This window comes from Parabacteroides sp. KHUB-03 (assembly GCF_056640975.1).
Genome location: NZ_CM153257.1, coordinates 461,372 through 510,000, shown reverse-complemented (window position 1 = coordinate 510,000; position 48,629 = coordinate 461,372). Strand labels below are relative to the sequence as shown.

The window sequence follows — 48,629 nt, the reverse complement described above, 5'->3', positions numbered from 1 at the left end:
CATTATGCAAAAGGCACGCCGTCACATCTTACGATGCTCCGACCGCTTGTAGGCAGACGGGTTCAGGGACTATTTCACTCCTCTGTTCGAGGTTCTTTTCACCTTTCCCTCACGGTACTGGTTCACTATCGGTCTCTCGGGAGTATTTAGCCTTACGGGATGGGCCCCGCTGGTTCACACAGGATTTCTCGTGCCCCGCGCTACTCAGGATACCACTAAGCTTCATTAAAGAGTCATATACCGGGCTTTCACCGTCTATGGCCGTTCTTTCCAAAACGTTCTATTTCGATAACTTCTTGCTATGCCGTGGTCCTACAACCCCAATACTGCCTAAACAGCATTGGTTTGGGCTCTTCCGCGTTCGCTCGCCACTACTTGCGGAATCACTTTTGTTTTCTTCTCCTATGGGTACTTAGATGTTTCAGTTCCCCACGTTCGCTCCATGGTTACATGGTGACAGGTCTTCAACCTGACGGGTTGCCCCATTCGGAAATCTTGGGATCAATGGTTATTTGCACCTACCCCAAGCTTATCGCAGCTTATCACGTCCTTCATCGCCTCCGAGAGCCTAGGCATCCACCGTCTGCCCTTGCTTACTTTCTTTCACCTTTGACACCGTACTACGAATAGTACTGCGTCGGGCTGATATATCTTCAGCTTTGCTCTACTTTACTTTATTCTTTTGTCCATCATGTCAAAGATCTTTATGACTGCCTGACGTCACTGACGTCCCAGCAATCCTGGTGGAGAATAACGGATTCGAACCGTTGACCCTCTGCGTGCAAGGCAGATGCTCTAGCCAGCTGAGCTAATCCCCCCTTTTTTCTTGAGATTTTCTTGTAGTCCCAGGCAGAGTTGAACTGCCGACCTCTACATTATCAGTGTAGCGCTCTAACCAACTGAGCTATAGGACTGTCAACTTTGCCTCGATTACTCTCAGCATCATTTTTCTCTCTTTCCCTACCTAAGGACAAACATGGAATCTTATCCATAATTTCTCCTTTTTTGAGTAAGATCATATTTCTTAATACATAGCAACCGTAGTACAAGTAAAGAATATTATACCGATTCCTTTACTCTATTTTTGAGACCCTTTGCTCCAGAAAGGAGGTGTTCCAGCCGCACCTTCCGGTACGGCTACCTTGTTACGACTTAGCCCCAGTCACCAGTTTTACCCTAGGCCGATCCTCAACGGTTACGGACTTCAGGTACCCCCGGCTCCCATGGCTTGACGGGCGGTGTGTACAAGGCCCGGGAACGTATTCACCGCGCCATGGCTGATGCGCGATTACTAGCGAATCCAGCTTCACGGAGTCGAGTTGCAGACTCCGATCCGAACTGAGACATGGTTTGGGGATTAGCATCACATCGCTGTGTAGCTGCCCTTTGTCCATGCCATTGTAACACGTGTGTCGCCCCGGATGTAAGGGCCGTGCTGATTTGACGTCATCCCCACCTTCCTCACAGCTTACGCTGGCAGTCTCACTAGAGTCCTCAGCTTGACCTGTTAGTAACTAGTGATAAGGGTTGCGCTCGTTATGGCACTTAAGCCGACACCTCACGGCACGAGCTGACGACAACCATGCAGCACCTCGTAAAAAGCTATTGCTAGAAAGAGTGTTTCCACTCCGGTCTTCTTACGTTCAAACCCGGGTAAGGTTCCTCGCGTATCATCGAATTAAACCACATGTTCCTCCGCTTGTGCGGGCCCCCGTCAATTCCTTTGAGTTTCACCGTTGCCGGCGTACTCCCCAGGTGGATTACTTAACGCTTTCGCTGTAGAGCTTACAATATATCGCAAACTCCTAGTAATCATCGTTTACTGCGTGGACTACCAGGGTATCTAATCCTGTTTGATACCCACGCTTTCGTGCTTCAGTGTCAGTGTTGGTTTAGTAAGCTGCCTTCGCAATCGGAGTTCTGCGTGATATCTATGCATTTCACCGCTACACCACGCATTCCGCCTACCTCAAACATACTCAAGATATCCAGTTTCAACGGCAATTTTATGGTTGAGCCACAAACTTTCACCGCTGACTTAAACATCCACCTACGCACCCTTTAAACCCAATAAATCCGGATAACGCTCGCATCCTCCGTATTACCGCGGCTGCTGGCACGGAGTTAGCCGATGCTTATTCAGAGGGTACATACAAAACAGGACACGTCCCGCACTTTATTCCCCTCTAAAAGAAGTTTACAATCCATAGAACCTTCATCCTTCACGCGACTTGGCTGGTTCAGGCTCTCGCCCATTGACCAATATTCCTCACTGCTGCCTCCCGTAGGAGTTTGGTCCGTGTCTCAGTACCAATGTGGGGGACCTTCCTCTCAGAACCCCTATCCATCGCAGACTTGGTGGGCCGTTACCCCACCAACTATCTAATGGAACGCATGCCTATCTATCAGCAATAAATCTTTAACAAATATTCCCATGCGGGATCCCTGTTTCATGTGGTATTAGTCCGACTTTCGCCGGGTTATCCCTCTCTGATAGGTAAGTTGCATACGCGTTACTCACCCGTGCGCCGGTCGTCAGCGGGATATTGCTATCCCCTGCTACCCCTCGACTTGCATGTGTTAAGCCTGTCGCTAGCGTTCATCCTGAGCCAGGATCAAACTCTTCGTTGTTAATTTGTTTCTTATACCTTTTGCTCAGAATCTCTAAATCTATTAAGTAATTGACGGTATTATTATTCTATAAAACAAACATCTATGTCTGTATAATACTTGTACTACTTGTTGTATGTAAATCTTTCAAAGAACTCGTTATACACCCGCTTTTTAGCGAACGTGGATGCAAAGATAAAACTTTTTATTTATTAGCTCCAAATGTTTATGGAACTTTTTTGATAAAAATATTGTTCAATATCTATTCACCAATCATTCTCTCTCGAATGCGGATGCAAAAGTAATGCTCTTAAACATATATTCCAAACTTTATCTCAACTATTTTTTTAAACAAAACAAAACACACAACCTAATTTGCATAACATCCGCAAGTTACATATTGAAAAAAAAATTACACCAATCTTATTGGATAACTATGCCGGGAGATTCATTTATATATAAGGTACGAGATTATTCATCGAGTTCTTTAGAAGGCATATTCTGAGGTTTATTTTTTCCGGTTATCTTACCGATCATTCTCTTAACAATCCCAATACAACGACTGACTACCGATAATATATCCATAATTTTTTCTGCATTCATCTTACTTGTTTTTTAATTTATATGAATAATCTACGCCGACCAATGCACCGGCAAATGTGCTGATTTCTCCAAAGGCAACTAATATGCTTCCATGTATTTCACCCGAAGGAGGCACCCAAAATCCCATAAATAAAAGAGTAAGGCCTGCCACACAAAGCAGCAAGGCCATTACCAATTGAAATGTCAATCTTGACATTATACAGTATGAGGACGATCACATTCCTTTTCCACCACTTCCGGGATTACCCTTGTAAACTCGGTGGTCATCTTTGTTTCACGAAGTTCTTTCCCCGGTGTAAAAACGATTTTCGCTCTACGAAGCAGACTGTTGTTAAAATCCTTCTCTTCGTCTACCCCATCACTACTAACAGACAAACGGAAATTTCCAAATTCACCCAACTGAACAATACGACCTTCCTGCAATTCCATATCCATTACAAAATTAAGGTTATCCAGAACCGCTTTGACATCCGCACTTGAAACTGTGCTACGGGCAGCAATCAATTTACATAAATGTTTCAAACCAGACGTTCCATTACTCTTTGCTACTGCATAATACTTCTTAGCTGCATCCTTTTCGCCAGGTTTACATGAACGCTGTACCAACTTAAATCCTTGTGACATAATTTATAAATTTAATTTGTTATGTGCTCACCATTGAACACGATGCAAATGTAAAACAGGAAAAAATCCTCAACATGGCTTAAAAAAAGCTGTAACAAACTGAATATCACAAATAAAAAAACATTCGCACTCAAAAAAGGACTATTCACCCCAACTTATATTGTCGCTTTTTTACATTATATCAACTTACCGGAAACAGATAAATAAAGATTTATTGCATTGCTCGGCAGCACCCGGACATTGACGCATGGCTGTCCGAATAGCTGTTTGCCACAGGTCAGTTGATGACAGGCGTGCGCGGAACGAGCTTCGGGTAAGCAGTGCCGCTATCGCCTGTTTGCCACTTATAAGTGCTTTCGGACACGCCGTTGTTGATGCCGTTAAGCTGGCTGTTCAGTGTGCTGATGTCGGTGAAGTTGTTGTTGCCCGTGCCGACGGCTCCGTCGCTGTTGTTGTTCTTGCCTATCATATCGGAAATCCCTTCGCTGGAGTCGTTGTTCCACGCCGAATAGGAACAGTTTTTGCCATTTATATTGCCTGCCAGACCGCCTGCTCCGGAACTTTCTGCTTTTCCGCCGCTAATCGTTACCTTTGCATTGGCAATGCAGCCGGTGATAGCTGGGACACCGCTATAACCTCCTGTAATTCCTCCGGCATAGTTCCTCGATTCGCTGCCCGTGGTGGTGGAGGAAACGGTACCGTTGAAGCGGCAGAATTTAATGGTTTTAGAAGCCTGCCGACCGCATATACCTCCGGCATAACAATCACCTCCGCCATTTACGGTGACCTCTCCCTCCACGATAAGGTTGCTGACCGTTCCGAACAAAATTCCGAACAATCCACCAAAAATATCGGAAGTGGTTTGGGATGTGATTGAAACCTTCATATTGCTGATGGTATTGCCTTGTCCGTCAAAAGTTCCAACAAAATTATTTATCGGCGTCCACGGTTCGTTTTTGAGGTCGATGTCGGCGTCGAGCACGTAGTTGGCATTACGATACATGGCTTCGGTGCTGCCCGTTATCACCGCATTGGCGTTCGCAAGCGTGGACAACGCCGCCAGTTGTGCAGGGGTGGTGATAGTATAGGAATATTGGGTGGCATCGTCGCCACTTCCCTCAGTCTTTGCAGGGTCGAGGATATTTCTGGCAGGGGCGACGTCGGTATTGTACTCCACATCCGATGTTGTCCAGTCGCTGTTGATGTCCACAGTCAGTTTCACGTCTTTGATGGATACCGGCTTTTCCGAAATCAGGCTTCCGGTAGCGTTGGTCTTGTAGTTGCGCTTGAGGGGGATTCCGGCAGGGATGGTGACCGACTGCAAATCTTTGCCCTCAGTCCCTGTAAAGGTCAAATCAATACTGCCTAAAGTGGAAGAGGCTTCGGTAAAGATATAGTCGGAGAAGAGGGTCTGCGATTCGGCTGATTTGCTGTTGCAGGTCACCGTAACTGTGCCGCTTGCTATTCCGCTTAATACATTAAAGTTTTTAGGTACAGTGTACCGGGCTTGCAGCCCGCTGCAATAGCCGTAGTTTGTAGCATTCTTTTCTTTTATCGTCAGTTTGGCAAACGGGCGGGTCAGTGCAGGGATAGTCGGATTTGTCACGGCAGTAGCCCCCTTCTCTAATGCATAGAGACCGCAGAAAGCGTCACGGGCATCGGTGTTAAAGGCGTACACGTTTTCAATAATCGAGATGGCTTTCAGACCGTTGGTGACGTCATTAGTGGCATAAAACTTGTCGTCGTAATGCGTGCAGCTTAGGCCTCCGATTGTGGCAGAAATACCTTTTGAGTCCGTTGCAATAAAGTCCGCCCAGAAAAGGCAGTCGTATTTGCCTTCATCTATCTTGAAATCGAATACTACGTTGTCGCCGGTCAGTCCTACTTTTTCTTCCCGGTATTTCAAGACCGGACTCGTTTGGTCTTGCGTCCATACTTCGAGGATGCAGCGAAGTTTGTAGTCGGAGGGAGCCGTGGGCAATGCCCGTGTCCCGATTTGCGCGAAATCTTCGGGCAGCGAGGCGGTGAGGGTCACGCGGTTGCTCTCGGTAGCGGTTTGCAGCGCATCGGTTTCGTCCTGGCTGCACGAGGTTATCAGCCCCACGAGGGCGATAATCCAGAGGTAAAGATGGTACTTTTTCATGTGCTTGATAATTTTGATTTTTAATTTATTGGTAATTCACTCTTTTTATCAATGTAGCAGACCGTCGAGGTCTATGTCTATATCTCCGTCAAAATCGGGGTCTATGTCCACGCCTCCCTGCATCTCGCTGGTGAGGAAACGGGCACGCACGGTGGTGAGGTGTCCCCGTCGGTAGGGCACTTCCAGCCCGGTGGTGCGGCTGATGACGTTGCCGCCGCTGTCGCGTATTTCCATCGAGAGGCTGACGAACGATTCCGTGCCGTTCACAAACACGAAGTCCGTTCCGATGGAGCATTCCTCCTGTCCGTCTGTGGGGACGGCGAGCGGGGTGGTATAGGCTATTCCCGTCCGCGAATCCGCAGGCTTGCCCGCGAGGACGTTGAACACCGTGGGGAGGTAGAAGCCGTAGGAGAACGTAATCGTAAATGTTTCATCGTCGGCACGTTGCTTCTTTGTCTTGCGGAGGAAATCCTTCACGTCGGTAGCTATAATCTCATACTTCGCCAGCGGGCGCACCATGTCCACTTTTATCTGCACTTTTGCATTCCATTCGTCTCGGTATTGCCGCAGGTCGAGGGCGGCGGTTCCATAAAGGCAGTCCCGATAGTCGGTGCTACCCGTATAGGGATCGGTGCAGGCTACCTGCTGCAAGTTGTCCGTATCGTAATAGAGGTCGGTGTCCGTGCCTGCCTTTACATAGTCCGTCCATACGGCGAGGGTATAGTCCAGCGCATGCAGTTTCAGATGGATGGGGAGCGAGATTTTCCCGTCGCCGTCCTTTCCGTCGTCGTCCACGACGGTTACCTGCCGGGCTGTGGGCTTGCCCTCCCGCCACGCCTCGATGATGAAACGGCGGCGGTAGCCGTCGTCGGCTTTCGTTGTTCCGCTGCGGGCATTTTTCTGCGTGATGATTTCCAGCGGAACAAGTTCCAGATCGAGCGTCACTTCGGTATTGACTTCGACCAGTGTGGGGTCGATGCCTTCTTCGCCGTCTTCCGTCATGGACGGGTAATCGTGTACACAACCGGCAAGGAAGATTGTCAGCACAAGGGCGATAAATCCTATCGTGTATTTCTGTTTCATAAGCCGTTACTTTTTAAGGTTAAAGCGATAGACCACGGAAAGCCCCACACGGGTGATGCCCCAATAGTTCTTCGTCCGGGTGTCGATGCGTGCGCCGTTATCCATATTGTAAAAGGTGTCGTAGCGCATGTTGGCATAGCCTGCGCCGAGCGTAAACTCACCCGCCCAATGCTCATTAAAGGGCAGCAGATAACCGTAACTGATACCTGCGCCCAAGAGCGGACGGGAGGTGTCCTGATAGCGGTCGCGATTCCACTTCACGTTGAACCAGCCCACGTGTGCGTGTACACCGAAGAAATGCCCCGCACCCGGCTTCGAGAGCCAGTAACGGGCTTCGGGCTGGATGGTAAAGGTCTTGATGGCGTGTTTGCTGCCGATGTGCCACGGACACCACAGTATCGGAAGTTCGACGGAGAGATGTTCGCTCACCTGCACGTCTGCCGCCACGTTCATAATCGTGCCTGCCCATGCCGCAAGATTGGTCTTGACGGCCACGTAGCGGGGAGAAGAAGATACGGTTTCCGGCGTTATCTTTACGACTTGTTCCGGCTGTTCTGCCACCGTTATTTCTTTCGCCGGAACAGGCGGCTCAACCTTTTCGATTTCCGCTCGTACTTCCAGTGCATCCGCAAGGGCAAGCCTGACAATGCCCTGCACATCGGCACGGCGTGCTTTCTCTGGGCTTTCCGCTCCGGTATCCACGCCCGCACCCGCGTAGGCGATCCGTTCGGCGGCGATACCCTTCCGTACAAGGTAGTTGCGCACGGTGCGTGCACGGCGTAGCGAGAGCGTATCGTTGAGCACCGCCCGTCCGCTCGCATCCGCCCAGCCCCGGATGACGATCCGTGCATCAGGGTTCGCCCCGGCCCAGCGAACCAACCACCCCGATTTCGGGTAATCGCTCCGCTCAATCCATTCGCCGTTGCCGAGCGAAAAATAAAACGTCGTGCGCATCATCACTGAATCGCGTTCAGTCGTGCCAGGAACGATATTCCCGTTCTGTGCTTTTAATGCGGCTGGCGATAATAAAAAGATCAGCGCAAGGCACGCAACCGCGTGGTGGCAGCGGCCCGGAAAGGCAAGTAAAGTTCGTATCATCTGGTTTCTTATTTTTATTTCATGGACAGACAGACAATCCACTACCCTCCCGTATTGCGCGGGTAGCGAGAATTGCCGGATAAAGAATCGGGAGAAAAGGAGAAATGGAGCAATAAAAAAAGACGCAAAACAGCCATAAGCCGAATTGCGAAAGTATTGGTAATTAAGAAGTTTTTGCTTAATTACACGCGAATTAGAATTGTATGTATGTATATATATATATATATGTGTGTGTGTGTGTGTGTGTGTGTGTGTGTGTGTGTGTGTGTGTGTGTGTGTGTGTGTGTGTGTGTTTACACGAATTTTCGAAACTTCCAAATTTTCAGGCATTAAAATAGCAGGAAAAGATATCTTTCCGCTTCCCGAAGCCCTGTTCGGGGCATCGCTCATGCTTTCATTTCTTGTTCCGTTGTTACAACATATATCCATTTACATCATATTAGGCTATAAATATACATTATTTTGCGTTCCGCACCAAATAATAACCTATTAAAGAGCATGATGATAGCAGGAATAGCACCCAACGATTACAGATTGGCACAAAACTAAATATTATATTCTCCAATTATTAAGTTTCAAAATAACAACCACTCAAAGAAAAATATTTCATCCCGATCATTTTTATAAATCATCGGGATGATTTGCAAAAATGATCGGGATGACTAATTCCGTTCTCTCAAACAGGTTCCCTAAGAAGTGTATTTTGACATATTTCATCCTATTAACATCTATCCTGTTACATTCTTGTATTGACTTTCGGTTTTTATCTATATATTTGTGGCTGAAAAGTATTTAAATCTAATATTAATCTAACTTCTAAAAAATGGAATTTATTATGAGTAAAATGACTGCCACCAGTCTATTAGCTTCTTGTGCAGTTTCATTAGCCTTGTTCTCTTCTTGTGCCGAAAAAGAGCAAAACACGCTTTCTCCCGAAGAAGTTGCCGAAGGCTGGCAATTGTTGTTTGACGGTAAAACATTGAATGGCTGGAAAGATTACAACGGTACTACGCTTACACAGCCATGGCATGTTGTAGACGGATGTATTCAAGCTAAAGGAGACGGTAGCGATGCTAGCGGTTACATCGTTACAGACAAAGAGTATGAGAACTTTGAATTGTCTTGGGACTGGAAACTTTCCAAAGGTGGAAACAGCGGCATGTTGTATCATGTGGTTGAACGTCCACAGTATTCTGTTCCTTACGTAACCGGCCCGGAATATCAGTTGATAGACGAACCGAACTTCCCGGAGCCACTGGAAGAATGGCAAAAGTTAGGCGTAGACTATGCAATGCATCTGCCCGATAAAGCCAAAATGAAAGTAAACCCGCAAGGCGAATGGAACAACTCCAAGATCGTATTCGACAACGGCCATGTAGAACATTGGCTGAACGGAGAAAAAATTCTGGAATTTGAAGCCTGGACAGATGACTGGCATGCAAAAAAGAACAGCGGCAAATGGGCTAAGGCTACTGAATACGGATTAGCAAAGAAAGGTGTATTATGTCTGCAAGACCATGGTTATCCTGCTTCATTCCGTAATATTAAAATTAAAGAACTTCCACGTAAAACCGGACAAGAAGTTGTATTGTTCAATGGTAAAGACCTGACCGGATGGGAAGCCTATGGAACGGAAAAATGGTATGTAGACAATAATGGTTTACTGGTTTGCGAAAGTGGTCCAGACAAAAAATATGGTTATCTGGCTACACGCGATTATTATGACAATTACGATCTGACTGTTGAATTCAAACAGGAAGCCGATGGCAACTCAGGCGTGTTTATCCGTTCTTTCGTTGAAGATGGAGCAAAAGTAAACGGCTGGCAAGTTGAAGTAGCTCCTAAAGGGCATGACACAGGCGGTATTTATGAATCATACGGCCGCGGCTGGTTGATCCAGATTCCGGATGAAAAAGAAAACATACTGAAAGAAGGCGACTGGAACACCCTACGCATCAAAGTAAATGGCGACAATGTACAGACTTGGTTAAACGGTGAAGAAATGGTAAACATCAACGACGAAAAGATCGGTGCCGGACAAGGACGTATCGCATTGCAGATTCATGATGGCGGCGGAATTAAAGTTCGCTGGCGTAACCTGAAATTAACAACTCTATAATTTTATCTCAGACAAAGCAAAAAGAGATATTTTCAGATAGAAAGAGATCCCCCTACAGTCTTTTACAGATTGTGGGGGGATTTTTTATATACCAACTTTCTATCCCCCCTCGCCCCTTTCCCATCCGGCTTCATACACCTTATTTCCGGTTTCAGCAACTATTATCCGGTATTGCTTATTTTTATTCGGAGAATAAAGTAGTCTTTGCCGTAACAAAAAAAGGGCAGGAACATGCGATAGACTTCTCATTAAACAAACTTATGGAGCAACTGGACCCGGAACGATTCTTCCGGGCCAACCGACAGATTATTCTTTGCATAGATGCAGTAGATCATGCCGAACCTTACTTCAACGGGAAGATTATTGTGATTGTAAGACCGGCTTTCAAAGAAAAGATAACAATCAATGAAGAAAAGCTATCTTCTTTCAAACAATGGCTGAACTATTAGCTTTTCACTGCCCGGTTTTACTGTAAACGCTTCATTCCTTCACCATAATCTTTCAGGAAAGTCTGGTCAGGGTACTGTTGCCAATACCGGTCGTCCATATAAACAGCAAAGGAAGTAATGTTTTTAATACCGAATCCGGCATACGTTTCCAAATCAGACATAAATACGTCAGGATGCCAAGGCAGTTTAACAGCCGGTTTCTTCCAATCGCTAAACAAGGAAACATCCAGCCAGTATTCAAGTACAACTGCGGTTTCGGCCGGAAATACCTTTAAATTATCTTCCAAAAACCTTATGTTTTCGGCATGTGTCATACCTCTTCCACTAGCAGATTCGTCGGAAAGAGGTTTTTCCCAACTACGATAAAAAGGTGCAAACTCAAGGAAAATGCCATCGGCCGGTTTTACCTTCTTGGGAGCTTCCATAGTAGTATGGTAAGCAAGATGGGCTAACTGTGCTTTGGGATCAATCGTTTTAAGTCCTTGTATAATCCGGTTTTCTATCATCAAAGCCTGTTCGCTTCCGGAAAGATGAGCACATTCCGGACAAAAGCAAAGAGGTGCACCATCATCCAGCCAATAATAATAGCGATGATTAGTAGACGGAAGTAGTTTAGCATAATGAATTGCGTTTTCAGCTATTATATCCAATGCTTTAGAAGAGCTGGCACAACAATTGAAGTCGGCCACGCGATTCCCGTTTTCATCCATACGGAACAAGGTAGAGTCTTCTGAAAATAATTCCCTGGGTAATAATTCGTGGATAGCATGCAATTGATGTTCGACCTGAATGCCATATTTATTGCAATCGGCAAGGAACTTCTGCCCTTTTTCAGATTTGATAAAAGCTTCTACTTCCTTGGGAGTAACATGTGTACCAATAGTGTTTATACCGTTATCGGCAGCCAAGCGGGGCCAATCTACGGTTTCCAGATCGTGAACGGAGAGAACAACACCTCTCATCTTAAAAAACGATTCTTCGGAATGGCATGCACATAACAGCAGTACCAGCAAGCTTAACAGCAGTTTTTTCATCATGATATAATATTAAAGTTGACAGCTGATAAACAACAATGGACAGTCAAAAATATTGCGTATGCAACCGTCAACTGTCCACCGTCACCTTTCAAGTGAAATAATTATCTTCGTCCGTTTCCTTTGCGGTGAATCTTCTTTGCTGCCATCTTTTCCTGATATAATTTGTATTGTTCTTCAGTAAGAACTTTTTTCAGTTGAGCATCACGTTCTGTACGCATAGCCGTCATTTCGGCACGTTTTTTATCACGGACAACCTTTGCTTTTTCACGCTCGACCTTCATTTTATCAGCAAATTCCTGATTGATCTTACGGAACTCGGCAGCTTGTTTTTCATCCAATTTCAATGATTCGACCATCGTTTCATAACGTTTGGATGAATCATCGTTTCTTTTATCCATTCTTTTGCCATCGCGGGCAAATACTGAAACGGAACTTAATACAATAACTAAACACAAACCTATTACCTTTTTCATAAAACTATACCAATTCGTTTAATTAATACTTGTTTGTGAAGCGCTTCGAAACAATAGACCGAAAACGAGGCAAAAGGTTTAAAGGCAGCCTGATTTTTTTCAGGCTACCGGCTCTTTTACAATTGTTTAATCTTTATGTTGCGGAACCATATACCGGATTCGCCATGCTTGCCTTGAAAACCGATATAGCCTTTCGGTTGTATTTCGCAATATGGTTTAGGCAACCAGGCCGGAATATCTGTTCCGTCAGGATTTTTTGTACCGGAAGTCCAATCGGCCAGATTTGCCGAAACAATCTTTTTACCGTTTAGCTCCACATCAATTTGTTGACCTTTGGCTGTGACAGTCATCTGGTTCCAGTCACCCGGCTCCTTAACAACCAGCTGTTCATTTGCCCCTTTGTGTCCGAAGATAGCACCACAACGCAGATTTTCCGCAAGTTCTTTCCATTGTGGATGATGATCGTCGGCAATCTGGATTTCTATAGATGTAGGAATCCAGTCTTTTTTGTCCGGACAATAAATAACAACACCGCTATTAGTATTCACGTCTGTTTTGAACTCCAGTTCCAATACAAAATTTTCATACTGGTCTTTCGTCCAAATAGCCTGATCGGCATTAGCAGTCAAGATACCATCCTGCATACTCCACACGGCCTGGTCATAATCTGCATTCGACAAATCGTCGGCAAACAACGGTTTAAAGTCATTCTTTGTACTACAAGCTGCCAAAGTAAGGCAACACACAAATAAAGCTAACAGCTTTCCGATACTTGTTTTGTTCATAATGGTAATTTATATAGTTAAACAATTAAAAACCAGGTGTTGTTTGCTCTAACAATGGATTGGCATTGAGTGCCCTGTAGGGTATAGGGAAAACATCTTGATTTGATGCATCAGGGCTCTTGTCCCACCAAGTTCCTTCACTGAAACGGTTCCATCTTATCAAATCTATGCGACGGTGGCGTTCGCCTAAAAATTCACGCCCCAATTCATCTACAAACTCATCATCAGTCAGTTTTGCAAGGTTCTGTTCATAACTAAAACGAGGCCAATCTGCAGCCGAGAAATATCTCTTTCTCACAGCATCCAACAAACGAGCCGCACCCAATTTATCATTTGCCCGATACTTACACTCAGCCAATGAATAATAAATTTCCGCCAATCGTATTTCAGGAATAGAGTTCATTTGAAATAAATCTTTGGATTGAGGAAGCCAAGGAAATTTAATTAAACGATACCCTGTATTTTCCTCTCCATATATAACATGGGAACCTTTAGCTAGTCCGGCTTCCCCCTCTGAAAAACGGCCTACCTGATCTACATAAACCAAAGGCTTTCCGTTATATTCTTCTGTACCTGTAATGATCTCATCGGTATAGCCATAACCTTTGTCATAATCAAACTTATATTGCGTGCCCATAAGGAAAAAGCCTTCATAATCACCTTCCACACTCGTCACTCTAAACGGTTTTTTCCGAATATCCTCATTCGGAAATTTCTCAAATGGCATCCCCAGTTTGTCTTGGTAAAGATTGCCTCTCAAGTCTCTTGACGGAGCTAGATTTCCTCCATTCCAACCTTGCCAGTCATTATCCAAAGAATAACGATCCTGATAATGCATCCACATATTGTACATCCATGATGCTTCCAGATAATTTTTTTTATGGGCAAACTCAAATATGTTTTCCGGCGACTTGTATCCGTTAATACCAGCCCGGAAGGGACCGCGATAATCCGGATCGATACTATAACTACCGTATTTACCGTCTATAATTTCCTGAGCAACGCGCGCGCAATCATCATAACGGGACTTTCCCGTCCATTTTTCAGCATTTAGATACAAACGTACCAATATAGAGGCAGCCCCTCCTTGGTCGAGACGTGAAGAAGTTATATTTTTCGGCAACGCCGGAATAACAGCTAACAGTTCTGACTCGATAAAATCAAAAACTTCCTGAGGAGAAGATTGTCCTTTTATCTCATCTACTCCGGTAACTATAGGCACATATCTGAAAAAATCGATCAAAAACATATAATACCAAGCTCTAAGTCCACGTACTTCGGCAATATACTGATTTTTTACATTCTCATTTAATTTAAATCTAGAAAAATCTAATTTTTCAAAATCTGAAATCACATTATTGCACAACGTAACTCCCTTATAAGGCCCAACCCATGCATTATAAACAAAATTTTCCTGCACTGTCCATTTATGCTCATGTAAACGAACATATTCACCACCGTTATATCCATGCTTTCCACGGGTGGGAATCATTAATTGATCGGCCGTTACCTCCTGTAAAAAATAACGGGCATCTTCCCATCCTGTTTTATGAGCCCATGTATAATTGCTTGTCAGAGCAGCATAAACATTCTCACTATTTTGATAATAGTTGGTAGCCGTAATCTGACTGAAAACCTCTTCATCCAGATTCGTACACGAAACCCAAACGGAGCCAACTATACATAAACTTATTATATATTTAAACAGCTTCATAATAATAGATAATTTAAGGTTAATAAGATATTTGGATCCCAATTGTAAAAGAACGAGCCACCGGATAGACATTAAGACCGCTGACACCCGGTTCCAAGCCATTTATATCAACAGCCGTAGGGTCCATTACGGAATATCCGGTAAGCGTAAAAGCATTCTTTATTGTACCGTATATTCTCAAATTGCTAATCCAGTCTGTTTTTAAACTCGGAGTCCACCCTAGAGTAATATTATCAAGTCTGAAATAATTTCCGTTCTCCAGAAAGTAATCACACATCACCTTTCCCGAAGTAATATGTCCATTCTTCCCATAAGCATCTTTCAACAAATTAATACCCGGCTCCGCCATCAAACCATAATACATTTGATACATATTCAATATCTGATAGTCAAACTTTCCCTGAAAATACAAAGTCAGATCGAAACCTTTATAACGCAACGTATTCCCCCAAGTCAATGCATACCGAGGAGCTCCATGCCCAATGTTGCCTTTGTCGGCATCACTGGCAACCCCATTAGCCAGTATTTTCTCGCCTCCTTCTTTGGCATCCTTCCACACCAACATATTACCGCTCTCATCGACTCCCGCATATTTTAACCCCCAAAATGTTCCAACTTCCGTTCCATCTTTCAAACGCTGTGCATATCCGGGAAGTCCGGGAGCAGGCAAATAATAACGGTCCATATATCCCTTCTGATATGTACCATTTGAGAATTTATCCAATTTAGACTTGGTATAAGATACTATAACATTTGTTGAATAAGAAAAATCCTTTGTCCGGACTGCATCCCAATTCAGCGTTAGTTCGATGCCTTTTGAACTGGTAGAGGCTACGTTTGTAAATATCTGGTCATACATGAAAGGAGGAAGAGGAGCATCATAATTGGAAATAACGTCCTTCCCTTTCCGTATATAAGCATCAAGACTACCGGATAGCTTATTCTGAAAGAATCCGAAATCGAGCCCTAAATTATACGATATCTGTTTTTCCCAGTGCAAATCGGGATTGGGGTTATTTGCCGGTCCCCATGTCTGTATCCACTGTCCAAGATCATTCTGCCATCTTTCGCCCCCTTTATAACGAGCCAGTGCCGAATACATCGGGAAGCCGGAACGTCCCGTTGCTCCATACGAGAAACGAAGCTTTAATTCATCAATATTCTTAACAGACTTTATCACAGGCAAATTAGACAAACGCCATGCAGCTGAGGCCGCAGGAAACCAACCCCATTTATGATTAGCGCCAAATTTGCTATTCCCTTCATACCTGACGGAAGCAGTCAAATAATACGTATCATCATAGTTATAATTTAAACGGGCAGGAAAACCGATTGTCTTTTCTTTTTCTTTCAATGATTCCATACCCAAACGTCCGGAGGCCATATTCCAATCCCCCGCTTGCAGATTATTGTAAGAAAGCACATCAGAGGGAAAGTTCGCATTTTCTGCAAAAAACATCCGATGATTAAACTCTTGGTACGAATATCCTGCCATTAATTTAATGGTATGTTTATCTATTGAAGTGAAATAATTACCAATCCATTCAAAGGTATAATCCGTCCAGTTTTCATTCTGCAACCGAGCACGCCCCTGACGCATGTTATCTACAGATTCTTTATGCTTGGAATTGATGTACAGGCGTCTCAAATACTCTTGGCTTTGTCTTGCCAAAGAAACCTCGGTATTCAGATTAGGCAAAATATTCAACTTAATTTTAAAATCGGCAAGGGAGAACTGCCTATCTCCGCCATTTTCCTGGTCTTTTATATCTCCTACAGGATTGTAGGTGTCAAATCCGTACAAAATACTATATTTATCAGGATCGTCTTTATCCATCATCGGATGAGTAGGGTTCAGCTTAACTGCTTGCTGAAACACTTTATAGTCTACATATTCTTCATTTATTACGCGTGTAGACAAATTTCCACTCACTTCCAACAATCCTTTCAACGTTTTAGCAGAAAACCCCATTCGGACACCATATTCTTTTCGGGAAGAACCAATATCCAACCCCTCCTTCGTTTTGTAATTAGCCGAAGCCCGGAATGTTAGATTCTCTCCTCCACCGGATATGGCAACGTAGTGATTCTGGCCTATGTTATTTTTCCTCAATAACTGATCATACCAATTTGTATGACTGCCAAAATCTATATCTCTTTTATGTGCCAGAAACTCCTCTGCAGAAAGGACTTCCGGCTTATTAGCAACCATGTCATGATCCATATAGCCATCATAGGTAACAGAAACTTTTCCTGCCTTACCTTTTTTCGTCTGAATCAAAATAACCCCGTTAGCAGCGCGAGAACCATAAATAGCTGCCGCCGAACCATCTTTTAAAATTGTTATCGATTCTATATCCTGATTTGCAATGTTTCTCAAATCAGCTCCCGGCATTCCATCAACTATAACCAACGGCGTATTTCCCGCATCAATAGAAGAGGCACCACGCATTTGTATATTAGGAGATGCATTCGGATCTGCTGCTGCCGGATTTGAAACACTCACACCTGAAACTTTTCCATCAATCATAGACAACGGACTAGTAAACGCTCCTTGTAAAAAGTCTTTGCTGGAAACAGACGTAACCGCAGAAGTCAATTCCTTTTTTTCTACTGACCCATACCCTACTACAACGACTTCCGATACCTTCAATACATCCGTCTCCAGTTTTACAATTAAGCTTGTTTTCCCTTTCAATGGTATATCCTGAGTAATATATCCAATATATGAAACCTGCAATACCCCATTTCCAATATCCTGAGTCTCAAATTCAAATTTTCCTTCTATATCTGAAATACAGCCGAAGGAAGTACCCTTAACAAGGACATTCGCTCCAATTATCGGTTCTCCATATTCATCCAAAACACGTCCGGTTATTCTTGTCTTTTCATCAACCGGAACATTCATCTTTGTCAGAATCACATCCCTATCCACCACCTTATAGTGAACATCTGAGCCCTCGAACAATTGATTCAGCACAACAAAAACATCTGCATCCTGTGCGTTTACAGAAACTTTCCGGTTTACATTTATCAGCTTGCTATTGTAGAAAAACTGGAAGTCGGTTTGTTTCTCTATCGTTTCCAGAATTTCCGCCACTGTTTTTTCCGTCATGCGGATTGACAATGTTGCAGTTTGTGCATACGAATGAGAAGCGAATGCAATACTGATAGACATACACAGTAATAAACAGGTTAACTTCATGGTTCTCGTTAATTTAGGCACCCACCAGAATCTACCATAAAAGTGTGCACCAAGTTGGATATAACAATTCTTTGTCATATTTTTGTAGTGATTTAAGATTAAAAAATTATTTCTTTAGTTCGTTTTAAGACCTGCTATTGAATATTTCATACGGGAAGATGCTGGTAACATGTTTCCGTATGTTTTTATTCTGTAAGTCTGTCGGTTTTACTTTTCGGTTTTATCCATAGGCAAACTGATTTTATTAGACATCAATCATTATTTTTTATTCCAAAGGATAACTTTGGTTTTCGTTATTTTCTCGCTGTCATCCGTCAAGACATGATTTATCTTATAATCTATATTTGATGATATTTTCAAATAATCCAATATCTGAGATAATTGCCGGTTGACAAATGTACCAGTAAAACAATAGCTCTTAATAATCGCATCCTTAACCTCAAAATCGACATTATAGAAATAAGACAATCTCTTTAGAACTTCTGGTAAAGGGCTGTCCTTAAACATTAACTTTCCCTCCATCCACCCTGTATCATACATAGTATTTACTGTTTCTACATTCAAAGTATTAGATAATAAATCATAGGAGGCTCTCTCCGAAGGCAAAAGTGCCCTGCTAAGTTGTCCTTTTGCTGTTTTAATCTCAAGATCAATACGTCCGTTTACCAATGTGGCACATATCTTGTTTTCTCCGGCATATGCCTGCAAATTAAATTCTGTTCCTAATACTTTTACAGACATTTTGTCGTCAATTACGCCAACGATAAAAGGACATTCAGGATTATGCGTTACTTTAAAATAAGCTTCGCCTACTAATGATACTTTCCGTTGATCCTTATCATAAGGCAAAGGATAAGTAATCGAACTACCTGAATTTAAACACACGACCGTACCGTCCGGCAATTCCAGATTTGTACGCATACCGGCATTGGCTTGAACCGTAACTGACTGAGGCTTTATCAAACGTAACGCTTTAAAGTTCTTCATATCAACTAAAGTTACAGACAATAAAAATGCCCCAATAAAACAAGCGGCAACCGCAACAATACGGCGAAAATATAAATTGAAAGAACGTTTCTTCAATTTACTCTGAATCTGATTAAATGCTTTTAACGGATCACGATCAGCCAAACGCTTCTGTGTTCGCTGCGCAAAATAAATACGAGCGATCTGGAGAAGTTCTTTTTCATGTTCATTATTCTCTTTCAACCAGTCTTCAACCAGTCTCCGCTCTTCTGCCGAAGCTTCCCCACGGACGTATTTTAATAAAATTACGCCGCCCGGTTCCGTTAACTCATCATATTTAATTTTCTCTTCCATATAACCGCCTTCTATTAATAAGACAATACTTTCCATATCATACCCTAAACGAGTATGAAACTTTTTTCAGACATATGGCAATATTTTTTCTTTTCCTTTTGATTTTATGTAGTTTCATTTGTTTTTACAATTAAAAAATTACCTTTGCCTTACTGGGAAAAGTATATCTAATACGTATGGAAGACGCATCATTATTTGAATTAATGAGGATAGGAAATAAAGATGCTTTCAAACAGTTGTTTGTGAAGTACTACTCACCTTTATGTGAATTTGCTTCACAGTACATCCCTGATGAAGACTCAGAAGAACTAATTCAAGACCTTATGTTATTTATTTGGGAAACAAAAGAAAAACTCGTCATCGAAAATTCATTAAAATCCTACTTGTTTACTTCCGCCAAACATCGTTGTCTGAATGCTATAAAAAAACAAATCTATCATGAAAGAATACATTCCATACTCTACGAAAAACTAAAAGACCAATTTGAAAATCCGGATTATTACTTCATAAACGAACTGAGCCAAAACATCCAAAATGCAATTAATGAACTACCCGAAGGTTATCGCGAGACATTTACGTTAAGTCGTTTCGGTGAAAAAACAAACGCCGAGGTCGCAAAGACTCTCGGCGTTTCAATAAAAACGGTGGAGTATCGAATTTCACAATCTTTAAAAATACTCCGGATCAAACTAAAAGACTATCTTCTTCTCTTTATGTATTTATGACAAGTCCTGCCTGTCTTCCGTTTTTACCATAACTAATCAAATGACACTTTATTAAGTTTCAAAACAGATTCTTTCACTTGGGAATGTATTTCTATTTCCAGATAAAAAGGCTGATTGAACGGCCAATATTCTGTATCTCCGTTAAAGTCGTCATCCATAGAAAAAAACAAAACATCATTAACATATAGCTTTATATTTCCGGCCGTCCATTCACAAATAAAAGAATGGTAATCTCCCGACAAATTAAAAACAGGAAGTGTAGCTCCTTTCTTATTACCCGTCTCCCAATTTAATTCTTTGGAAAAAATTCCACCTTTTATACAATCCGGATACTTACCATCATACTCCAACAGGGTTATCTCTCCACTTTGTGCCCCCGAGCCATACAATCTTTTTACAGGTTTGAGGCGCACCGATACTTTTACATCGGGATTATCGGAAAGCAACTTCGCTTTTAACTCTATATAACCATATTGTTTTTCAAGCAAACCTTTCGTACTAACAATATAAGGTGTTTGTTGTGTTACTTTCCATATCGAATCATCCAAACCGACAATAAGATCTGAAGCCTCATGGATTTGCCTTCTTTTACAAACTAAAGAAGCCAACCTGTCTATTAATGCCCTATCTTTGAGATTTGAGGATTTTGAAAAACCCAATATGGCCCCTCCTCCTTCATAATAAGCAATAGCGGCATCGTCATAAACCCCATTTTTCTCAAAACGATCCAAATAAGCAACCAGACGATCATAAAAGGAATCTTTCTGACCAGCAAATACACGTTCATCAAACTCTACTTCAAGTCCCAGATTATGAGTACGTGCCAAACGGCAAGTTTCGTCAATCCGTTGATCCGGTATAGAGGCTTCAAAGAAATGGTTCGGTTGTGCATAAGCCACATCAAATCCTAATTCTTTCCAATCGCTATATCCCATCGCATTCCAATATGGAATCCAGTAAAACAAGAAATCTTTAGAACGTATATAATCTCCGATAGGAACAGTAAGTGCTTTGCTTGTAACTATATCTTCCGATACCCAATAGAAACCAGCCAAATCCAAATTAGCAAATCCTGCTTCTTTAAAACGTTTGGTCAATTCGTCAATATACCATCGACAAGCTTTTAATTTATCGGCATCATTCGAAAAATCCAAAGACTGTCCATCTAATGTTCCCCAATCTTTCTGATCAGGAATTGGTTCCGGTAATCCTATTACAACTTTATGGCGAAAAGAAGGGGCTCCAATTTCTTCAATCTGCGATTGAATACATTCGTTCAATGCATACAACGATTTACCTTTCTCAAAAACACGATCCATCAACCAAATCCATTCTTGCTTCCGGGCCGGCAGTTTCTCATAACGGGAAGCATAACAACGGCCTTTACCATCCTTAAATTCAAGAAATAAAAAGCCATCGAATAACCAGTTTTTATTGCCATCCGCATTCTGGTGGACAACATAAGGCAAAAATTGATCGGCTGTCCAATCCATACGATGTGCCCCTCCCTGATAAATCAAGACCATATCCGAAATATCCGTTTGTTTATAGCCTTTTACCAAAGGCTGGGAAAATAAATTCCCAGCCCAAAGTACACAAAGTAAAAATAACCCAGGCAAATATTTGCACCTCATACAATCTTACCTCTTATAAACCTTTACATAGTCTACTATAAACGTATCAGGAGCACAAGCATTCTTTATACCTTCCAAAGTTGCAGGAATCTCCATACTCAGAATCATATATTCGTCAATATTAGAAATACCGACAGTCTGCTCATGATATTTCAATCCATCTATAAAAAACGAATATTTCTGATCCGTCCATTCCAAAGCAAACGTGTGGAACCCTTCGGAAAGTCCTTCCAGGTAACTGGTCATCTGACCACTCGATTTCTGATTAGGTCCATAAGCCCAATGCAAGCAATGTGTCAACGTATCAGCACCTAACCCTTTGAAGTACTCGAAAATATCTATTTCGGTACCAAACTTACCCGGATCTTCTCCATTTGATATCTGTGGAGACTGGAACCAAAAGGCAGCCCAAGGTCCATCACCTTTTTGTAGTTTGGCACGACATTCAAAATAACCATAAGTCGTCATATAAGTTTCACCTGTTCCAACCATACTCGCCAGAACGCTATCTTTCTTAATGTCGTACATAAGTAATAGATTACCGTTCTCTACCTTTACCATAGACGGATCGTTATATCCAATACGCCGAGGACCGGTTTGACGACATTTCCATTTGGTCGTATCCAATTCTGTTCCATCAAAGTTGTCTTCCCAAACTAACTTATATCCATGGTCTTCTGGGACAAAAACGTCTTGAGTCAACGCATTATTAACTGGTACTTTCATTGTTTCTTTCTTACCCGAAGGCAAACAAGCACTCATCATACACATACATGTTGCTAAGACAGGAATCAAATTTTTCATATTATATCAGATTGTATTTAACGTACTACTTTATTTACATCTACCTGTATCCCACCAAACACGAACATGGCCTCCGTCACCTTTGCCGTTATTCAGGTTTTTATCGGTAGCATGAGCCTTATTAATACGCCGTTCTTCATCGGGGTAATATATTTTTTTAATAAATTCTCCGGGTTTGATATTCGAATCATCACATCTGACAATCGGTTTCAAATCAGGGTACCCTGTCCGGCGAAACTCAGCCCAAGCTTCGGCACCAACCGGATATAGCGCTAGCCATTTTTGAGTTATAATCTTTTTCAGGTTCGACTCAAAATCACCGGAAACATCCCAGGCTACGTTTCCCGTCGTTATATACGTCTCATCTTTTGTCAGATCCAAAAGCTTGGTATCTATACCATCTCTTGATTCTGCGAAAGAAGTCCGGATACCTTCTTCATAATTATCTTTGGCATTTCCGGCTCCATTCCACCCGCGAAGAGCAGCTTCAGCTTTCAAGAAACAGACTTCCGAATAGCGCATTACCGGATAGCGTTTGGTAATCCAGACACTTGTAGGATCTACTCCTGCTGTATTCCAGTTAGGGAAAAACATCATTCCATGTACATTCGAATTTTCATCCAATGTGTAGCCAGGCATAGCCAACTGATCTGCCGGCAATCCGTTTGGAACGCCTTTGTAAGCGGCTCCTTTTCCTTCTGTTACAAACAATTTCGTTTTTCCTATATAAAGTGTTTCACGGGGATCAACCACCGTCCCCGTATTTTCCAGAATATCGACCAATGTAGCACTCACCCTAAACTCACCCCAATGACTGATCGTAATTAACGGATACCCCAAGCTATTCCAATCATCTTTATTTGTCATACAGGTTGCACCATCATCTATTGAAGACATAACTCCGGCAGCCAAAGCCGCCTCACCTTCCTGGCGTGCTTTTTCAGGATCTATAAAAGAAAGACGTATCGCACACCGGAGACGAATTGAATTGGCAAACTTTATCCATTTAGAGACATCTCCATTATAAATAAAGTCGGAATTGCCTAATGCATTCTGGCCTTTCAATCCGCTTTGCAAAACTTCAACAGCTTCACGCAGTTCTTTAAAAACATCATTATAAATATCCTTTTGACTATCATACTTTGGTTGTTCGATATTTATTCCAGCTTCCGAATAGGGCATGTCTCCGTATATATCAGTCATCTTAGCCGAAGAATAAGCCAATATGATACGCATTAGTTGATAAGTCTGGACTGAATGCGGGTTTTCGGTTATCTGGCTACCTACCATTTTTATATTTTTCATAACTCCCGTATAGTGAGGCCCCCACAAACCTCCTGTAGGGTAAGCGTCTTCATACACATAACGGTCCACACTATAACCCGTTGATGTATTTGCAATGTATTGAGCATATAAAGCAACCCCTAATTGATCGCCCAACTGATAATTATCCCAAGCTATATTCGTAACTTTCCATGTAACAAAAGGAAATACCAATTCAGGATTAAGTGATGAAGATGCCAACGGGTTTTTATTTAATTCCACAAATGAATCTGTACAGCCAGACAACAAGCAGGCAAACAAACCTATGGTAAATATATTTTTTATTTTATTTTTCATAACTCAATTCGATTTAAAATTTAACATTCAAATTGAAGCCAAAACTTCTTGTCGGCGGCATAGATGAAATTTCAAATGCCTGTGCATAATCGCTACGTGAAAAGGCTCCTTCCGGATTTGACGGCGTATTTTTCTTTATAAAAAACAAATCGCGCCCAACGAGTGAAAATTTTACACTTTTCAATGGAGTTTTATCGATCCATGCTTTAGGTAAATTCCAACCGACAGACATTTCACGCATTTTTACATACGAACCGTCATATAAAAATTCTTCGGCAACACCGTCCGGGCCTCCCACTGTTTCATAAAATTGCTGAGAAGTAATAGCTACAGTATTAGGCTGGCCGGTATCCACACTGACACCCTTCACAACCAATCCTCCATCACGATGTGCTAACGTCCGTTCCGAATTACCCAATTTACAGGCATATGCATCTGTTACAGACACAACATCACCACCATGTTTTATGTCAATCAACATATTAAATATCACATCTTTCCAACGAAGAGTAGTAGATACAGACCCTGTCCAGTCTGGCATCATATTGCCAATTACCTTATCGCTTTCAAAAATTGGCAAGCCATCAGCATTAATTTTCATGTTGCCAACCTCATCACGAACATAAGCTTTTCCTATAATGTCGCCAAATTTTTCACCTTCCCGGACAACAACGTTACCAATGCGTACACCTCCCATATCCCAACGTTTCACCGTAGGATCCAATTTTATACAACGAGACATATTCGTACCCCAATTCAAATTTACATCCCATTGCCAATCTTTGGTTTGAACAGGTATAAAGTTAAGCATCAACTCGACACCATGGCTGGCCATTTCTCCGGCATTGATTAACTTCGTAGTATAACCGGAAGACTGAGCCACCGATATTCCCAATATCTGATTGGTAGTTTTTGAATTATAATACGTAAAATCCAAACCTATTCTTCCACTAAACATACGTAAGTCCAAACCAGTTTCATAAGAGTTGGTTGATTCCGGTTTCAATGTAGCCAACGGAAATCCGTTCGGGGCAGATGAACCCAATACGGGTGTAATAATTGTGTATACTCCATACACCGGATACAGACGATATGGACTTGTGTCATTACCCACTTTTGCCCATGAACCACGAATCTTCAGGAAAGAAATCTGTTCCGGCAATTTAACCATCTCCGATATTATCCCACTTAAACTAACAGAAGGATAGAAATAAGACCAGTTATCGGATGGTAAAGTAGAAGACCAGTCATTACGCCCGGTTAAATCCAAATAAACCATACTTTTATATCCGAACTGCACATTGCCTAAAACAGAATGAACCTCTTTTTTGCTGAAGCCTTCTTCCACCGTTTTATTCCCGCCGTTAGATATAGCAACTAAGCCAGGAACGGTAAAACGTCCGGAACGCGCATTCAGTACTTTACTCGTTTCCGCACGGAAAGCTGCACCCAAATTTGCCATAAGAGAAAAATCACCGAATGTTTTATTAAAGTTAAGCATAACATCCGAGTTTATTTCCTGAAATGTATTTGTATAAATCGTATATTGATTGCTGCCCGAATTATATGAAAACGGCATCATTATTCTCCGGTCGGTATCATACCAGTCCAAACCAACCTTACCGTTCAGGCGCAACCAGTCGGTGAAAATTATAGAAGCATTTATCTGGCCGATAAAGCGGTTCATGACATCTTTATTACCATTCCCTTTATAATAATAAGCATACGGATTAATGTATTCATTACTGGCTCCGCTCCAATTTACAGGATTTCCATCCAAGCCTTCCGGATTTTCCAAATCGACAGTACGGATACTTCTTGGCATTTTTATAAACTGGTTGGCAATACCATACTCTCCCTGATCCGGACGATTCCGTCCTTTCTGCCGGATATAATTAGCTTTCATCCCAACCTGCAACCATTGGTTCGAAAAATTAAGGTTGGCATCAATATACTGGCGAGTTAAATTATGAGAAGGCGTGACACCATTATTTCTGGAATCCGAATATGCCATACGTCCCGATAAAGATTTGCCTCCGGCAGCCAAAGAGACACTATTATTATAATTCACTCCAGTACGATAAAAATCCATCATCTGACTATTTTGCGGAGTCATAGCATATGGCTGATAACGATCATCTCCGTAAATACTGTTTCTCCAGTTCGGGACTGTCATACTACCATCCATTTCCGGTCCCCAACTTCCCTTTGCATCTATCGAATATTGCCCGTTACTACCCTGACCGTATATATTCTGCAGTTTATAAGATTCATAAGGGGTACTAAAACTTACATTTCCATTATATTCTATAGTTAAAGGCTGATCTATTTTTCCTTTTTTAGTCACCACAAGAATTGCTCCGTTTTGGGCACGGCTACCATACAACGCAGCAGCATTGGCTCCTTTCAATACCGAAATACTCTCAATATCTTCCGGATTAATTTCGGACGCTCCACCGGAATAATCCGGATTTCCCCATTCGGTCGCCTCCCCTTGCATATTATCACTAATCGGAATCCCGTCTACCACCCATAGAGGCTGGTTATTTCCACTTAGCGAACTTAAACCACGCATGATTACACGCGTCGATCCTCCCATTCCTGTGCCTGATTGTGAAATCTGCACTCCTGCCACTTTACCTTGCAGCATATTAGACACACTCTCCGAACGATTTTCAATCAAATTATCCGTCTTTATCTCCTGCATAGCGTACCCTAATGCCTTTTTCTCACGTTTGATGCCCATAGCCGTGACTACCACTTCGTTCAATTCTTCTATAGAGGAAGCTAGCACAACATCTATCCTATTTTTTCCATTAATTGGTACCTCTTGTGGTTTATATCCTATATAGGATACTTGCAGAATCGCATTACTATTTGGTACTTCTATCGAGAAATTACCGTCAATGTCTGTTATTACACCATTGGCCGTACCTTTTACTACCACATTCGCCCCAATAACAGGCTCTCCGCTTTTATCAGAGACATTACCGGTTATCTTTTTTTTCTGTTGGACATCTTTTGTTTCAACTTTATCTTTCAGAACAATATAGCGATCGCTAATTACGTATGAAATATTTCCATTTTTAAATAAAGTATTCAATATTTCGGTTACATTCTCTTTCTTAACGGAAATATCTACTTTGCGCGTTACATCTACCACCTTTTTATTGTATAAAAAACGGAATTCTGTTTGAGATTCTATCTGATCCAACACTTCCTCGATAGAAACATCATTCAGCTTCATTGTCAGTGTTGTTACTTGGGAGTAAGAGGTTGATGCCACAGATTGCATTACGCAACAAATCAATAGTATTAGACATATTCTCATAACCAGAAATGTTTTCGAGGCAAAAAAATGCCCTGTGATTTCCTTAATCGAACAAGATTTCATATTTTTGTATGTTTAGTTAGAAAATAAGGTTTATTATGCACATTTTTGAAACTAAATGATCTAAAGGGGAGGTGTACCAGACCTTCCCTTTTATATTTAGAATCAACTGAAATTTAAATTTATCCGCTGTTCAGTTTTTCCATATCCATTCGTTTTTAAGGTTAAAATTTATATTCTCTGATCTCTATAAATAAGACAGCGTACAAAAATTCTTCCACATTAGAAAAGGCTTGATTAACTTATATTAACACTATCTGGGTAACATCGGAAATAGTTGCAGGACTTCTTCCTTATCAGGCTCATTTCCATATTCACAAATCTCGAAAGCTTCAAAATAAGAGATATTTTTCACCTGCTTCGGAGAGTACCATTTAAGAGCCGGTTCACGGTATTTATCAGACATTTTCCTTCTCAACAAATGATCAGCTACAAGTTTTCTCCTGCCTGCTACATCCGCAGGTACATCTTCTTCATACCCTCCGTTCCAAGGCAACCATTCATATACCTGCGATTCGTGGGCACAAATTGCATCCAACTTCTGTTCAATCACAGGAGTTATGTCAATCACGATATCCGGTGAAAACGGAGCCGGTTTCTGAAAATTATCATGCATATATAAAAAAACCGGAGCTTTTAACAAAGGTTCGCCTCCCGGAACCATTAAAGGTACAGAAATCATATAAGCAGCATCCTGTACAATTGTCGAGGTATAACGGTGATCCGGGTGATAATCATTAGGACGATGTGTTATCACAATATCAGCCTTCCAATCACAGATCATGCGAATAACCGCTTTCCTGTTTTCTAATGTCGGCATTAATTCTCCATCATGGTTGTCCAGATTCTCATAAACAATGCCCAAACTACGGGCTGCTTCTTGCATCTCCTGTTTTCTACGAGCAGCCAATGCCTCCGGTTGCATTTGGTGATGCCCTTTATCTCCGTTAGTTAGAGAAACAAATTTCACCTTATGCCCCATTTTTGAAAATAAAGCCGCCGTACCTCCTGCATAAATATCACAATCATCCGGATGGGCACCAAACACAATAACCCGAACCGGTTCCCCGGCAAACATAAATGAAAGAAAAGAGGCAACCAACAAAAAGGCTGCTCCGACAATCAGTTTTTTCATATTCATACGATTTAAAAATTAAATGATAAATGTTATGGTTTTCTTTTTACACTATAAAATTCAATATGTGTTTTATTATAACGATTATCCGAAGATTTTCTCGGTTCATACACTTTATAATCAATCGGAGCCGTAAGCTTCATCAATTCAAGGATAACAGGCAACGATTCCTTCTCAAATGTTACTCTATAGGGCTGCATTCCTATTTCAGGGTCACGGATCGTAATATCTACATTATAAATCTGACCGATTTTCTTTAAAATATAAGAAAGAGAGTCATCCCTGAAGATAAGGTTGCCATCTTTCCATGCGTACCATTTATAAGGGTCTGTTTCCGTTATTTCAAAGGATTTATTTACGTCTCCATACAGCAACCGCTCTCCTGGTTTCAAACTGACTTTATCTGCTTCGTTATTCAACTGTACATGTACTTTACCTCTTACCATAGTCACAGCAACAGGTTCTTTTTTATAGGCCTCGACATTAAAAGCCGTTCCGGTAGCTTTCACTTTTAACAGATCGGTTGCTACAATAAAAGGGTTTTCTTTATCCGATTCCACTTCAAAAAAAGCTTCGCCCGATAAAAACACACTTCTCTCCCCCTTTTTGAAAACTGTCGGAAATTTTAACGTACTACCCGCATTCAACCATGCCACTGACCCGTCCGGTAAATTTATTTGCGAATAGGTTCCAAACGGCACAGTTATTTTTTGATAAGCAACATAATTCTTGCCCGCATCATTTCTAAAATAAAAATAAGCGGAAAGAATCAGTAAAGGCAATAGCAAAACTGCTGCAACTTGCTGCCAGTATTTATATAAAGTTAGATACCATGGCTGTAATGACAGTTTACCCATTACTTTAGCATGAGCCTTTTCCAAATCATCATCAGTCACTAAAAACTGCGGATTTGATAACTGCCATAAGTTTTGTAATTGTTCATAATGCCGTTTATTTTCAGGATTTTTCTTTACCCATGCAGCTAGCATAGTTATCTCCTCCGGTGTAGCCACGCCGGAAAGATAAGCAATGACCAATTCTTCTATTTGTTTTTCTGATTGTTCCATATTCTGTTTTACTATAAATAAGACAATTCAGAGAGTAGCATCCACATTAAAACAACGTTATTTATAATTAAAATTCAGAGTAACCTCAATAAGCATACAAGACAAAGCAAAAAGTCCTTCAATAAAGTACGTAACATTTCCAGCGCCTTACTTATTCGCACCTCTACAGTCCTCTCCGATACATTCAGCCGTATAGCAATATCTTTATACTTCATTCCCTGCATACGGTTCATTTCAAAAGGTAACCGAAACGCTTCAGGAACTTGTTGTAATGCCAAAAGGAAATGAGTTTGCAGATCGGAAAACAACACATAATTTTCCGTATTAATTTCATCCAGCACCGGATTAGACATCATATCAGAAGCATGTTCATGCACTATGTTCCGGTGTTGAATCTCATTCATACATCTATTGCGAACGGAAGTCAATAAATAAGATTTTAGTGATGTGGTTATTTCCAGGCTTGCACGATCATTCCATAAATTAAGAAATACAGACTGAACGATATCTTCACAAACCATCTTGTTCGAAAGAAAAACTCCTCCAAACCGGACCAAATCTTTATAATAAGAAGTAAATAAAATAGAGAATGCCTCCTTATTTCCTCTTCTTAATTCGGCTAACAACATCAATTCACTTTGCATAAAACGAGTCTCCCGTAATTGACGGCAATATACGACTTATTGTTAATTATATCAAATAGAACAATTAAACATTAAACTAATATAAACAAAGACTGTCTATTTTTCTCAGACTTATTTAGAACTAAAAGATACAAGTTTATGATAAAATCGGGAAAATACCTCATTTTGATAGTATTGATACTCCTCTCACTGTCTCTTTCAGCACAGAATTCGGGAGTAAATGTTAATGGGGTCGTAGTGGAAGAAAGCACGAATGAACCTGTAGAACAAGCAACCATCCGTTTGCTAAGTGTAAAAGACAGTGCATTGGTTCGTGGTACGGTCAGCGGAAATAATGGTAGTTTTACCTTGAAAAATATCAAAACCGGAAACTATTTATTACACATTACCTTTGTTGGTTATGATCCTTTATATCAACCACTGCGTATTACGGGGAAAACAAATCCGGTTAATGTAGGGAAACTGGCACTAAGCGACGGAAGTATTCAATTAGGCGAAGCAGTTGTCATAGGCAAAGCCCCGGAAGTTGTTGTCCGCAACGATACCATGGAATACAATGCAGATTCTTATAAAGTAACCGAAGGTTCTGTACTTGAAGACTTGCTAAAAAAGATGCCTGGTGTTGAAATAGATAGCAACGGAAAAATAACCGTCAATGGTAAAGAAGTGAAGAAAGTGATGGTAGATGGGAAAGAGTTCTTTTCCGACGACCCAAAAGTCGCATCTAAAAATTTACCCAGCAAAATGATAGATAAGGTACAAGTTCTGGATAAGAAAAGCGATATGGCCATAATGACCGGATTTGATGACGGAGAAGAGGAGACTGTTATCAACCTGACTGTAAAACCTGGCATGAAACAGGGCTGGTTTGGTAATGCGTTTGCCGGTTACGGCAGTAAAGACCGATACGAAGGCAATGCTATGGTAAACCGTTTCATCAACAATGATCAGATTACTTTCATGGGAGGAATAAATAATACAAACAACATGGGGTTTTCAGATCTTGCTTCCACCATGTTTGCAGACATGGGAGGTGGAGGCAGACGGGGATTTGGTCGTGGCGGAGCAGGAAATGGTATTACTTCTTCGGGCAATGCCGGATTAAATTTCAGTAAAGAATTTAATAAAAAGATGACATTAGGAGGCAATGCCCGGTATTCCCATTCCGACAATGAAGCCAGCAGCAAAAGTTCCCAACAAAATTATCTGCCTAACGATAGTAGCTCTTATTATGACGAACAGAACCGGAGTAATACAAAAAATGATAATTTCGGCATAAATTTCCGCATGGAATGGCAGCCGGATACTCTTACCAGAATCATATTTACTCCCGACTTCAGCTATAGTAACAGCCATAACTGGGAAAGTGGAAATTTTCATACTTTATCCGGAGATATGGATACCGTGAATGTGGGAAATTCCAACTATTTTTCCGATGGTGAAGGGCATAATTTGAGTGCCCGATTGGAGTTCAGCCGCAAATTGAACAATAAAGGCCGCGTGTTTAGTGCCTCTGTATCTGGAGGGCTTAGCGACTCCTATAACCAAGGAATGAATCAATCTTCTACTCAATATTATCAGCTGGAACCCGGTCTAAAAGATGAAATCATCGACCAGAAATTCCGGTACGACAACAAAGGCTTCAACTACCGTGCCTACTTATCATGGGTAGAACCTATAGGACACAACAATTTTATCCAATTAACTTATAGCATCAGCCAGCGTAAGCAAGAATCTCTGAAAAACTCATACACCATTGACGAGAACAATGAATACACAGTACTCGACACCGCTTACAGCAAAAGTTACCGTAATAACTTCATCAATCAAAGAGCAAGCCTGAGCTTCAAATCACAACGCGAAAAATACAATTATACGCTCGGTTTAAACTTAGATCCGTCTTATTCCAGTAGCGAAAATTTTGTAGGAGACAGTACTTTTTCCAATCTGTCACGCAGTATTGTAAACTTATCTCCCATGGCCCAGTTTAACTATATGTTTGACAAACGTACAAACTTACGCATCACGTATAGCGGACGGACAAGCCAGCCCAGCATGACCCAGTTACAGCCTGTAGCAGACATTAGTAATCCTTTGAACACAATCATAGGTAATCCGGATCTGAATCCTCGTTATACAAATAATCTGTCGGTTCGTTTTCAAAAATTTGTACCGGAAAAGCAACGTGCTTTCATGATAATGGCAAATGCCAGTTATATCGTAAATGATATTGTCACTTATTCTACATACGAAGGGAACAGTGGTAAAAAAGTTACGACTTACGAAAACGTAAACGGTAATTACAGCGCAAATATCCGCGCCATGATAAATACTCCGCTCCGAAATAAACGTTTTTCTATCAACTCGATGACAATGGGATCATTTGCCAACAGTAACGGATTTATCAACGAAGAAAAAAACACGAACAAAAACCTGATTCTTTCCGAACGCGGCGGTATAGACTTCCGTTCGGCTTATCTTGATCTGGGAGTAAATGGTAATATCCGCTACAACGGAACAACAAACTCATTACAAGGACAAAAGGATCAAAACACCTTCAACTATGGTGTAGGAGGTAATACGATTGTTTACCTGCCACTCGATTTTAAAATAGAAAGTGATATAAACTGGTCTACCAATTCAGGATATGCCGACGGTTATCAGCAAAAAGAAGTGCTATGGAATGCTTCGGCATCAAAAACCTTCCTGAAAAACAAACAGGCAACCCTTCGTTTCAAAATATATGATATTCTGCAGCAACGCAGCAACATTTCGCGCTCGGTTACGGCCAACTATATCCAGGATACGGAATATAACACTTTAAGTAGTTATTTCATGGTACACTTTATTTATCGTTTCAGTATCTTTAAAGGAGGCGGCTCAATGCAAGATGTCCAGATCCCCGGTCGCCATAGAAGAATGGGGCCTCCAAGAGGATGATAAAATAATGACTTACCATGCGTCATAAAAGCATTCCCAATAAATATAACTATAATTTTTTTGACTCATAGTTATGATTTTAAAAAGTCATAACTATGAGTCCGTTTTTTTGTTTTACAGGAGTAGGGGGATTTTGCTTAGTAAGCATTATCTTTGCATGACCCTGCAGTAAATATAAAATAAAACAATAAATATGACAAAAGAAAGACCGCTTATCTTAATTACAAATGATGATGGCGTATTGGCAAAAGGCATTAATGAACTGATTGTTTGTCTCCGCGACCTGGGAGACATTATTGTGTTTGCACCAGACGGTCCACGCTCTGGTATGGCAAGTGCTATTACTTCACTCGTTCCTATTAAATATACATTGCTAAAAGAAGAAGAAGGTTTGACAATCTATAGTTGCTCGGGTACCCCTGTTGACTGCATCAAACTATCCATTAACGAAATCCTGGACAGAAAACCGGACTTGCTTATTTCCGGCATCAATCACGGAGGCAACATGGCCATTTGTGTAAACTATTCGGGAACGATGGGAGCTGCTGCCGAAGGATGTATTTTCGATGTACCGTCAATAGGCGTTTCATTATTAGACCATGCTGCCGACGCCGATTTTTCGGAAAGTTGCCGTCTGGCACGTATGCTTGCCCGGCGCGTGTTGAAAGAAGGACTTCCACATGGTACATATCTCAACCTGAATGTTCCAAAGACTTCACATGTTTTAGGATTAAAAGTATGTCGCCAGGCTGACGGTAGATGGATTAAAGAATTCAAACGCTCGGAAGATGCAAGCGGTAATCCTGTATATTGGCTTACCGGAGAATTTAAAAGCAATCAACCCATTCATCCGGACAATGATATGTTAGCGCTGAACAGCGGCTATGCATCTCTCGTACCATGTAAGATAGATGTTACAGATTATGACTTCATATCTACCCTCAATAATTGGAAATTATAATATTCTTTTCTTTATATGAAATATTATCTGATAGCCGGTGAAGCTTCCGGGGACCTGCATGCTTCCAATCTGATGGCTGCACTGAAAGAACAAGATAAGGAAGCGGATTTCCGCTTTCTGGGAGGGGATCTTATGCAAGCCGTTGGAGGTACTCTGGTAAAGCATTATCGCGAAATGGCATTTATGGGATTCATCCCTGTATTGCTCAACCTGCGTACAATATTAAAAAACATGCAGACATGTGAAGAAGATATCAGCCGCTATCAGCCGGATGTGGTAATATTGATCGATTATCCGGGTTTCAACCTGAAGATTGCCAAATTTGTAAAAACAGTGCTACACTTACCTGTTTACTATTATATATCTCCTAAAATCTGGGCTTGGAAACAATATCGCATTAAAGATTTCAGAAAGTACGTAGATAAGATGTTCTGCATACTACCTTTCGAAACTAAATTCTATCATAAGCTCAATTATACAGTAGATTATGTAGGCAATCCGTCTGTCGACTCAGTAGCCCTATATATGGAACAAAAGGCTGTTTCCCGTGATATTTTTTATAAAGAAGAAAACCTGAACGATAAACCAATCCTAGCTTTACTTGCCGGCAGCAGGCGGCAAGAAATAAAAGACAATCTCCCCACTATGTTAAATGTAGCTGCTTCCTACCCCGATTATCAACCGATAATAGCAGGAGCTCCTGGTATCAGCCCTGATTTTTATAACAAATATACGGGCAATCATCCGGTAAAAATCATTTTCGGAAAAACTTATCCGCTTCTGCAACATAGCAAAGCCGCTTTGGTAACATCAGGAACAGCAACACTGGAAACATCGCTTTTTCGCATACCGCAAGTTGTTTGCTATTATACGCCGGCCGGTAAATTGGCAAGTTTCATCTTCCGCCATTTTTTCCATACAAAATATATTTCATTAGTAAATCTGATAGCCGGGCGGGAAGTGGTACAAGAATTATTCGGAGCACGTTTTTCCCGGCAGCAAATCCAGGAAGAATTAGGACGGATTTTACAAAATAAAGAGTATCGCCAAAAGATGCTGGATGGTTATGATGAAGTAATCCGGATACTCGGAAAACCCGGAGCATCCGAGAGGACAGCACGACTAATTTATCACTCACTTCTGCATTAACATCTTTTATTAACGCCTTATGCAGCATTTTATTACAGTTATTCATCTTCCCTTATACAAACGAAGAAATAACATTGTAATGATACTAAAGGTATGAAGACGTTGAAATCAATTTTATTTATTGCAGGAGTTTTTTTAACTTCACTTACATTTCATTCCTGTCTGGATGATGACGGTTACTCACTGGATAAATTCTGGATAGAACCCGCCACCGTAGTGCCCATTAACGACAATTCTTTTTATTTACGGACAGACGATGGTTCTACTTTATGGCCGGCAGCCCCTATCTATATTCATTACGAAGCAAAAGAACGACAGAGAGCGTGGGTAAATTACACAATTTTAGGTGATTCAATCGGAAACTATTCCCACTCTATCAAAATTAACGGGATATCCGACATTCTTACAAAAGATATAGCAAAAAATCTGGGGGACGAAAACGATTCTGTCTATGGTACAGACCCTGTTTCCATCAAAAATCCAAAACAAGACATCTGGATTTCCGACAATTTCCTGAATATCCTGTTCCGTATGAATTACGGCGGTTCAAAAAAGCACTTTGTGAACGTAATACAACCGGATGAAAAAAATCCTTATTTGCTGGAATTCCGTCACAATGCCTATTTCGATCCGGCTGTTACATCCACAGAAGGCCTTGTTTGCTTCCGGATGGAAAGCTTGCCTGATACGAATGGAAAAACCGTAACATTAACATTACGCGTAAAAACATTTGAAGGAGAAAAAGAATATACATTAGAATATAATTCCGATAAACAAGAATCTTCTGACAATAGCAAAAGTATTAATATGACAGGAGATATGGATAACTTGGAATAAACCTTCCCACATAACTTTTATTTTTATCATTTAGTTCAGGAGGAGAGACATCGGGATGATGCCTCTCTTTTTTTGTATAATTTTGTATCGTTGATGCAACGTTACAAATACGGCCTTCGTTTATATAAACAAATGGAAGAAATTACTGCACATCTGATAGAAGGTTGCCGGCAAGGGAAACGAGCCTCACAACTCGCCCTTTACAAGCAATTTGCACAAAGGCTATACATAACCTGCGTACGAATCACCGGCAACCAGGAAGAAGCGGAAGAAGCAATGCAGGATACATTCCTAAAGATATTTTCCCGCCTCGACCAGTATCACGATAGTCAGTGTTTCGAAGCCTGGATACACAGAATAGCTATCCATACTGCCATTGATTACGTACGTCGGCAAAAACCCGATTGGGAACAATTGCCGGACAATATGGCCGAGCAACCGGACGATGACAAAGAAGTGGAAGAACAAATCCACTATACCGTCCTTCAGGTAAAAGAAGGCATGAAAAAACTAGCCGCCGGCTATCGCGTAATCCTCTCTCTTTACCTCTTTGAGGGATATGATATGGAAGAGATTGCCTCTATCCTGAACATTCAACCGCCGAGCGTACGCAGCCAATACCTGCGTGCCAAGCGTAAACTTTTAGATATTATAGGAGCTAATTAATATGGATAAACTAAAAGATTTCATTGATGCCAATAAGGAAGCATTCAACGATGACATGCTTCCCCAAGGACACTTTGAACGTTTCGAACGGAAACTAATAACTTCCTCCGGTAGACGTTTCAAAAGAAAGCAACTATACATGATCGGTGCTTTTATTGCTGCTGCTTGTTTTGCCTTGCTATTTATCCTTCGGATACCCGGTGGAAGCACGATTCCCAACCCTGTCAAACAACAGACTGCACAACACTGCCAGAAACAGGAAATAGAAGAACTCCGTATCTACTACAACATGCAAATGAATGATGTAATGGCACGTATGGAAGAAATCTACAAAGAAGACAAAACACCTGGTACGTCAGAATTATTACAAGCAACAAAGCAAGTGCTTCGAGACAATTACATGTTCGAACAAACCATACTGCCAACTCTACCCTGCAGCAATAACGGACTGTATGCTATGACACAACATTACAACAGCAGTCTGGAAGGACTCTCCATTATGCTCAAGCAGATGGAGCAGGTAGCGGGTAGCAAGTAGATAACAATTAAAAACTTAAATAAAATGAAGTATTCAGTACAAACAAAAAACTATTCACTATGCCTGGTAGCCATGTTAATGCTACTATGCAGTCTTCCGGCTTTAGCAAAAGATCAGGGATATACAAAACGAAAAGAGATAAACAAATCTTTCAACGTAAGCATGAATGATCTTCTGCAAGTAGACAATCGCTATGGAAACATCACTATCGCATACTGGGGTAAGAAAGAAGTAGCCTTCCGTATCGTAATAGAATCGAAATCAAGCAATGAAAGCAGAGCCCAGGCAGAACTGGACCGTGTAAATATCGATCTGCAAAAGTCCGGCAATACAGTATCTGCCATCACCAGCCTGGCTAAGAGTTCAGGCAACTGGAACTGGGGAAACGGTGAAAACCACAGCCTCAATATCCACTACTATATCAACATTCCAAATGGTTTAGCCATGGATTTGACGCAGAAGTACGGAAACATTGACTTGCCAGCCAGCAACGATGGCAAATGCGATCTGCATGTTAAATACGGCAACCTGTCTGCCGGAAATTTCAAAGCCGGACTCACAGTGGAAGCCAAATATAGTAATGTGACCATCGGCAATGTGAACAATGCAGAACTTGAAGTTGGCTATGCAGGCAACGTCAGTATCGGTAATGCCAAAGAGCTGAACATAGACAGCAAATATTCCAATCTTACTCTGCAGGATGTAAAAAAACTATCTCTGGAAAAGAAATACGGCAACCTTAAGGCCGGAACTATCGAAAGTGTTTCACTGGAAATGAAATATAGTGAAGGAACCATCCAAGCTATAACCAGCCAGCTTATTGTAGACGAATTGAGCTACGGCTCACTTACGGTAAAAGAATTGTCGCCCAACTTCAGGGAAGTAAATGTCAACGCCAGATACGGCAATCTGAATCTGAATATCCCTGCCAAAGCAGCCTTCAAAGTAAGCGCCGACAATATGAAATATGGGAACTACAGCATTAAAGGATTTAACATCACCTCTTCGGAGAAAGAAGATAAAAGAACTTACCGCTCTGAAATAAATAACGGTGGCAACCGTACCATCTATTTCGATGGCAACGGATATAGCAACTTAAAGATAAATGCAAATTAATGCACACTCGCTTATGAATAACTAAAAAGCCCGCGTTGTGAAACGCAGGCTTTTTTATTTCTATCCAATTTTATTTATTATGCAAGTTTTCCTTCATCGACTCTTTAATCCGTAACCAATTATCCAGTTGGGTAAAGAAAAAGAATATCGAAACAGAACTACTGATTGTAAGTAATAATGGAAAGAAATGCTTTACCGTCCGGATCATACTGTCTGTCGCAGCATACTCTTTCATGCAAAGCATCACACCACCTGCAATAATCGCCATATAGACAATAAAAACAATAAGGATAGTACTGAAAGAAGGAAGCTTTTTCATGTAACACTTATGAATGGCTGCCCGCTTTTCTCCCATAATCAATGCCATGATACGCGCATTGAGCGAAAAAGGGGGTTGCTCGGCTGTATCTTTCATTAAATCCCGGGTCAGTTTATTAACATATTCTTCTGTTGTATTCATAATAAATCTGATATTTCTATTTTCATAGTCTTTTGTACTATTTCGTAAAAATGCTTGCGTGCACGAAATAATTTCACTTTGATATTGGAAGCAGTAAGATCGGTAATCTGGCGGATTTCCTCCACCGAACACTCTTCCAGATAATAGAGAGTAAGCAACAGGCCTTCGTCGGCCGGAAGCTCTTTAAGCACACGGGAAATGACCTCCTTACGATCTTCTCTTTCCAATACGGAAGAAGCTGCATTCATCTCGGCAACTGTCAGATCGGTTGCTCCTGCTTCTTCATAGCCGGCAAAGATATGTTGCCCACGTAAAGCAGATAAGGCCGTACGGTAGACAATCCGGTAAAACCAGGTAGAGAACTTACTCCCGAACTGGAATTCCGGTAGGGCACGATACATCTTTACAAAAGCATCCTGTACCACTTCTTCTGCCTCCTCGCGATTCTCCATAATACGAAAAGCAATGGTATAAGCCATCTTCTCGTACTTCGCGACAAGGCAGGAGAAACTTTGAGTATCCCCTGCCAAAATGCACGTTATCCATTTTTGCTCATCCATCCGGCAACTTTTATTTATTATCTTCCTGTCTCTCTTTCAACTGTATATTGCGCGAAACAAAGAAGTAAACAACAAAAGCAATACCTGCAAACAGAATCGCCATAGTAGGAATTGCCAGATTCAACCATTCTTCTACAGCCGGCATCATGGGATACACAAAAATTCCAACAATCAGTCCAAAAGCAAGTCCAATCATTACAATTCCATTTCGCAAGGCCGGATAGCGATTCGCCTTTTTTTCCGGTTCTTCAAGTATGAAACCTTTATCAATCATAGCCATCCGTTCTTCATGGCGGCTTTTAATAGTCTGATAACAAGCTACAATACCTAATACAACAGGTAATCCGACGGCACAAACAATTGCAATAATCGGAATCCATAATTCTGCATCCATATTCTTCTTTTTTTGATGTTAATATATCGGTTTTGTAGATAAGACGCAACGCGAAGTAATTGGGTTACACTCCGCACATCGTTTTTTTTCGGTAGATAAAAAAAGGGGCACAAATCAACTAGGGAGACCTCTGTAATTATATAGGAGGCCTACAAATTAATCAGGAAGGTCGTCACAATTAATTCCTCGGACACAGAATTAATTACAACAACCTTCCACATTAATCGTACTGCGTTTTAAGCTCAGGCCTTCTCGCCTCTTACGATTTCTTCTTTATCTTTATCCCAATACATAGTACGTCCTTCCAGATAAGCGCGGGTTCCCATGTGGGCAGTCATAGCTTCTTCAAAAGCACGGTCTATGTTACAACTCGGAGTCTTTCCCTGACGGATGCATTCCAGCCATTCACGGATATGAAGGTGGCTGGTATCATAACGGCGCCCGTTTACATAAGTGTAAAGCAAACCGCGCTTTGCAAAATACAATTCAGTCGGCGATGTTACCGAATCTGTGCTGTTCTGTCCCGGCACATATGTATAGAACGGTGTATCGGTAGGAATAATACCCTGGCTGATCTTGTCGGCATAACGGGTTGAATCAGGATCAACAGTAATGGCCAACATGTTGGAAACTTCCATAGAAGCATCATGTCCCATGAAGACTTTGCCACGTCCGCGGGCACTTGCCAACGTTGCACTATACAACATGGAGAGATCTTTATCCGGCCATTCGAATACAGTCTGCAAAACATCCGGAACCGTACGTCCGTCCTTAAAAAAGTACACGCCTCCGGAAGAAGTAGCCGAATGAGGAATACCAACGTGCATAATCTGGTTTACCGCATCATATTCATGAGTCAGCAAATCACCGGAAAGCCCTGTACTGTAATCCCACCAGCAACGCCAACGGAAAAAGCGTTCCAGACTGAACTTATCACGTTCTTCCGGACCGATATATCTTTCCAGGCCATTCTTAGTCATATAATCCATATATTCCTTCACGCGGTCAGGATTACCTTCAAACTGTTTCCAGTCGATAGTATCGGGCGATGCTCCTTCAATAATATCATATACCCAAGCTCCGTTAGGCGAATTACGATTGGTACAAACCTCTATCAGATTCACTTTACCCAACAGCCCTTTGCCTATGATCTCTTCGGCCTTCTGGTAGCAGTCGGTCTGACGTCCCTGATGCCCTAACTGAAATACTATACCGCTTTCTTTCACGGCCTGACGTACCATGTAGGTTTCGGGCACGGTCCACGAAAGAGGTTTCTCTACGTAAACATGTTTTCCTGCACGGGCAGCTTCTATAGCCATAGTGCTATGCCAGTGATCGGGGGTTGCAATAATTACAGCATCAATATCATCTGCGGCCAATAGTTCCTGATAGGTACGGTAACGCTTTGGTACGGCACCACCAAATTTACCGTTTGATCCTTCACGGTTAATATTGGAAGCAGCCAACTGGGCGGCTTCTGCATATTTATCAAATATATCGCAGACACCATTTACAACGACGTTAAGGTCGTCTTGCAACATATATTGCTCGTAATTGGTATCTTTCTTGTTCTGCTTGTGAAATTCAATAACTTTATCTATCCAGGAAGGTTCGGCAAATCCGGCCGCCCGCATCAAATCCTTGCCACGGATTCCGAATCCGATCATTCCCAGGCGTATCTGTTTACCATCTTTTACAGGTTCAAGATAACTGGCATTATCGCCGCTCACCTGAAATACATCTGATATATTGCGTCCCCTAAGGGCATCTTTTCTCTTCTGATAGACTCCGTAAGCCAATGCACCTAATACAGGTACGGTAGCCAACGTTTTCAACGCATCCCGGCGGCCTTTGTCAGGTTGTTGTTCCTGAGCGGGAGTTTTATTAACATCTTCTGCCATAGCCTTTATCAAATCAATTTAAGTTTATGTAATATAGGACAAACTTTTCCTAACATGCGGTCGAAACCAAATATCTGGGAAGTCGGGAATACACACAATAATCCCAATGCAGCCAGTTCTACCAAATTCTTATCTATCCAAAGGTAAGAGCCTTCAAAAGGCATCATGTACTCTGCTCCTATAAAAGAAGGATGCGACAAAGTGTACATAGCCAGCAGTATCATTCCACCCACTGAAGACAGGCGATATAAACATCCCAGTGTAAGCCCCAGGCCAATAAGCAAAAGAGCCCATTCATTTGCAAGGTTGATCATATCTACCATATTTGCATCTTGTGTCAATCCGATAAAAAAGGAAGAGGCAAAACCTTTTGAATCGAGGAGGTAAGGCATCGAAGTCCATTTCGGGTTCATGATCTTTACCATTCCTTCATACATAAAGTGCCAACCAATAAAAAGCCGGAGCATCATCAACCAAGTCAGCTGTGCTTTCGTATAACATTGTTCTTTATTCATCATTCTGTATATTAAGTCTGAAAGTTGGTTCTAAAAATATCCATATAAAATAAAATACCCGAAGCTAGAACATTAGATTCCGGCTTCGGGCGTTTTTATCTGAAATTATTTGTTTACTTAATAAGGATCAATCCAGTTCTTTAACTGTGATATTACGGAACCAAACATCATCGCCATGATCTTGAAGTCCGATGAAGCCTTCCTTATTTTCGCCACCACAATTTAGCAACAGTTCGTAAGCCAACGGCCATTTTTCCTTGCTGAACTTGCTCTTATCAAGCATTTCCTTCCATTGCGGAGTCCACAAATGATATTCTACTACAGGTTCGTCGTTCTGATAATGAACAATTGTGCCTTTATAGCAAAGGATTTTCACCTTGTTCCATTCGCCGAACGGTTTAGCATTCTGCGGTTTGGCAGGTATCATATCATACAAAGAAGAAGATTGACGGTTACCGTCTTTACCCATCTTTGCATCCGGATGATTTTCGTTATCCAGCACCTGGCATTCAGGAGCAGAGATAAAGATAGGTTCTTTTACATCGTTGCCATCCTTATCTTTAGAAATAACTTCCTGACCCAGATAGAAAATACCGGAGTTTGCTCCTTTGGCAACTTTCCATTCCAATTCCAGTTCGAAGTTTTTCAGTTTGCTTGCAAAAATCAGGTCTCCACCGTCTTTTGAACCAGCTTCACCGGCACCCGAACCTTTAATATGAATAGTACCGTCTACAACTTCCCAAGCAGCAGGTACGTCGGAACGGTTATAACCTCTCCATCCGTTGAATGTCTTACCATCAAAAATAACAATCTTTCCATCTTTGTCTTTCGGGAAAGTCGACAAGTCAACAGTAGGAAGATCGTTCACAATTCTATATTCGGGAACAGCAGCTTCTTCTGTCGTAGCTTCCGCAGTAGCTGTATCTTCTGTTTTCTTTCCACCGCCACAGGATGTAAAATAACACATCATAACTGCGGCACTTGCTAATAATACTGACTTTTTCATTTTTGGATTTATGTTTTTTACAAATTATCTCGGCATATCAGGCAGCTTCCAACCATCGCGATAGTTATGCTTGATCAATTCAGCCGCAAACTGTTGTGCATTAACCGGATCAGTCCATTTCTTGTTGAATGAAGGATGACCGTCTTTAATTGTAAAGCCGTCTTTAATAACAGTCTTGATTGTTTCATCCGGACTGATATTTGTAAATTGCATATTGTTGCCATCCCAATGCAACTCTTTGTTCAAGCCTTGCAAACGAACAGCCAATACACCCATTACAACCATTTCATTAAACGGACCAGCCAATGAGAAGTCTGACTTAGCTTTTACACGGTTTCCTGCGCTTTCTTTACAAGCACGGATCCAGTCTTGTTCATGACCACCACTAGTTGCGTTAGCAACACGGCGTTCTGTTTTAGCGACATTAGGTACACGGCCAGACAACAACCAAGGATTCTGTCCGTAGCAACCACAAATCAATGTATCTTTTGTTCCGTGGAAGATACACAATCCGCCTCCATAACCCATCAGTTCTTTTCCTTGTGGGAATCCTACAGGACGATCCGGCATCATACCGCCATCATACCAGTGAATTTCTACTTCCGGAAGAGCTACCTTAGGCATATTGTCACGAGCAGGGAATGTCAGTTTTACATGCTGAGCCTGCGGAGCACAATCCGTCAGCAACAATGTAGACGAACCTTGTGCTTTTGTAGGATAACCTAATTTCAGAGCTTTAAACGGAGCACTCATGATGTGGCAAGCCATATCACCTAAAGCGCCTGTACCATAAGCCCACCATCCGCGCCAGTTCCATGGATGATAAATATGGTTGAAAGGACGCATTTCAGCCGGACCTGTAAACAAATCCCAATTCAAAGTAGAAGGAATCTTATCTGCTTTATCGGGCACATTCAAACCTTGCGGCCAGATAGGACGGTCTGTAGCACATTCCACTTTTGTTACTTCACCTATTTCTCCATTCCAAATCCACTCGCAAACCAGGTTTTCACCTTCGTCCGAACAGCCTTGGTTACCCATTTGTGTAGCAACCTGATATTTATCAGCCAGCTTAGTCAACAAACGAGATTCATAAACAGAGTGGGTCAACGGCTTCTGGCAATATACATGTTTGCCCAAAGTCATTGCATCGGCAGAAATAATAGCATGAGTATGGTCTGCAGTAGCTACCAATACAGCATCGATAGACTTACCCATTTCATCATACATCTTACGGAAGTCCCAATATTTTTTAGCTTGCGGATGACGGTCGAATACCGGTTTTGCATACTTCCAGTCTACATCACAAAGAGCTACGATATTTTCTGTAGTCTCCATGTTCTTTAAGTTTGCATTACCCATACCACCAATACCAACGGCAGCAATATTCAATTTATCGGAAGGGGCTACATATCCGTGACTTTTACCAAGGATAGAACCCGGAACAATAGAAAATGCAGCAGCAGCGGCTGCTCCTCTTTGGAGGAAAGATCTTCTTGAAATGTTTGACATAGTAATAATTTTTTATAGATTAGCACTTAACAATAATATTCCATGTATTTTTCCACCTTTTTGTGGTTCAAATTGTCGCAAATATAACCAATACTGTGTTAAAGACAAGCCTATGAAAGTGCTTTATCATTTAAAATAATTTTTTTTAACAGAGAAATAAATCCTACATGCCGGCATCTTTCTGTTTTTTACCGAATGCAAATTTGATTTTCATACCGGCAAAATAGATTGTTGACAATTATCAGCCAAGCGGCCGACAATTGTCAACCGTATGGCCGACGACTATCAACCGTTCGGTTGATAATTATCAAATCAAGAAGTATCACGTATGTATTCAATACCAACTGATAGGTATAATCTATTTTTTAATAGATATTTATTATATCCTGCAGACAGCAATTATAGTCTTTTTCATTATATTTGTATTAACTTGAAACATTCTTGTTTTCACATCTGTTATCTTAATGAAAATACATGTATGAAAAAAGATTTTATTCTAATACGAATCTACCGTTTTTACCTGGAAGGTTTTCGTGAAATGACACTAGGTAAAACCCTTTGGCTTATAATCCTGGTCAAATTGTTCATTATGTTTTTCATTCTTAGGTTATTCTTTTTCCCCAATTACCTCAACCAGTTTAATAGCGATAAAGAAAAAGAAGAACACGTTTCAAGCCAACTTATAGACAGAGCAATTACTCCTTAAACATTAATAATATGATTGAAAGCATTGACACTTCTTTGATTGATTGGTCGAGAGCACAGTTTGCCCTTACGGCCATGTATCACTGGTTATTCGTCCCCCTGACATTGGGGTTGGGTGTTATACAGGCCATTATGGAAACTATTTACGTCCGGACGGGAAAAGAGTTCTGGAAAACAACGGCCCAGTTCTGGATGAAACTTTTCGGTATTAATTTTGCCATAGGGGTAGCAACCGGCCTGATACTTGAATTTGAGTTCGGAACCAACTGGTCTAACTATAGCTGGTTTGTAGGAGATATCTTTGGTGCGCCTCTTGCCATCGAAGGTATTCTGGCTTTTTTTATGGAAGCCACTTTTATTGCCGTCATGTTCTTTGGTTGGAACAAAGTGAGCAAGCGTTTCCACCTTGCATCCACATGGCTTACAATTGTAGGTGCAACACTCTCTGCCTTATGGATTCTGATCGCAAATGCATGGATGCAGTATCCTACAGGTATGCAATTCAATCCGGACACTGTTCGTAATGAAATGTTTAATTTCTGGGATGTAGCCCTATCTCCTGTCGCTATCAATAAATTTTTCCACACCGTGCTTTCCGGTTGGATTGTCGGGGCATTGTTTGTCGTTGGTATCAGCAGTTGGTATTTATTAAAGAAAAGAGAAGTAGAATTTGCCCTGTCGAGTATCAAAATCGGAGCTATCTTCGGTTTAGTTGCATCTATCTTAATTATATGGACAGGTGATGGTTCCGCTTATCAGGTAGCCCAAAAGCAGCCAATGAAATTAGCCGCTATGGAAGGACTATATGAAGGAAGCAACGGGCAAGGGTTGGTAGCTATCGGGATTCTAAATCCGCAAAAGACAAGTTACCAGGACAATGTTAACCCATTCATCTTCCGAATCCAAGTTCCTAAGCTTCTGTCTGTCCTTGCTGAACGCAAAGCAGATGCGTATGTCCCGGGAATTGTCAATCTGATTGAAGGAGGCTACACAACACATAATGGAACGCCAGCCCTTTCCGCCCAAGAAAAAATAGCAAAGGGCAGACTTGCAATCAAAGCGTTAGCCGATTACCGTCAAGCTAAAAAAGACAAAAACGAAACACTGGCCGAACAAAGCCGTACTATATTGAACGACAATTTTGCATACTTCGGATATGGTTACATTAAAGATCCGGCAGAGCTTATTCCACATGTCGGACTTACCTTCTATTCTTTCCGCATTATGGTATTATTAGGAGGATATTTCATTTTATTATTTCTCATCGCTTTAATCTATGGTAAGAAAAACAAATTTGCAGAAGCCCGTTGGTTGCAATACGTTTGCCTGTGGTCGGTCCCACTGGCTTATATTGCAGGACAAGCCGGATGGGTTGTTGCAGAGGTAGGACGTCAGCCCTGGGCCATACAAGACATACTGCCGACTTCGGCCTCAATATCCAAGTTGAATCCATCCTCAGTGCAGACCACATTCTATTTATTCCTCATCCTTTTTACAATCTTATTGATTGCAGAAATAGGCATCATGGTGAAAGCTGTCAAAAAAGGGCCACAATCAAATGGACATTAATAACGGACAATTTGTTATTCACAACTTATAATTATTAGCATATGGATAATACATATATATTATTACAACATTACTGGTGGTTCCTTGTATCTTTACTTGGAGCACTGCTTGTTTTCCTGCTTTTCGTTCAGGGCGGACAGTCTTTGCTATACACAATAGGGAAAACCGAATTGCAACAAAAAATGCTGTTAAACTCAACCGGGCGTAAATGGGAGTTCACATTTACAACACTGGTTACTTTTGGAGGTGCCTTTTTTGCCTCTTTTCCTCTTTTCTATTCTACCAGCTTCGGAGGAGCATATTGGGTATGGATGCTTATCTTACTCTGTTTCGTAATTCAAGCTGTTTCTTACGAGTATCAAGCTAAGAAAGGGAATCTGTTGGGAAAGAAAACCTATCAGATATTTCTGATGATTAATGGTATAGCAGGTCCTATTTTACTGGGAACAGCTGTAGCCACCTTCTTTAACGGCGCCGAATTTGTGGTAAACAAAGGACAACTGACCGACATAACAATGCCGGTAATATCCACATGGGCAAATCCCTGGCATGGACTGGAAGCCGCCATTGTATTCTGGAATCTTTGCTTAGGGCTGGCCGTATTTTTCCTTGCCCGTGCACTGGCTTTACTTTATTTCATCAATAATATCGATGATACCGAAGTTATAAACAGAAGCCGCAAACAACTTATTCCTGAAACAATCCTTTTTCTGGTTTTCTTCCTTCTATTTGTGGTTCATCTAATGTTCACAAAAGGTTTTGCCGTTAACCCCGAAACCGGAGAAGTATTTATGCAGCCTTATAAATACTTTATAAACCTGATTGAGATGCCGGCAGTATTAACGGTATTAGTTATAGGTGTAATAAGTGTTCTATTTGGAATAGGAAAAACTCTATTGTCTGCAGAATGGAGAAAAGGGATCTGGTTTACCGGAACCGGGACAGTTCTAACGGTATTGGCACTACTGCTTTGCGCCGGTTGGAACAATACGGCATATTATCCGTCCATTGCCGATTTGCAAAGTTCGCTGACCATACAAAACAGTTCATCCAGCCTGTTCACATTAAAGGTAATGAGCTACGTATCTATTATCGTACCATTTGTTCTGGCATATATATTCTATGCCTGGAGAGCACTTGACCTGCACAAGATAAACAGTAAAGAGATGAGCGATGACAAAGGACATACCTATTAAAAAAAGGAAACGGCGAAGCTCACGCTTGGCCGTTTCTGCATTTAACCGTTTTAAACAAAAAGAAAAAGTTAGTTAAGGCTTAGAAATATATCATAAGTCTTATTTACAGACTGCAATTGCTTCCTGAAAGGACAGCAAACAAATATATATAATCCCGTTTACCCAGCCTGCATCGGAAGGCTTTTTTTTGTTATTTTTCACAGTAAGGAGAGGCTTTTGTATTATCTTTGCATTGAATTATCCCAATAAACCCTTTATGGCTGAATTTGATATAAATATATTAGGATGTGGCTCCGCACTTCCCACTACCCGTCATTTAGC

General features: G+C 41.4%; 39 protein-coding genes, 2 tRNA genes, 2 rRNA genes and 1 pseudogene (2 of these 44 running past the window's edge). 14 read left to right on the top strand and 30 right to left on the bottom strand.

The window, feature by feature from the left end; all coding sequences use genetic code 11:
• The 10 genes from ACYIB7_RS02020 to ACYIB7_RS01975 all read right to left on the bottom strand — a co-directional run.
• Positions 1 to 603 (bottom strand): 23S ribosomal RNA (locus ACYIB7_RS02020); it reaches 2,276 nt to the left of the window's first position.
• Positions 604 to 741: 138 nt separating this feature from the next.
• A tRNA-Ala gene (locus ACYIB7_RS02015) sits at positions 742 to 818 on the bottom strand.
• A gap of 22 nt (positions 819 to 840) precedes the next feature.
• Positions 841 to 914 (bottom strand) — tRNA-Ile (locus ACYIB7_RS02010).
• A gap of 189 nt (positions 915 to 1,103) precedes the next feature.
• A 16S ribosomal RNA gene (locus ACYIB7_RS02005) occupies positions 1,104 to 2,631 on the bottom strand.
• The 16S and 23S rRNA genes sit together here with 2 tRNA genes alongside, the layout of an rRNA operon.
• A 450-nt stretch (positions 2,632 to 3,081) precedes the next feature.
• Positions 3,082 to 3,213 (bottom strand): hypothetical protein, encoded by a 132-nt coding sequence (locus ACYIB7_RS02000; protein ID WP_262497702.1) that lies wholly within the window; start codon positions 3,211 to 3,213, stop codon positions 3,082 to 3,084.
• Position 3,214: 1 nt separating this feature from the next.
• Positions 3,215 to 3,409 carry a hypothetical protein gene (locus ACYIB7_RS01995; RefSeq protein WP_103983367.1) on the bottom strand — a complete coding sequence of 65 codons (195 nt, stop codon included), beginning with the start codon at positions 3,407 to 3,409 and terminating at the stop codon, positions 3,215 to 3,217.
• A complete protein-coding gene (locus ACYIB7_RS01990; RefSeq protein ID WP_103983368.1) occupies positions 3,409 to 3,837 on the bottom strand; it encodes an HU family DNA-binding protein in 429 nt (142 codons plus the stop codon). The genes ACYIB7_RS01995 and ACYIB7_RS01990 overlap by 1 nt, the downstream gene beginning before the upstream one ends.
• Before the next feature lie 277 nt (positions 3,838 to 4,114).
• Positions 4,115 to 5,980: a DUF6562 domain-containing protein gene (locus ACYIB7_RS01985; protein ID WP_480337961.1), complete on the bottom strand. Its 1,866-nt coding sequence runs from the start codon at positions 5,978 to 5,980 to the stop codon at positions 4,115 to 4,117.
• A 48-nt stretch (positions 5,981 to 6,028) separates the two neighbouring features.
• The gene (locus ACYIB7_RS01980) at positions 6,029 to 7,063 is read right to left on the bottom strand and encodes a DUF6562 domain-containing protein (protein WP_480337959.1); all 1,035 of its coding nucleotides are present in this window, start codon (positions 7,061 to 7,063) and stop codon (positions 6,029 to 6,031) included.
• Between the two features lie 6 nt (positions 7,064 to 7,069).
• Positions 7,070 to 8,161 carry a DUF3575 domain-containing protein gene (locus tag ACYIB7_RS01975; protein WP_480337958.1) on the bottom strand — a complete coding sequence of 364 codons (1,092 nt, stop codon included), beginning with the start codon at positions 8,159 to 8,161 and terminating at the stop codon, positions 7,070 to 7,072.
• Positions 8,162 to 9,005: 844 nt separating this feature from the next.
• Between ACYIB7_RS01975 and ACYIB7_RS01970 the strand changes: the two genes are divergently transcribed.
• Together ACYIB7_RS01970 and ACYIB7_RS01965 are read left to right on the top strand one after the other, a co-directional pair.
• Positions 9,006 to 10,280 (top strand): 3-keto-disaccharide hydrolase, encoded by a 1,275-nt coding sequence (locus tag ACYIB7_RS01970; RefSeq protein WP_394340844.1) that lies wholly within the window; start codon positions 9,006 to 9,008, stop codon positions 10,278 to 10,280.
• Between the two features lie 164 nt (positions 10,281 to 10,444).
• Positions 10,445 to 10,729, top strand: a pseudogene (locus tag ACYIB7_RS01965) (LytTR family DNA-binding domain-containing protein); the annotation flags it as partial.
• Positions 10,730 to 10,746: 17 nt separating this feature from the next.
• On the opposite strand, the gene ACYIB7_RS01960 reads toward ACYIB7_RS01965, so the two are convergent.
• The 6 genes from ACYIB7_RS01960 to ACYIB7_RS01935 form a co-directional block, all read right to left on the bottom strand.
• A complete protein-coding gene (locus ACYIB7_RS01960) occupies positions 10,747 to 11,766 on the bottom strand; it encodes a DUF4838 domain-containing protein (protein ID WP_480337956.1) in 1,020 nt (339 codons plus the stop codon).
• A gap of 101 nt (positions 11,767 to 11,867) precedes the next feature.
• A complete protein-coding gene (locus ACYIB7_RS01955; RefSeq protein ID WP_103983376.1) occupies positions 11,868 to 12,239 on the bottom strand; it encodes a hypothetical protein in 372 nt (123 codons plus the stop codon).
• Positions 12,240 to 12,355: 116 nt separating this feature from the next.
• Positions 12,356 to 13,024: a 3-keto-disaccharide hydrolase gene (locus ACYIB7_RS01950; RefSeq protein ID WP_103983377.1), complete on the bottom strand. Its 669-nt coding sequence runs from the start codon at positions 13,022 to 13,024 to the stop codon at positions 12,356 to 12,358.
• Positions 13,025 to 13,049: 25 nt separating this feature from the next.
• Positions 13,050 to 14,738: a RagB/SusD family nutrient uptake outer membrane protein gene (locus tag ACYIB7_RS01945; protein ID WP_103983378.1), complete on the bottom strand. Its 1,689-nt coding sequence runs from the start codon at positions 14,736 to 14,738 to the stop codon at positions 13,050 to 13,052.
• A 19-nt stretch (positions 14,739 to 14,757) separates the two neighbouring features.
• Positions 14,758 to 17,943 carry a SusC/RagA family TonB-linked outer membrane protein gene (locus ACYIB7_RS01940; RefSeq protein WP_480337955.1) on the bottom strand — a complete coding sequence of 1,062 codons (3,186 nt, stop codon included), beginning with the start codon at positions 17,941 to 17,943 and terminating at the stop codon, positions 14,758 to 14,760.
• 258 nt (positions 17,944 to 18,201) lie between these two features.
• Positions 18,202 to 19,299, bottom strand: coding sequence for a FecR family protein (locus tag ACYIB7_RS01935; protein WP_480337953.1), 1,098 nt, complete (start codon positions 19,297 to 19,299; stop codon positions 18,202 to 18,204).
• 140 nt (positions 19,300 to 19,439) lie between these two features.
• Between ACYIB7_RS01935 and ACYIB7_RS01930 the strand changes: the two genes are divergently transcribed.
• Positions 19,440 to 19,988 (top strand): RNA polymerase sigma-70 factor, encoded by a 549-nt coding sequence (locus ACYIB7_RS01930; protein ID WP_103983380.1) that lies wholly within the window; start codon positions 19,440 to 19,442, stop codon positions 19,986 to 19,988.
• Positions 19,989 to 20,020: 32 nt separating this feature from the next.
• On the opposite strand, the gene ACYIB7_RS01925 is transcribed toward ACYIB7_RS01930, so the two are convergent.
• The 7 genes from ACYIB7_RS01925 to ACYIB7_RS01895 form a co-directional block, all read right to left on the bottom strand.
• Positions 20,021 to 21,622, bottom strand: coding sequence for a DUF4855 domain-containing protein (locus tag ACYIB7_RS01925; RefSeq protein WP_480337951.1), 1,602 nt, complete (start codon positions 21,620 to 21,622; stop codon positions 20,021 to 20,023).
• A 6-nt stretch (positions 21,623 to 21,628) separates the two neighbouring features.
• The gene (locus ACYIB7_RS01920) at positions 21,629 to 22,426 is read right to left on the bottom strand and encodes a glycoside hydrolase family 16 protein (protein ID WP_103983382.1); all 798 of its coding nucleotides are present in this window, start codon (positions 22,424 to 22,426) and stop codon (positions 21,629 to 21,631) included.
• A 30-nt stretch (positions 22,427 to 22,456) separates the two neighbouring features.
• Entirely contained in the window at positions 22,457 to 24,046 is a 1,590-nt protein-coding gene (locus ACYIB7_RS01915; RefSeq protein ID WP_480337949.1) for a SusD/RagB family nutrient-binding outer membrane lipoprotein, read from the bottom strand.
• 13 nt (positions 24,047 to 24,059) lie between these two features.
• Complete coding sequence (locus tag ACYIB7_RS01910; RefSeq protein WP_234999328.1) at positions 24,060 to 27,377, bottom strand: SusC/RagA family TonB-linked outer membrane protein; 3,318 nt, start codon at positions 27,375 to 27,377, stop codon at positions 24,060 to 24,062.
• Positions 27,378 to 27,690: 313 nt separating this feature from the next.
• Positions 27,691 to 28,572: a PIG-L deacetylase family protein gene (locus ACYIB7_RS01905; protein WP_103983475.1), complete on the bottom strand. Its 882-nt coding sequence runs from the start codon at positions 28,570 to 28,572 to the stop codon at positions 27,691 to 27,693.
• 32 nt (positions 28,573 to 28,604) lie between these two features.
• Positions 28,605 to 29,639: a FecR family protein gene (locus ACYIB7_RS01900; RefSeq protein WP_103983385.1), complete on the bottom strand. Its 1,035-nt coding sequence runs from the start codon at positions 29,637 to 29,639 to the stop codon at positions 28,605 to 28,607.
• A 74-nt stretch (positions 29,640 to 29,713) separates the two neighbouring features.
• Entirely contained in the window at positions 29,714 to 30,283 is a 570-nt protein-coding gene (locus ACYIB7_RS01895) for an RNA polymerase sigma-70 factor (RefSeq protein ID WP_103983386.1), read from the bottom strand.
• Positions 30,284 to 30,424: 141 nt separating this feature from the next.
• On the opposite strand from ACYIB7_RS01895, the gene ACYIB7_RS01890 reads away from it, so the two are divergent.
• The 7 genes from ACYIB7_RS01890 to ACYIB7_RS01860 all read left to right on the top strand — a co-directional run bounded on the left by ACYIB7_RS01890 (position 30,425) and on the right by ACYIB7_RS01860 (position 38,490).
• The gene (locus tag ACYIB7_RS01890; protein ID WP_480338496.1) at positions 30,425 to 33,223 is read left to right on the top strand and encodes an outer membrane beta-barrel protein; all 2,799 of its coding nucleotides are present in this window, start codon (positions 30,425 to 30,427) and stop codon (positions 33,221 to 33,223) included.
• A gap of 193 nt (positions 33,224 to 33,416) precedes the next feature.
• Positions 33,417 to 34,184 carry a 5'/3'-nucleotidase SurE gene (gene surE, locus ACYIB7_RS01885; RefSeq protein ID WP_480337948.1) on the top strand — a complete coding sequence of 256 codons (768 nt, stop codon included), beginning with the start codon at positions 33,417 to 33,419 and terminating at the stop codon, positions 34,182 to 34,184.
• A 15-nt stretch (positions 34,185 to 34,199) separates the two neighbouring features.
• Positions 34,200 to 35,333 carry a lipid-A-disaccharide synthase gene (gene lpxB, locus ACYIB7_RS01880; protein ID WP_480337947.1) on the top strand — a complete coding sequence of 378 codons (1,134 nt, stop codon included), beginning with the start codon at positions 34,200 to 34,202 and terminating at the stop codon, positions 35,331 to 35,333.
• 93 nt (positions 35,334 to 35,426) lie between these two features.
• Positions 35,427 to 36,170: a NigD1/NigD2 family lipoprotein gene (locus ACYIB7_RS01875; protein ID WP_103983389.1), complete on the top strand. Its 744-nt coding sequence runs from the start codon at positions 35,427 to 35,429 to the stop codon at positions 36,168 to 36,170.
• Positions 36,171 to 36,302: 132 nt separating this feature from the next.
• Positions 36,303 to 36,836: an RNA polymerase sigma factor gene (locus tag ACYIB7_RS01870; protein WP_099464081.1), complete on the top strand. Its 534-nt coding sequence runs from the start codon at positions 36,303 to 36,305 to the stop codon at positions 36,834 to 36,836.
• Position 36,837: 1 nt separating this feature from the next.
• Positions 36,838 to 37,374, top strand: coding sequence for a hypothetical protein (locus ACYIB7_RS01865; RefSeq protein ID WP_103983390.1), 537 nt, complete (start codon positions 36,838 to 36,840; stop codon positions 37,372 to 37,374).
• 24 nt (positions 37,375 to 37,398) lie between these two features.
• Positions 37,399 to 38,490 (top strand): DUF4097 family beta strand repeat-containing protein, encoded by a 1,092-nt coding sequence (locus tag ACYIB7_RS01860; RefSeq protein WP_103983391.1) that lies wholly within the window; start codon positions 37,399 to 37,401, stop codon positions 38,488 to 38,490.
• 70 nt (positions 38,491 to 38,560) lie between these two features.
• Here the strand turns inward: ACYIB7_RS01860 and ACYIB7_RS01855 are convergent, their stop codons facing one another.
• From ACYIB7_RS01855 to ACYIB7_RS01825, 7 genes are all read right to left on the bottom strand, one after another.
• Positions 38,561 to 38,950: a hypothetical protein gene (locus ACYIB7_RS01855; RefSeq protein WP_103983392.1), complete on the bottom strand. Its 390-nt coding sequence runs from the start codon at positions 38,948 to 38,950 to the stop codon at positions 38,561 to 38,563.
• Complete coding sequence (locus tag ACYIB7_RS01850; RefSeq protein ID WP_103983393.1) at positions 38,947 to 39,510, bottom strand: RNA polymerase sigma factor; 564 nt, start codon at positions 39,508 to 39,510, stop codon at positions 38,947 to 38,949. The genes ACYIB7_RS01855 and ACYIB7_RS01850 overlap by 4 nt, the downstream gene beginning before the upstream one ends.
• 10 nt (positions 39,511 to 39,520) lie before the next feature.
• Positions 39,521 to 39,904, bottom strand: coding sequence for a DUF6249 domain-containing protein (locus tag ACYIB7_RS01845; RefSeq protein WP_099464082.1), 384 nt, complete (start codon positions 39,902 to 39,904; stop codon positions 39,521 to 39,523).
• Between the two features lie 242 nt (positions 39,905 to 40,146).
• Positions 40,147 to 41,805 carry a Gfo/Idh/MocA family protein gene (locus tag ACYIB7_RS01840; protein WP_103983394.1) on the bottom strand — a complete coding sequence of 553 codons (1,659 nt, stop codon included), beginning with the start codon at positions 41,803 to 41,805 and terminating at the stop codon, positions 40,147 to 40,149.
• A gap of 8 nt (positions 41,806 to 41,813) precedes the next feature.
• Entirely contained in the window at positions 41,814 to 42,320 is a 507-nt protein-coding gene (locus ACYIB7_RS01835) for a DoxX family membrane protein (protein ID WP_099464084.1), read from the bottom strand.
• A 127-nt stretch (positions 42,321 to 42,447) separates the two neighbouring features.
• A complete protein-coding gene (locus ACYIB7_RS01830; RefSeq protein ID WP_103983395.1) occupies positions 42,448 to 43,326 on the bottom strand; it encodes a 3-keto-disaccharide hydrolase in 879 nt (292 codons plus the stop codon).
• 24 nt (positions 43,327 to 43,350) lie between these two features.
• Complete coding sequence (locus ACYIB7_RS01825) at positions 43,351 to 44,838, bottom strand: Gfo/Idh/MocA family protein (protein ID WP_103983396.1); 1,488 nt, start codon at positions 44,836 to 44,838, stop codon at positions 43,351 to 43,353.
• Positions 44,839 to 45,316: 478 nt separating this feature from the next.
• Between ACYIB7_RS01825 and ACYIB7_RS01820 the strand changes: the two genes are divergently transcribed.
• The 4 genes from ACYIB7_RS01820 to ACYIB7_RS01805 all read left to right on the top strand — a co-directional run.
• The gene (locus ACYIB7_RS01820) at positions 45,317 to 45,544 is read left to right on the top strand and encodes a DUF4492 domain-containing protein (protein WP_099463652.1); all 228 of its coding nucleotides are present in this window, start codon (positions 45,317 to 45,319) and stop codon (positions 45,542 to 45,544) included.
• A gap of 11 nt (positions 45,545 to 45,555) precedes the next feature.
• Positions 45,556 to 47,112 carry a cytochrome ubiquinol oxidase subunit I gene (locus ACYIB7_RS01815; RefSeq protein WP_103983398.1) on the top strand — a complete coding sequence of 519 codons (1,557 nt, stop codon included), beginning with the start codon at positions 45,556 to 45,558 and terminating at the stop codon, positions 47,110 to 47,112.
• A 41-nt stretch (positions 47,113 to 47,153) separates the two neighbouring features.
• Positions 47,154 to 48,308 carry a cytochrome d ubiquinol oxidase subunit II gene (locus tag ACYIB7_RS01810; protein WP_103983399.1) on the top strand — a complete coding sequence of 385 codons (1,155 nt, stop codon included), beginning with the start codon at positions 47,154 to 47,156 and terminating at the stop codon, positions 48,306 to 48,308.
• Between the two features lie 256 nt (positions 48,309 to 48,564).
• A protein-coding gene (locus ACYIB7_RS01805; RefSeq protein ID WP_480337946.1) for a ribonuclease Z crosses the window boundary here: on the top strand, positions 48,565 to 48,629 show its 5' portion. Its footprint extends 853 nt past the window's final position; the window shows 65 of its 918 coding nt (coding positions 1-65); its start codon is at positions 48,565 to 48,567; the stop codon falls past the right edge of the window.

Excerpts from the sequence above, each read along its gene's own strand:
- ACYIB7_RS01920 (WP_103983382.1), bottom strand. The coding sequence starts at position 22,426 with ATGAAAAATTTGATTCCTGTCTTAGCAACATGTATGTGTATGATGAGT.
- ACYIB7_RS01830 (WP_103983395.1), bottom strand. The coding sequence starts at position 43,326 with ATGAAAAAGTCAGTATTATTAGCAAGTGCCGCAGTTATGATGTGTTAT.
- ACYIB7_RS01930 (WP_103983380.1), top strand. The coding sequence starts at position 19,440 with ATGGAAGACGCATCATTATTTGAATTAATGAGGATAGGAAATAAAGAT.
- ACYIB7_RS01815 (WP_103983398.1), top strand. The coding sequence starts at position 45,556 with ATGATTGAAAGCATTGACACTTCTTTGATTGATTGGTCGAGAGCACAG.
- ACYIB7_RS01825 (WP_103983396.1), bottom strand. The coding sequence starts at position 44,838 with ATGTCAAACATTTCAAGAAGATCTTTCCTCCAAAGAGGAGCAGCCGCT.
- ACYIB7_RS01845 (WP_099464082.1), bottom strand. The coding sequence starts at position 39,904 with ATGGATGCAGAATTATGGATTCCGATTATTGCAATTGTTTGTGCCGTC.
- ACYIB7_RS01895 (WP_103983386.1), bottom strand. The coding sequence starts at position 30,283 with ATGCAAAGTGAATTGATGTTGTTAGCCGAATTAAGAAGAGGAAATAAG.
- ACYIB7_RS01995 (WP_103983367.1), bottom strand. The coding sequence starts at position 3,409 with ATGTCAAGATTGACATTTCAATTGGTAATGGCCTTGCTGCTTTGTGTG.
- ACYIB7_RS01980 (WP_480337959.1), bottom strand. The coding sequence starts at position 7,063 with ATGAAACAGAAATACACGATAGGATTTATCGCCCTTGTGCTGACAATC.
- ACYIB7_RS01955 (WP_103983376.1), bottom strand. The coding sequence starts at position 12,239 with ATGAAAAAGGTAATAGGTTTGTGTTTAGTTATTGTATTAAGTTCCGTT.
- ACYIB7_RS01970 (WP_394340844.1), top strand. The coding sequence starts at position 9,006 with ATGACTGCCACCAGTCTATTAGCTTCTTGTGCAGTTTCATTAGCCTTG.
- ACYIB7_RS01960 (WP_480337956.1), bottom strand. The coding sequence starts at position 11,766 with ATGATGAAAAAACTGCTGTTAAGCTTGCTGGTACTGCTGTTATGTGCA.
- ACYIB7_RS01940 (WP_480337955.1), bottom strand. The coding sequence starts at position 17,943 with ATGAAGTTAACCTGTTTATTACTGTGTATGTCTATCAGTATTGCATTC.
- ACYIB7_RS01810 (WP_103983399.1), top strand. The coding sequence starts at position 47,154 with ATGGATAATACATATATATTATTACAACATTACTGGTGGTTCCTTGTA.
- ACYIB7_RS01865 (WP_103983390.1), top strand. The coding sequence starts at position 36,838 with ATGGATAAACTAAAAGATTTCATTGATGCCAATAAGGAAGCATTCAAC.
- surE (WP_480337948.1), top strand. The coding sequence starts at position 33,417 with ATGACAAAAGAAAGACCGCTTATCTTAATTACAAATGATGATGGCGTA.
- ACYIB7_RS01875 (WP_103983389.1), top strand. The coding sequence starts at position 35,427 with ATGAAGACGTTGAAATCAATTTTATTTATTGCAGGAGTTTTTTTAACT.
- ACYIB7_RS01925 (WP_480337951.1), bottom strand. The coding sequence starts at position 21,622 with ATGAGGTGCAAATATTTGCCTGGGTTATTTTTACTTTGTGTACTTTGG.
- ACYIB7_RS01850 (WP_103983393.1), bottom strand. The coding sequence starts at position 39,510 with ATGGATGAGCAAAAATGGATAACGTGCATTTTGGCAGGGGATACTCAA.
- ACYIB7_RS01985 (WP_480337961.1), bottom strand. The coding sequence starts at position 5,980 with ATGAAAAAGTACCATCTTTACCTCTGGATTATCGCCCTCGTGGGGCTG.
- ACYIB7_RS01990 (WP_103983368.1), bottom strand. The coding sequence starts at position 3,837 with ATGTCACAAGGATTTAAGTTGGTACAGCGTTCATGTAAACCTGGCGAA.
- ACYIB7_RS01835 (WP_099464084.1), bottom strand. The coding sequence starts at position 42,320 with ATGAATAAAGAACAATGTTATACGAAAGCACAGCTGACTTGGTTGATG.
- ACYIB7_RS02000 (WP_262497702.1), bottom strand. The coding sequence starts at position 3,213 with ATGAATGCAGAAAAAATTATGGATATATTATCGGTAGTCAGTCGTTGT.
- ACYIB7_RS01905 (WP_103983475.1), bottom strand. The coding sequence starts at position 28,572 with ATGAAAAAACTGATTGTCGGAGCAGCCTTTTTGTTGGTTGCCTCTTTT.
- ACYIB7_RS01820 (WP_099463652.1), top strand. The coding sequence starts at position 45,317 with ATGAAAAAAGATTTTATTCTAATACGAATCTACCGTTTTTACCTGGAA.
- ACYIB7_RS01860 (WP_103983391.1), top strand. The coding sequence starts at position 37,399 with ATGAAGTATTCAGTACAAACAAAAAACTATTCACTATGCCTGGTAGCC.
- ACYIB7_RS01870 (WP_099464081.1), top strand. The coding sequence starts at position 36,303 with ATGGAAGAAATTACTGCACATCTGATAGAAGGTTGCCGGCAAGGGAAA.
- ACYIB7_RS01950 (WP_103983377.1), bottom strand. The coding sequence starts at position 13,024 with ATGAACAAAACAAGTATCGGAAAGCTGTTAGCTTTATTTGTGTGTTGC.
- ACYIB7_RS01900 (WP_103983385.1), bottom strand. The coding sequence starts at position 29,639 with ATGGAACAATCAGAAAAACAAATAGAAGAATTGGTCATTGCTTATCTT.
- ACYIB7_RS01855 (WP_103983392.1), bottom strand. The coding sequence starts at position 38,950 with ATGAATACAACAGAAGAATATGTTAATAAACTGACCCGGGATTTAATG.
- ACYIB7_RS01840 (WP_103983394.1), bottom strand. The coding sequence starts at position 41,805 with ATGGCAGAAGATGTTAATAAAACTCCCGCTCAGGAACAACAACCTGAC.
- ACYIB7_RS01935 (WP_480337953.1), bottom strand. The coding sequence starts at position 19,299 with ATGGAAAGTATTGTCTTATTAATAGAAGGCGGTTATATGGAAGAGAAA.
- ACYIB7_RS01945 (WP_103983378.1), bottom strand. The coding sequence starts at position 14,738 with ATGAAGCTGTTTAAATATATAATAAGTTTATGTATAGTTGGCTCCGTT.
- ACYIB7_RS01915 (WP_480337949.1), bottom strand. The coding sequence starts at position 24,046 with ATGAAAAATAAAATAAAAAATATATTTACCATAGGTTTGTTTGCCTGC.
- lpxB (WP_480337947.1), top strand. The coding sequence starts at position 34,200 with ATGAAATATTATCTGATAGCCGGTGAAGCTTCCGGGGACCTGCATGCT.
- ACYIB7_RS01910 (WP_234999328.1), bottom strand. The coding sequence starts at position 27,377 with ATGAGAATATGTCTAATACTATTGATTTGTTGCGTAATGCAATCTGTG.
- ACYIB7_RS01975 (WP_480337958.1), bottom strand. The coding sequence starts at position 8,161 with ATGATACGAACTTTACTTGCCTTTCCGGGCCGCTGCCACCACGCGGTT.